The organism is Janthinobacterium sp. GW458P (assembly GCF_002127585.1).
Taxonomy (GTDB): domain Bacteria; phylum Pseudomonadota; class Gammaproteobacteria; order Burkholderiales; family Burkholderiaceae_D; genus Janthinobacterium.
In genome coordinates, this window is the sequence record NZ_NEGZ01000004.1 from 109,727 (window position 1) to 166,039 (window position 56,313).

Sequence of the window (56,313 nt, forward strand, 5' to 3'; positions counted from 1 at the left end):
ATCTTGATAACGTTTCTGCCTAGGCAGGCAAGTCCGGGCGCGCGGCCCTGCGGCGCTGGCCCGTTTGCCATCCCCGGGGCGCGGTGGTACAGTCATGTCACTTTGCAAAGCACGCGGGCGCACCCCGCAACGGAGGCGTCAATGAAACGGGTCACTGGCATCGGCGGCATCTTTTTCCACGCGCGAGATCCGGCCGCGCTGCGCGCCTGGTACCAGCGCCACCTGGGCCTCGATGTGCAGCCCTGGGGCGGCGCCGCCTTCAGCTGGACGGACGCCGACGGCCAGCCCGCTGGCGGCACCACCATCTGGTCCGTGGCGGCCGACGACAGCGAGCAATTTGCGCCCGGCAAGGCTTCCTTCATGATCAACTACCGCGTCGACAACCTCGACGCGCTGCTGCAAGCCCTGTGCGACGAGGGCTGCACCGTGCTGGACAAGGCGCCCGACTCGGAATATGGCCAGTTCGGCTGGGTCATCGACCCCGAGGGCAACAAGGTGGAGCTGTGGCAGCCGCCCGAGGGGCAGTAGGTGGCCATGTTGAAGGAAGTCATGTCAAACGGGAGCCACGCGACATGCCCGAAGTGCCATGCCAGCGCGCAGGTGCGGCACAAGAAGATACTAATCGGCAAGGCCAGTCCGCGCGCGCTTTTTTGCGACGAGGGCGAAGAGCGGGCGGGCTATCGACGTGCCGACCAGCTTGCAATCGACGAATGCACGGCAGCAGCCTTGGGAAAAGCGCCTTTGGAACAATTCCTGGATGGCTATTATTGCGGCGGATGCGACGTGGGCTTTGTCGCCGATTCCGTCCGGCAGCGCTTTACGCAGATCCTCTGATGCAGCCCATGGCCCCGATGGCGTCGCCGCTGGCACGGGCCATTGCCGACATGCCGCAGCCGACATAGTGCGTTCTGCCTGCCAGATTCCGCCCGCTCCGGTACAATCGCGCCTTATGTATATCGATTCCCATTGCCATATCAATTTCCCCGAGCTGGCTGCTCGCATGCCCGAGATCCTCGCCAAGATGGCCGAGAACAAGGTGACGCACGCGCTGTGCGTGTCCGTCGACCTGCCGGACTTCCCGCAGGTGCTGGCCCTGGCCGAGCAGTATCCGCATATTTTCGCTTCCGTCGGCGTGCATCCCGACTACGAGGACACGCCTGAACCGTCGGTGGAAGACCTGGTGCGCCTGGCCGACCATCCGAAAATCATCGCCATCGGCGAGACGGGTCTTGACTATTTCCGCCTGACGGGCGACCTCGAGTGGCAGCGCGAGCGTTTCAGAACGCACATCAAAGCTTCAAGAATCACCCGTAAACCCTTGATTATCCACACAAGAGCGGCCAGTGAAGACACCATCCGCATCATGCGCGAAGAGGGCGCGGGCGTGGCCGACGGCGGCGTGGCCGGCGTCATGCATTGCTTTACTGAATCGCTGGAAGTGGCGCGCGCCGCCATCGACATGGGTTTCTATATTTCGTTTTCCGGCATCGTCACCTTCAAGAGCGCCAGGGATTTGCAGGCCGTGGCCCTGGAAGTGCCGCTCGAGCGCATCCTCATCGAGACGGATTCGCCGTATCTGGCGCCCGTGCCCTTCCGCGGCCGCATGAACGAGCCCGGCTACGTGGCCCACGTGGCCGAGTATCTGTCGACCCTGAAAGGCATCCCTTTGGCCCAGGTGGCGCAGCAGACGACGGATAATTTCTTCAAATTATTCAATCAGTTGCCGTAATCTCTTAAGGTCAGCCATGATGAAAAAACTCGCTGCGGCGATGCTCTTGTGCTGGGCCGCCGCCAGCCAGGCGGCGCCGGAACCGGAGGCCTTCTTCCGCGCCGTCTCCGTCAACAACGACAGCGGCGTGCGCGGCATGCTGGCCGACGGCATGAATCCGAACCAGCCCGACGCGCAGCGCGGCGACATACCGCTGGTGCTGGCCTTGCGCGACGATGCCGATAAAGTGTTCAAGCTGCTGCTGGACGCTCCCGGCATCGATATCGAGGCCCGGTCGGCCAACGGCAACACGGCGCTGATGATGGCCGCATATAAACACAAGCTGGACGCGGTGAACGCCTTGCTGGCCAGGGGCGCCAAGGTCAACCAGAGCGGCTGGACGGCGCTCCATTATGCGGCCTCGGCGGGCGACCTGCCCATCATGAAGATCCTGCTCGACCGCGACGCGGCCGTCGACGCGCGCGCGCCGGCCAACATCACCCCGCTGATGTTCGCCGCCCGCGAAGGGCAGGAGGGCGCCGTCAGGCTGCTGCTGTCCTGGGGCGCGGACGCCAGTCTGAAGAGCGACCACGGCTGGACGGCCGTGCAGTTCGCCCAGGCCGGCGACAAGCCGGGCGTGGTGGCCATCATCGAGGCGGCGCAAAAGGCGCGCGCCGCCAGAAAATAGCCTTTGTATTAATATTTTCCATGCCAGCGGCAAAACTGGCATGGAATTGCCTCTCACCTCAGCCCTTTGTTCTCCCTGGCGATTAACGATAATGATCGTGTCGCATTAATCAGGAGATTTTTCGCATGGGCCATCCCACCACCGCCAGGCGCCGGCTGTACTGTCGCCGCCCCTCGCGCAGCCCGTGCGATATCACTGCTTTCTGGAATGACAAAACCGATCGGCCATCGGAGCCAGACTCCAAGAGGACAGACATGCTGAATGAACGAGAAATCGAGAGTTGTTACCTGGGGCAATTTATCCCCGTCCATTACCACCACAATATGCTGATGGACCAGAACCGCATGCACGGCTTCAAGTCGGCGATCGATTACGCGGTGAAACCCGGCATGAAGGTGCTGGAGCTGGGCGGCGGCACGGGCGTGCTGTCGTGGTTTGCGGCCGCGCGCGCCGACAAGGTGTGGTGCGTGGAGTTCAATCCCGACATGGTGAAGGAGGCGCGCAAGATGCTGGCGCTCAACCCGAACGGTGAAAAAGTGGAAGTCGTTCACGCGGACGCCTTCGAATACCTGCCGCCCGAGCCTGTCGACGTGGTTATCTGCGAAATGATTCACGTGGGCATGCTGCGTGAGAAGCAGGTGGAAGTGATCGAATCGTTCAAGCGCCGCTATCTGGCCCGCTTCGGCGGCCCGCTGCCCATCTTCCTGCCCGAGGCCGTCATCATGGCCGTGCAGCCGATGCAGCAGGAATACGATTTCGAGGGCTTTTATGCGCCCATCGTGCAATTCCAGGAAACCACGGCCATCCATCCTGGCGTGCAGGAACTGGCGCCGCCGACCGTCTACAGCATCATCGACTTCAGCCAGCCGACGGACAGCGTGTTCGGCTTCGACGGCAAGTTCGTCGTCGAGCGCAGCGGCACCCTGAACGCCTTGCGTTTCGTCACCAAGAACATCCTGGCCGTCGTGCCCGAGCGTTCGACCACCATCGACTGGCTGAATCACTACATGTGCCTGCCGCTGGCCGCGCCGCTGGCCGTGAAGGCGGGCGACGTGCTGCAAGTGAGCTTCCAGTACCGCGCCGGCGGCGCGATTCCTTCGCTGGAAGCGTCGATCCGCGCGCAGGTCATCTACGATGTCAACTTGCAGCCAGTGACGCAGAACCCTGTCTACGCCTGAGTATCATTGATTTAAAGATAACGTCGCAGCGATTTCATCCTGCGGCGTTCGTCCATTCAGGGTATATTTCGTCTTTTACCACCGGACAGCTTTACTATCATGGAACAGATCGATCAGCGTTACCTCGTGCAACAGAATAAAATCAGCGACGGCGAGACCAGGCCGCCCGTGTTTGCCAAGGTAATGCGCAGCAAGGAAGGCGTGTTTGAAGGCGTATCCTTCATCAAGTCGAAGGACAAGGCCTCGATCCTGACCATCGAAGAAGCCAACCAGGCCATCAAATGGGCTGCCAGCAAGAAGCCGAACGCGCATGAATACATCACGAAAGTGATTTGCGTCGGCCAGTAAGCGCTTCGCCGGCTGCCGTCCATCCCCGCTTTTCCTCCGTCCATCCTCCCATTGTGCCGTTCATCGCATGGCCGTTGCCGGCCTTGCCGCGCTTGACTATAGTGCGGTCACGGTAGCGGGGCAAGCGCGGCTTGCTCCGCACATTTCATTCTAGGGGGAAGGCGATGCTGGGATTCGTGCTGTGGCTGCTGCTTTTGCTGGTGTGCTGGCCCCTGGCCCTGCTGGCGCTCGTGCTGTATCCGCTGGCCTGGCTGCTGCTGTTGCCGTTCCGGCTGATCGGCATCGGCGTGGACGGCGTCTTTGAATTGCTGCGCGCCATCGTCATGCTGCCGGCCCGCGTGCTGGGCGGCGGGCGGCACTGAACTGGATTTCCCATAAAAAATGGCGCCCTCGGCGCCATTTTTGTTTGCCTTGCCGCTTACAGGTCGACCATGAAACCGGCGCCGATCGACTTTTGCGAATAGTTGTAGTCGATCAAGCTCTGGCCATAGCCGGAGAACAGTTGCAGATAGCCCTTCAGGTTGGCCTTCAGCGGGAAAGCCCAGCTGGCCTGCATGGAGCCATGCTTCTTGCTGAAATTGCGGCGCGCCGTGACGGCGTATTCATGGCCCTTGTTGCGGTAGCTCAAGCGCAGATCGCCATGTCCCATGTAATCGGTGATGTCGATATTGTCATTGTCCGTCGCGCTGTTGTCGAGACGGTGCCAGACGCGGGCCGTGACGGCCAGGTTATCTTTCTCCATGCCCAGCTCGGCATACACGCGGTTCCAGCTGCGCGACAGGGTCGACGTCTGGCCATTCGACTGGTGCACCAGGCCCAGGTTCAGGTAATTGAACTCCAGGCCCGCGAAATTCTTGTTGATCGGCAAGATCAGCATCAGTTCCGGCTGGTAATTGGTCTCGCGGAAGGGGCTCGATGCCTTGCGATTATATGCCTGCCAAAAACTTTGCTGCGTGTAGCCGAACCACATGTCGATGGGCGTGCCGGCGATGTCTTCCAGCAGCTTCATCTTGAAACTCAGCTGGAAGGTCAATTCCACATGCTGGCTCTTGATGCCGGCCGGCGTGAAATCCTGGAACGGTTCATCGTTCGAGGCGTCGCTGTAATTGGCCAGCAGCAGATACGTGTCGCGGTGGGGACGGAAGTTGAACAGGCCCCGCTTCGAGGCGTCGTTCAGCTCCCACGATTGCTGGGTGCGCGAAATCGGCGCTTCCGGCGGCGCCGCGCCGGCCTGGGCGATGGCGGGAATGGCGGCGTTGACGGCGTCCGGCGTGGCCACGCCCGGCGGGCTGACAAACGTGAGGGGCGCGACCTCGGCCGCTGCCGCCAGGGTGACGGCTGCGGTGGCGGGGTCGCCGCCGGCGGCGATGGTGGCTTTTTCCGCCGCCTTGGCCAGGGTGTCGAAGCAGCCCAGACGGGCACTGGCGTCGCCGAGCACGGCGCAACGCTGCATTTGCTGTTCCAGTTCGCCGGCCATGGCCAGCGCTGGCGAGGCCAGCAGGGAGGAGAGGATTATTTTTCTTAGGTGGATAGTCATAGGCTGAGTAGGGCATGTCATTCGGTGCGCACCTGGGCTGGCATGCCGGCGGCGTCGCCTTGCACGATAATTCACCGTGCGTCTTGATTTTTATTAATCTTTGTTGAATTAAAGTTCAAAAAATTCAAGCTCGGGAAGTATAGCCGAATCCGCAATTAGCCTCCGTGCGCCTGGCGTGCGCGCGCGTTTCCCTGTTGTACGCATGGTAAAAACCGTTCACCCATGCCGTCCAAATCGATGTCTGCTACACTGGAAAACCGGGTACCGGGGCTAGCCATGGAGATTGTGATGACCCGCAAAACACCTATCGAGCGCTACCGCAACATCGGCATCAGCGCCCATATCGACGCCGGCAAGACCACCACCACCGAGCGCATCCTTTTCTACACGGGGGTCAACCACAAGATCGGCGAAGTGCACAACGGCGCCGCCACCATGGACTGGATGGAGCAGGAGCAGGAACGGGGCATCACCATCACCTCGGCCGCCACCACGGCGTTCTGGAAAGGCATGGCCGGCAACTTCCCCGAACACCGCATCAACATCATCGACACGCCCGGCCACGTGGACTTCACGATCGAGGTGGAGCGCTCGATGCGCGTGCTCGACGGCGCCGTGATGGTCTACGACGCCGTCGGCGGCGTGCAGCCGCAATCGGAAACCGTCTGGCGCCAGGCCAACAAATACCATGTGCCGCGCATCGCCTTCATCAACAAGATGGACCGGGTGGGCGCCGATTTCCTGCGCGTGCGCAAGCAGATTGCCGAGCGCCTGAAGGGCGTGGCCGTGCCCATCCAGCTGCCCATCGGTGCCGAAGAGCACTTCACGGGCGTCATCGACCTGCTGAAAATGCGCGCCATCACCTGGGACGACGCCAGCCAGGGCGTGCAGTTCAGCTATGGCGAGATTCCCGCCGCCTTGCTGGCGCAGGCGCAGGAATGGCATGAGCACCTGGTCGAGCACGCGGCCGAGGCCACGACGGAGATGACGGAGCGCTACCTGAACGGCGACACCTTCACGGAAGCGGAACTGAAACAGGCCTTGCGCGCGCGCACCATCCGCAATGAGATCGTGCCCATGCTGTGCGGCAGCGCCTTTAAAAACAAGGGCGTGCAGGCGATGCTGGACGCCGTCATCGAATACCTGCCGTCGCCCATGGAAGTGCCGCCCATCATGGGCCACGACGAGCACGACAACGAGGTGGAGCGCCATCCGGCCGACGACGAGCACTTTTCGGCCCTGGCCTTCAAGATCATGACGGACCCCTTCGTGGGGCAGCTGACGTTCTTCCGCGTGTATTCGGGCGTGGTCAATTCGGGCGACATGGTCTACAACCCCACCAAGAGCGCGCGCGAGCGCCTGGGGCGCATCCTGCAGATGCATGCGAACGAGCGCAAGGAAATCAAGGAAGTGTATGCGGGCGACATCGCCGCCGCCGTGGGCCTGAAAGCCGTCACCACGGGAGATACCCTGTGCGCCATCGACCACATCATCGTGCTGGAAAAGATGATCTTCCCGGAACCCGTGATTTCCCAGGCCGTGGAACCGAAAACCAAGCCGGACCAGGAAAAGATGGGCATCGCCCTGAACCGCCTGGCGCAGGAAGACCCGTCGTTCAGGGTGCATACGGACGAGGAATCGGGCCAGACCATCATGTCGGGCATGGGAGAACTGCACCTGGAAATTTTAGTCGACCGCATGCGGCGCGAATTCGGCGTGGAAGCCAATGTCGGCAAGCCCCAGGTGGCCTACCGCGAAACCATCACGCGCGCGGTGGAAGATATCGAGGGCAAGTTCGTCAAGCAGTCTGGCGGACGGGGCCAGTACGGCCACGTGGTGCTGAAACTCGAACCGCTGGAGCCGGGCACGGGCTACCAGTTCGTCGACGCGATCAAGGGTGGCGTCGTGCCGCGCGAATTCATTCCCGCCGTCGACAAGGGCATCATCGAAACCCTCAAATCGGGCGTGCTGGCCGGCTACCCGGTCGTCGACGTCAAGGCGACCTTGACGTTCGGCTCCTACCACGACGTCGATTCGAATGAAAACGCCTTCCGCATGGCCGGCTCCATCGCCTTCAAGGACGGCATGCGCAAGGCCCATCCCGTGCTGCTGGAACCGATGATGCAGGTGGAGGCGGAAACGCCGGAAGAATTCATGGGCAACGTCATGGGCGACCTGACGGCCCGGCGCGGCATGGTGCAGGGCGTCGACGACATCCCCGGCGGCGCGGGGCGCATCGTCAAGGCCCTGGTGCCGCTGGCCGAAATGTTCGGCTATTCCACCACCTTGCGTTCGCTGACCCAGGGCCGCGCCACCTACACGATGGAGTTCAAGCACTATGCGGCCGTGCCCAAGCATATATTGGACCAGGTGGCGGCGGCGGGGAAGGCGAAGTAAAGGTAATCAAACCCGAATGGCAAATGCGGGGGGCGTACCCTGCAGGGTACGGCCCCAGTCGTCGCAGTTGGGTTTAGTGTGCGAGGTTTTGCGCAATAATCGCATCGGCCATCTTCTCCGCCTCATCCACGGGCTGGCGCAGCGCGCTGGTCGTGTAGACGGCGGACGCCGCCATCGGCTGGTCCAGGGTCGCCCCTTCGCCATGGCTGGTATCGACCGTCACCGTGGTCGACAGGCCGATGCGCAGCGGGTGGGCGGCCAGTTCCTTCGGGTCCAGCGTGATGCGCACGGGCACGCGCTGCACCACCTTGATCCAGTTGCCCGTGGCGTTTTGCGCCGGCAGCAGGGAAAACGCGCTGCCCGTGCCGGCCGACATGCCCAGCACCTTGCCGTGGTAGACCACCTTGCTGCCATACAAGTCCGTTTCGATCGTTGCCGCCTGGCCGACACGGATATTGCGCAATTCGGACTCCTTGAAGTTCGCATCGACCCATAATTGGTCGAGCGGCACGATGGACATCAGCGGCGTGCCCGGCGTCACGTGCGACCCCAGCTGCACGCTGCGCTTGGCCACATAGCCCGAGACGGGCGCGACGACGGCGTTGCGGCGCACGGCCAGCCAGGCCTGCAGCACGTCGCCCCTGGCCGACAGCACGGCCGGATGGCTGGCCAGGCTCACGCCCGCCACGCCCGATTTGGCCGATTCGGCCTGGCGCTGGGCCACGGCCAGGGCCGCCTTGGCGTCGTCGACGGCCTGTTTCGCATGAACAAGATCTTCGCCCGAGATCGTGTGGTCCAGCGCCAGCGGCGCGCGGCGGGCCAGGTTGCCCTGCGCCGTGGCCAGCGCCAGGCGGCGCTGCTCGATGACGGCGTCGTACTGCGCCACGCTGGCATAGCGTTCGCGCTCCTGGCGCACGACGTTGCCCAGGCGTGCCTGCGCCTGGCTCAGGGCCAGGTCCGCATCGATGGCGTTCAGGGTGATCAGCGGTGCGCCCGCCTTGACCATCTGCGTCTCGTCGGCGCGGATGGCGTTGACATTGCCCGTCACTTGGGCGGACAGGGTGACCAGGTTGCCGCCCACGTAGGCGTTGTCCGTCACTTCCTCCCTGGACAGCACCAGTTGATAGTAGGCCGTCCAGGCGGCGCCGGCCACGAGAAAGGCGGCCGTGATGGCGATCAGGACGGCCTTGCGCCTGCCCGGCTGTTCGTTTTGGGTGGTCGTTGCTGTGGTATCGCTGCTCATGATGTGTTCCGTAATCGTTTGTTATTGTTTCGTCGTCGTGGCGGCAAAGTCGCTGCTGCCCCGGTAGCCGCCACCCAGTGCCACGGTCAGGTTGATTTCCGCGTCCTGGCGCTGGTTTTGCAGCTGCATGCCCAGGTCCACCTGGCCGCGCACGGTCATTTCCGCATTGATCTGCGTGGCGCGGTCGGCCAGACCTTGTTTCAGGCGGGCATTGGCGTTGCGCAGCTGCGCTTCGCTGGCGCGCAGGTTTTCCTGCTGCAGCCGCAGCTGGTTTTCCACGCCCTGCACCCTGGCGCCCGCCTGGGCCACGTCGCGCACGACGTTGTAGACGTTCTGGTTGTAGTCGGCGATCAGCTCGTTGCGTTCGCTGCGCGCGCCGGCAAGCTGCGCCTGCAGGCGGCCGCTGTCGAACAGGGGCAGCGAGAGCGCCGGGCCGATGAACAGGGTGCGGCTGCCGGACTCAAGCAGCTTGCCCAGCGTGATCGCATCGAGGCCGAACGAAGCGCCCAGGTCGATATCGGGGTAGAACGCCGCCTGCGCCGCCTCGATCTTGCTCATGGCTGCCTGCACTCGCCAGCGGGCCGCCTGCAAGTCGGGCCGGCGCGCCAGCAATTCCATGCCCAGCTTGCCGGGCAGCGCATGCGGCAGCGCCTGGCCAACCTTTGGCTGCAGGCTGGCCAGCGCCGAACTGTCGCCGCCGACGAGGGCGCGCAAGGCTTCGCGTTCCGTGACGACCTGCGTCTCCAGCAGGGCGATCTGCTGCTGCAGCAGGCTCAGGCGTGTTTGCGCGGACAGATGGTCGTCGCTGACGCCCAGGCCGTTGGCGATGCGCTTTTCCTTGTCCCGCACCAGTTGCTGCTGCAGTTGCACCAGCGCATGCAGGTTGTCCATGCGCGCCCAGCCGTTTTGCATGCTGAAGTAGCGGCGGGCGATCTCGGCCGCCAGCATCTGTTCCGCCATCGCGTATTCGGCGCGCCGCGCATTGACTTCACCGAGGCTGGCGGCGATCTGCGCCTTGTGCCTGCCCCACCAGTCCAGGTCGTAATGGGCTTGCACGCCCACCGTGATTTCATTGTAATAATTGCCGCCGATGGGGGCGGGCATCAGGCCGTTGCCCGAATAGCGCTGGCGGCTGGTATTCGCGCTGGCATCTACCCTGGGGCCGCGCTGCGCGTGCTGGGCGTCAAACGCGGACAGGGCCGAGCCGATGCGGGCGTTCGCCACCGCCAGGTTCGGGCTGGCGGACAGCGCCTGTTCGATCAATTGATTGAGCTGATCGTCGTGGAACTGGCGCCACCACCGGGCGGCGGGCCAGCCTTCGCTGGCCAGGCGGATGTCGGCCGCCAATTGCACGGTGGCCAGGTCTTGCTGCGGCAACTGTTGCGTGTCGGGCGCCATGCTGGCGCAGCCGGCCAGGGACAGACTTAGCGCCAGGACGCTGAGGGAGAGTTTCATCGGTGTGTGCATGAGGGTTATTCCATGGCCGCGTGGTCGACGACGACGGGCGCATTCTTCTTTGGTGGTTTGATCAGGAGCAAAAGCGGCAGCACGAGGATGGTCAGCCACATCATCAGCCAGAAGTCGTCGAGGTAGGCGATCATCGACGCCTGGCGCGTGATTTCGCCATTCAGGGCCGCCACGCCCGTGCTCGTGCCCAGGTTGAACACCTGGGCGATGGCGGGGTCATGCAGGGCCGGGTTGGCAATATTGATGTGTTCAGTCAGGGAGGCATGGGCGATCTGCGTATTGCGCACCAACAAGGTTTGCACGAGGGCGATGCCGATGCTGCTGCCGATATTGCGCACCAGGCTGTAGATGGCCGTGCCTTCGGCCCGCATCTGCGGCGACAGGGTGGCGAACGTGGCCGCGCTCAGCGGCACGAAGACGAGGCCCAGGCCGATGCCCTGGATGATGCCGTTCCACACGACCGTCTTCGGCACCAGGTCCAAGGTGAAATTGGCCATCTGCCACAGCGAGAACGCGGTAATCGAAAAGCCCGTGGCCAGCAGGATGCGCGTATCGATCTTGCCCGTGAGCTTGCCGACGATCAGCATGGCCAGCATCGTGCCCAGGCCGCTGGGCGCAGTCACCAGGCCGGCAATGGCCGCCGGGTAATGCATCAAGCCTTGCAGCATGGACGGCGTCAGCGCGCGGGTGGCGAACAGCACCATGCCGACGATGAAGATGAACAGCAAGCCGCTCACATAGTTCGAGTTTTTCAGCAGGCGGTAGTCGAGGAAGGACTTGCCGGCCGGGCGCAGGGCCGTGTGGGCGATGAAGTAACACAGGCTCATGGCCAGCACGATGGCTTCGATCCATGTTTCCGTGGAAGAAAACCAGTCGTTCTGCTCGCCCCGGTCCAGCAGCATCTGCAGCGCGCCGATGGACAGGCTCAGCGTCGCAAAGCCGAACAGGTCGAAGTGCATGCGGCGGTTGGGCAGGTCCTTGCGGATGTAGCGCCAGATGCCATAGAAGGCCATGGCGCCGATGGGGATGTTGATGAAGAAGACCCAGCGCCAGCTGTAGCTGTCCGTCAGCCAGCCGCCCAAGGTCGGTCCCAGGATGGGGCCTATCATCACGCCCATGCCCCAGATGGCCATGGCCGAGCCGTGCTTTTCGCGCGGATTGATATCGAGCAAGACGGCCTGCGACAGCGGCACCAGGGCCGCGCCGAACACGCCTTGCAGCAAACGGGCGGCGACGATCTCGGACAGCGTGCCGGACAGGCCGCACAGCACGGAGGCGAGCGTGAAGCCGGCCACGGAAACAAGAAAGGTGTTTTTCTGGCCGAAACGGTCGCACAGCCAGCCCGTCAGGGGCGTGGCGATGGCGGCGGCGACGATGAACGAGGTCAGGACCCAGGTGATCTGGTCCTGCGAGGCGGACAGGCTGCCCTGCATGTGGGGCAGGGCGACGTTGGCGATGGTGCCGTCGAGCGCCTGGATGATGGTGGCGAGCATGATCGAAATGGTGATCATGCGCCGGTTCAGGCTGGGGTCTTGCGAAGCAGGCAAGGATGCGGCCGTCATGGTAGTCACGCAAACTTCTCCGTCGCCGCCTGCAGCGCTTCCAGCAGTTCGGTGGCGGCGCGCAGTTGATCGGGATCAATGCCCTGCAGCAGTTCCTTGCGGAAACCATCCGCTTCCTTGCGCACGGTCTCATACACCTGCAGCCCCGCTTGCGTCAGTATCACCAGTTTGACGCGGCGGTCCGTTTCCGACGGCTGGCGCTGCACGAAGCCCGATTTCGCGAGCCGGTCCAGCATCGACACCATGGTGGGGTTTTCCACGCCCAGCTGGTGCGCCAGTTCGCTTTGCGAGGGCGGCTGCGGCGACTTGGCGATCATGGCGATGCACATCCAGCTTGCCTGCCCCAGGTCCAGGTCCTTCAGGCGCCGGTCGATCGCATGGCGCCAGCCGCGCGCCGTCTTGTGGAGCGCGGCGGAAAAGCGCTCTTCGATAGAAATCATAAGGTGAGTCGTCTAATGGTTAGGTGTCTAACTAATATTTTAGCATGCTGGTTTGGCAGGCGTACAGGCCTTTCCGTTTGCCGGCGCCGCTGGTACATTAACAGTCAGCCCACTACCATCAGGAGACAGCATGACGACGGAAAAGCAGAAGCAGGACGGCCAGCACCGCGACAGCAGCGACTTTGTCATCACGCAAACCTTCGACGCGCCGCGCGAACTGGTGTTCCAGTCGTGGGTGGAGCCCGAGCGCCTGGCCCAATGGTGGGGCCCCGTCGGCTTCGAATTGAGCGTGCTGGCGCTGGACTTGCGCCCCGGCGGCGTCTTCCACTACGGCATGCGCGCCGACAATGGCTACGAGATGTGGGGCAAGTTTACTTATCAGGCCATCGAAGCGCCGGAAAAGATCGTCTCGATCTTGTCATTCGCCGACAAGCAGGGCAATGCCGTGCAGCACCCGGTCAGCGCGACGTGGCCATTGGAATCGTTCAATGTCATGACGCTTACCGAGGAAAACGGCAAGACGACGATGACCTTGCGGTCGACGCCGCACAAGGCGACCGATGAGCAGCATGAGACGTTCAAGCAGGGGTTTGAGTCGATGAAGGAGGGGTTCAAGGCTACTTTCGGCCAACTGGCCCAGTACCTGGCGCGTGTTCAGTGAGTTTGTATTAAATGCTTAGAACGGCGGGCCGGAGGCGCGGGCCTGAGAAAATGTCCAGGGCTGCGTTGCTTGGGCTCGCCGTACATGCGTACTGTCTTCGCCCGCGCGCCTTGCCCTGGCCATTTTTCAGGTCCGCTGGGCCCGGGGAGCCTTCGTTCGAGGCGCGGGCGGGTTCTTGCTCTGGTTGTCTGTTCACGGTTGAGGAGCGTCAGCTTTCGCCCCATAGCGGACGGATGCCATTACATGCTGGCGATCCAGTCTTCAAATTCTTTCGCCAAATCTGGCGGATTGGCCAATCGCGTTTGTACAGCAATCTCATCATAGTATTCGAGTTCATGCACGACAATCGGGATCGGGCGTGAAAAGTCCTGTTCGATAACGCCGTTTTCATGAAGTGCCCGTGCGATCCGAACACATGCGTCTACAAAGTAGACGTTGATGTCGCCCCCAATGCGCATACACCGATCAAAGTCGGCTTCCTCATCTTCATCTGTGTACCATAGCCCTCGTGCCTTCAGAAGCTCTTCCAGCAGTTGGCCGCCTTCCGTATCGGGCTCACCAATGTATTTCAATTCGTTCTGGAGCCAAAAGGCAAAGTTCCATTTCGCTTCTGCGGCATCGGACGCTGAGGGTGTGCATTCCGTCAAATGCGTCAATGTATTGTAGCCAAGTTGCAGAACCGGATAACGCGGATCGTCGTCGTTATCGTAAATGAAGAATGACAATGCATAAATATCCGGAATGGTCGACGTATCGATGTTCGCCAACGCGGCACTAATGTGGCAGTAAGAGAATTGTTCAAAATCATTCATAGGCTTCGTTTCCTTGTGTGGACATACGGATTCGATGTCACGGCGTCCGCTTCGGGCCGCCAGCGGCCCGTGAGCATAACGAATTAGCAAGCGAGAAAAGTCACGCATTGTTACATCAACCTGAATGTCTGCTTCTGGCCCCGGTTGCCGTCGTTGGCAGGTTTCGCCGCAAAACAGCCGCTCACGTGCCATGGTAGTTAGTTCAGAGACTAAAAATCACATCGTTTGTCTGTCAATTCTCGATGAATCGGACACTTTACTCGTCCGTCATCCCCAACAGACCAACCTAATTCACGTGTCTGTTTCGCCTTCTTGAACGCCCAACTCGCAATGGGCTCTGTGGCCGGATCGCTGAGCGTCGGTTCAAATATGTTCAAACAGCCTTCCGTTTGGCACGAAATCAGGAGTTCCTTATAGGCAAGTTCTACGATGGAATCGTCAATAAAAGTCATGCTATGGGAATCCATTGGAAAAAGCCTGTTGCAAACGTCGGAATATCCTACAGTCGCGTGTTGAGAGGCCAGTAACTATGGGCCAAGTCGAACGACCGACTCTGGCCAGCTGCCGTCGTTGCTAGGTATCGCCCCAAAGCAGACGTTTCAGCACTCATCAGGAACGCGCGGTCGCCAACGGCTTTGCGTCTGGGTATCGTATCAAGAACGAATGGATGGCTTGTTCAGGCAGGTTGATCAGAATCGTTCCACTGCTGTCCCAACAAGCGATCTCGAACAACGCGCCCTCTAGTTGCGGCTCCGGTTCCGTACCGTCCCAATACTGCGGATTGTCCTCGACGTATGGCGCGGGAGCAGGTATCGGACGAAGCCCCTTAGGTACCGCGCTGAATACTGCCCAGATAAACTGGACCTCATAGGCATGCAGGAAGGCTGCAAGCTCGTCGCCAGTGAACCATTGATCATCCGGCGAGAAACCTGGTGGTCTCCAGTTCGTTTCGATGTCGCTGACGTACCAGTCATAGTCTTGCGGCGAAATGTTGGCGGCCTCGAACACGTCGCGCATGTTCGTGTACCAGCGAACTTGACTCGTTTTTTCAAGGATGATGTTCTTCATGTGGCTCTTAATCCTCGAACGTTGAAAGACCGCTTCTGGCCGACAGCGGCCCATCAGCATAACGAATTAGCAAACGAAAAAAGTCACGCATTGTCACTTCGTTTAGCTGACGTCGCAGGCGCTAACCGTCCGTCATCACTTGCCGATGAGTTGCACTTCCAGTACGTTAAACACCGTTACCCCTGAAACAGACGCAATGTCCCAAGGGTATTGTGTATTGATGCGCACCAGCTTGCGCCCAGCCGTGTCCACCCATTCGTGTTCGACAACGCAAGCAATGTATCCCGCCTGCGGGTAGCTGCTGTCCGCACGCAGATCGCTGCTACTGACCACTGGCACTTTCTCAATGAATTCATGCCTGCCGCCATCGGCATCGCTCAGCACGCACGCGACCACGCCCGGAAAGGTGCCGTCAACGTAGCGTTCGATCTGTACGGACATTTTTCTTGTATCTCTGTTTAGACTTGAAACTTCCACGTTGCCTCCTCTAACACAGGCTCTGCAAGGCAAAATGCGCTGAGGCAGGCGTTTCCGGTGACGACCAGCCATTCGCGTCGCGTGCCTTCAAAACCCTGGAGCATGTTCTCTTCCGCACTCCAGCCGTCTGCCAGCACTTCCAGGAGGTGGCTGCCGCATGGGAAGTCACTGGAATTCCAGTATCGCACCAGGTCGAATTCCTCAAGCAAGCGAAATCCGTCCACGTCGGGGAAGGTGATTCTCAGGCCGCTGACGTCATTTTGCTCACGCGAACAGGCAATTAGCACGATGAGTGTGCCGTCGGCATAGTTGACGGCTGCAATATCGGAGTTGGGCTGCACCCCGTTTGATGGCAGATATGCGCGCGCCTTGAACACCACTTTTGCCATATCGCCCGCTTCAGGCACTACTTTCATCATTTCGCCGCCATCCCCAGCATCTCCCGCACCACCGGCAAAACCATCCCCCAAGCATTCGACGTCGCGGCAATCTCGTCATAATGACTGGCGCCCGGCAAGATCAGCACCTCCGCATGGTCGCCGGCCAGCCGGGCCTTGGCCGCATAGTCGTGCGCCACGCGGGGAGGGGAGATGGTGTCGAGCTCGCCCGTGGCCAGCACGGTGCGGCTGCCGTTGGGGATCAGGTCGGCGGCGTTGGTGTCGCTGTAGATGTCGGGGCGCTCGGTGCTGGCGCTGCCTGCCAGTTGCGCGATGTCGCGCTCGCAGCTGCTCTTGATCAAGTCTTTCTCGTGGCGCAGGTCGGCCAGGCCGCCCAGGCTCAGGATATTTTTTACTGGCAAGTACTTGTCGCGGTACAGGGGGCTGGTCTTTGGCAGCTTTTCCCTGCCGGCGATCCATTGCACCAGCTGGCCGCCGGCCGAGTGGCCCATGGCGACGATGCGGTTTACGTCCAGCTGGTACTGGGGCGCATGCTGCTGCAGGCTGTCGAGCGCCGCGTGCATGTCTTCGTAGGTGCCCGGATAGCCGCCGCCTTCTTCGTCCACCCGGCGGTACTCCACGTTCCACACGGCGATGCCTTGCGCGGCGAGGGCGCCGGCCACGCTGCGCATCTGCCCGATGCCGCCGAAGGCCACCGTCCAGCAGCCGCCATGCACGAGCATGACGACGGGGAACGGTCCCGTGCCTGCGGGCCGGAACAGCTGCGCGTATTGCGACGGCGCGGGGCCATAGGCGAACTGCGCCGTGGGGGCGGGGCCGTCCAGGGCCAGGTAGTCGTCGAGGCTCATGGGGGCGGCGACGGCGCCTTGGACGGAGGCGAGCAGGGCGGTGGCGATCAGGGAGGGGGACATGGTCATGGGGGCTGGTGCTTGAGAGGATGGCAACACTCTAGCATAGGCATATCGCTCTGGAACAGGGCGCGGCGGCGGGGCGCGCAATAATATAAAACGCTGTGCCATCTGCCTCTCAAAAAAGTGTTGCCCCATGGTATATTCCGGGGCATCAGTTATCCGCTTATCGACACGGTGCACGCAAACAACATCATCACATTGCTGGACGCCGAGCATAGCGCGCTGGGGAGCATTGCGGCAGGCGTCGACCTGGCCCATGCACTGGAACACCTGTTGCTGGCGCTGCAAGAACTGGCCGAGGGCGGCGCGCAGGCCTGCCTGGTGCTCATTGACGAGGCCGACCGCTTTTGCGGCTTGTCCGCGCCCGGCCTGCCGCAAGACCTGTGCCTGGCCCTGCGTCACGGCGGCGAGCAGCCGTCACCGTTCAGTACGGCGGCCTTTTCCGGCGCCCCCGTGTATTGCGGCGACATCACGCGCGACGTGCACTGGAGCGCGGGGCGCAAGGAAGCCCTGCTGCACGGCTACCGCGCCTGCTGGGTTGCGCCCGTGTTCGGCGCCAGGGGGCATGTCCTGGGCGTGCTGGGCCTGCTGTTCCAGGCGACTTGCCATCCCACCCAGCCCGAAATCGAACTGCTGGCGCTGGCCGCGCGCGTGGCCGCACATGTCATCGAGCGGGGCCAGCTGGAAAAAGCCCTGCACGACAGCCGCGAACACTTTCATTACGCCATCGAGCTGAACACGCAGGTGCTGTGGACGGCCGACCTCGACGGCAAGCTCGACTATGTGGCGCAGCGCTGGCGCGACTGGACGGGCTGCAGCGGCCTGGGCAGCAGCTGGCTGGAAGCCATCCATGCCGAGGACGTGCCCCGCGCATTGGCGGCGTGGAGCGAAGCGGTGGGCAGCGGCCAGCCCCTGGACCAGGAAATGCGCGTGCGCCGGCAGGACGGCCGCTACCGCTGGGTGCATTCGCGCGCCTATTGCCGGAAGGATGAATCGGGCCAGCCCGTGAAATGGTACGGTTCCTGCGAGGATATCGACGAACACTGGCAGGCGCGCAATGCCTTGCTCGACAGCGAAGCGCAGTTCCGTTCGCTGGCCTCGACCATGCCCAACCAGGCCTGGCTGGCGCATGGCAACGGCGCTACCTACTGGGTCAACGAACAGGTTTGCGCCTACACGGGCCAGACCATGAAGTCGCTCGTCTCCAGCGGCTTTCGCCAGTGCGTACATCCGGACGACTTGCTGGCCACGCAGAAAAGCTGGGAACAGGCCGTCGCCAGCGCCAGCGCCTACGAACACGAATTTCGCATGCGCCGCGCCAGCGACGGCGCCTACCGCTGGTTCCTGGCGCGCGCCTTGCCCCTGTTCGACGAGGCGGGCAAGGTGCTGCGCTGGGTCGGCACGAACACGGACGTGCAGGAACAGAAGAACGTGCTGGAGCGGATGGCTTACCTGAATTCCTCGCTGGAACTGGAAATGGCCAACCGCACGGCCGACCGCGACCGCATGTGGCGGCTGTCCACCGACATCATGCTGGTGGCGGACCTGGCCGGCATGATCATCGCCGTCAATCCCGCCTGGAGCAAGATCCTCGACCGCCCGGAAGTCGAATCGCTGGGCATGGACTTCATCAGCCTCGTGCATCACGAAGACCGCATGGCGGCCCTGCAGGACCTGTCGCGCCTGGCCCACGGCGCGCCCACCTTGCGCATGGAAAACCGCTACCGGCGCCGCGACGGCGGCTACCGCTGGATTTCCTGGACGGCCGTGCCGGCGCAAAAGCTGATCCACGCCATCGGCCGCGACGTTACCGATGAAAAAGAGGCGCGATTGGCGCTGGTGCGCAGCGAGCAGGCCTTGTTGCAGGCGCAAAAGCTCGAATCGATCGGCAAGCTGACGGGCGGCGTGGCCCACGATTTCAACAACGTGCTGCAGATTATCTCGGGCAACCTGCAGCTGCTGAAACTGACGGTGGCCGACAACCCGCAGGCGGCGCAGCGCCTCGATTCGGCCGCCTCGGCCGTGGAACGGGGCGCCAAGCTGTCGTCGCAGCTGCTGGCGTTTGCGCGGCGTCAACCGTTGAAGCCGCTGGTGACGGACCTGGGCCATTTGCTGCGCCGCATGCATGAACTGATCCGCCGCGCGCTGGGCGAAGATATCTCCGAGGAAACCTTCATCAGCGACGGCCTGTGGCATACCCTGGTCGACCCGAACCAGATGGAGAACGTCTTGCTGAACATGGCCATCAATGCGCGCGACGCGATGGACAAGGGCGGCCGACTGACCTTTACATTGAGCAATGTCACGCTCGACGCCGACTACGCGAGCCGGCACGCCGACGTGCTCGAGGGCCAGTACGTGCTGCTGACCATCACGGACACGGGCCACGGCATGGAGCGCGACGTGATCGAGCAGATCTTCGAACCGTTCTTCACGACCAAGCGCGAAGGCGAGGGCACGGGCCTGGGCCTGTCCATGGCCTACGGCTTCATCCGCCAGAGCGCGGGCCACATCAGGGTGCACAGCGCGCCGGGCGCCGGCACGACCTTCAAGATTTACCTGCCCCGTTCGCTGGAAAAACTGGCCGAGCCGCCGCCTGGCCTGAGCGGCCCCGTGCTGGGCGGCGGCGAAACCATCCTCGTGGTGGAAGATGATGCTCCCGTGCAACATACGGTGGTCGACATGCTGCGCGGCCTCGGCTACGAGGTGCTGCATGCGGATGACGGCGCCGCGGCCCTGGCCCTGCTGGGCACGGGCGTGGCCGTCGACCTGCTGTTTACGGACGTGGTCATGCCCGGCCCCGTCAGCAGCAAGGAACTGGCGCAGCAGGCGCGGCTGCTGCTGCCGGAGCTGGCCGTGCTGTTTACCTCGGGCTACACGCACAACGCCATCATGCAGGGCGGGCGGCTGGACCCGGGCGTCGAGCTGCTGAGCAAGCCGTACCGGCGCGAAGACCTGGCGCGGCGCATCCGCTACCTGCTGGCCGACCGCCGCCTGGTGGGCGCGCCCGACCCGTCCGGCAGGCGCATCCTGCTGGTGGAAGACAACGACGACGCGCGCGAAATGACCACCGAGATGCTCAACATGCTGGGCCACACCGTGCATGGCGTGGCCAGCGCGGAGGCGGCCATGCCGCTGCTGGCCATGCCGGGCCTGGACGTGCTGGTGACGGATATCAGCCTGCCCACCATGTCCGGCCTGGAACTGGCGCGCCATGCGCGCGCGCACTGGCCGCGGCTGGATGTGGTGTTTGCTTCCGGGCATGACTGGGGCGCCAGCCTGATGCAGGACGCCAGCGCGCGCTTCCTGCGCAAGCCGTTCAGCCTGGAAGAGCTGGCGACGGCGCTCAAGGCGCGCGGGCTGGAAGTGTACTAGGCAGGCGGCAGCAAGGCTTGCTGCAATTGTTCAATTGTAAAGGGCTTGACGAGAAAGCGCGCGCGCGGGTCGCTGACGCCGGAATTGGCGGGCGCGTGGCCCGTGGAAAACACCACTTCCAGCTGCGGATGGTCGCGCGCCGCCACGGCGGCCAGCTCGGCGCCCGACATCCGTGGCAGGCTGATATCGGTCAACAGCAGCTGCAGCCCCGGCGCGCCCAGCAGGGGCAAGGCTGCCTCGGCCGTGCCGACGGCTTGCACGGCGTGTCCCAGCATGGCCAGCAGTTCGGCCGTCATGGCGCGCGCATCGGCATTGTCTTCCACCAGCAGGATATGGCGTCCGCCCGGCCGTCCCCCGGGCTGCGCGGACGCGCTCGCCTGCGGCGCCAGCTGGGCGCGGTACTGGTGCAGGGCCGTCACGTGCCGCCTGTTGGCCAGCAAATGGCGGATGCGCCGCGCCAGGTCTTCGCGCCGGTACGGCTTGCTGAGCAGCTCGACGCCCGGCTCCAGCCGCCCGCCCTGCATGATGGCGTCCTGCGTGTAGCCCGAGGTAAACAGCACCGCCAGTCCCGGCAGCAGCAGCCTGGCCTGGCGCGCCAGTTCCGTGCTGGCCACCTTGCCCGGCATCACCACGTCCGTAAACAGCAGGTCGATGGGCACGCCGCTGGCGATGATGTTCAGCGCGCTTTCGCCATCGCCGGCCCGCAGCACGAAGTAGCCAAGGCCGCGCAGCATGTCGACCACCGTCGTCTGCACCTGCAGGTCGTCTTCCACGACAAGGATGGTTTCCTTGCCGCCCAGCACGGGACCATCGAGCTGCAGCGGCAGCTCCGTTTCCGCCTCGAGCGAGCGCGGCAGGTAAATGCGGAAGGTGCTGCCATGGCCGGGCACGCTGTCCACGGTCAGGTGGCCGCCGCTCTGGCGCAGGAAGCCGTACGCCATGCTCAAACCCAGGCCCGTGCCTTCGCCTTCGCGCTTGGTGGTGAAGAACGGTTCGAAGATCTTGTCCAGCAGCTCGGGCGCGATGCCCGTGCCCGTGTCCGAGATGGCCAGCTGCACGTAGTCGCCGGGCGTCACGTCCGCATGGCGCGCGGCGTAGCCGTCGTCCAGCACAATGTTGCCCAGTTCGATGGTCAGCTGGCCCTGGCCGGCCATGGCGTCGCGCGCATTGATGGCCAGGTTGAGGATGACGTTTTCCAGCTGGTGCGGGTCGACCAGGGCGCGCCAGCAGTCGTCGGCCAGCAGCATACGCGTGTCGATGCTTTCGCCCGTGGCGCGCCGCAGCAGGTCTTCCGTGGCGCGCAGCAGCTGCGCCAGGTCCGTCACCAGCGGTTTTAACGGCTGACGCCGCGCAAACGCCAGCAGCTGGGCCGACAGCTTGGCGCCCCGTTCCACGGCGGCCGTGGCGCTGGCGATGCGCCTGGCGGCCAGCGGGTCGCCGTCCAGCGTCATTTGCAGCAGCTGCAAATTGCCCGAGATAATTTGCAGCACGTTGTTGAAATCATGGGCCACGCCGCCCGTCAGCTTGCCCAGCGCTTCGAGCTTTTGCGATTGCAGCAGGGCCATTTCGCTGTGGCGCAACGATTCCTGCATGCGGCGCAAGCTGCTTTCCGCTTCCTTTTCCAGCGTGATGTGGCGGCCCGTGGCGAACACCAGGTCGCCTTCGATGGCCGCCACCCACGACAGCCAGCGGTGGCCGCCGTCGCGGTGGCGGTAGCGGTTTTCAAAGCTGGGCATGGATTCCTTGCTCACCTGCAACAGGGCCTGGCGCGTGGCGGGAGCATCCTCGGGCAGCACGAAGTCGAACACGCTGCGGCCCAGCATTTCCTCGGGCAGCCAGCCGAGGATGGCGGCCGAGGCCGGGTTGACGGCGGCAAAGCAGTAATCGGCGTCGACGGCCACCATCAGGTCTTGCGCGCTGCGCCACAGCCGCTCGCGCTCGCTGTTGCGCGCGGCCAGGTCCGCTTCCAGCTTCTTTTCCACGGTGATGTCGCGGGCGCTGCAATACACCTTGTCGCCTTCGGGCACGGCCACCCACGACAGCCAGTGCCAGCCGCCCAGCTTGTGGCGGTAGCGGTTCTCGAAGCGCAGGGCCGGCTGGCCCTGGCTGGCCGCTTCCCAGGCCGCATACGTGCGCGGCAAGTCGTCCGGGTGGATCAGGTCGAGGAATTTGGTGCTGCGGATTTCCTCCGCCGACCAGCCCAGGGTTGCTTGCCAGGCGGGATTCGTGTGTTCGAAATAGCCGTCCAGCTTGAGCACGCCCAGCAAATCGGGGCTGACGTTCCAGGTGCGGCCGAATTCGCGCGTGCGCTCGGCCACCTGGTGTTCCACGCTGGCACTGAGCAGGCGCAGCTGTTCTTGCGCCTGGGCCCGCAGGATGGTCGACCAGACCCGTTCCGACACTTGCACGGCCAGTTCGATCTCGTCCGCATGCCACAGGCGCGCCGCGCGGCTGTGCACGACGAACAGGGCGGCCAGCTGGCCGTCCTTGGCGATGGGAATGTTCAGGAAGGCGCGGATGCCCAGCCGCGTAAACGTCGGCAGAGCGGCCGGCAGGGCCGTGCGCGGGTCGCTGGCGACGTCGCTGACGGCGATGGCCAGTCCGGCGGCCAGCGCATCGGCCAGGCCGGCGGCATAGTCGCCCAGGAAATACTCGCCGGCCGCGCCCGGCGCCAGGCCATCGCTCCACGCATGCCGCAGGGTAGGGCATTGCAGGGTCTGGCCGATGTCGAAGCAGGCCACCTGCTGCGCGCCCAGGCGCTGGCCCAGCAGCTGCGCCGACAGGCTGAGGATCTCGCCCGTGTCGTGCAGCAGCCGCAGCCGCCGTTCCAGTTGCAGCAAAAAAGCCACGCCGCCCGCGCTGGTGCCGTGCTTGCTCATGCCGGCCTCAGCTTCCGGCCAGCGGCAGGGTGACGCTGAACAGGGCGCCGCTGCCGGGCTGGCTTTGCAGGGTGATGGCGCCGCCGTGCGCGTCCACCAGCTGCTTGGTGATGAACAGGCCCAGGCCCAGGCCGCCCGTGCGGTCCTGGTGCATGACGCGCTCGAAGGCGTCGAAGATGCGTTCCTGGTCGCGCGCATTGATGCCGATGCCATGGTCGCGCACTTCGATGACGGCGCTGTTCTGCGTGTGCGCCAGGCTGATTTCCACGGGCTGGCCCTGGCCGTAGCGCACGGCGTTGCTGATTAGGTTGACAACGATCTGCTCGACGCGGAAGGCGTCCCAATAGCCCTCGATGGGCTCGAAGGCCAGCACTTCGAGCACGCTGCCCGTCGTGGCCGCATACGGCGCCAGGTCATCGGCCACGCGGCGCACCAGGCTCGTCAGGTCGACGGCTTCGCGGCGGATCGACAGCTTGCCGCTGGTGATGCGCGACACGTCGAGCATGTCGTCGATCAGGCGCACCATGCTGCGGATTTGCCGTCCGTCGCGCGCCACCATCTTGCCCAGCTTCTCGGGCTCGAAGGCGGCCAGGTTGCCCCGTTCGAGGTTGACGGTGCGCATCTGCGTTTCCAGGAACAGCGTATTGAGCGGCGTGCGCAGCTCGTGCGCCACCATGGACATGAATTCGTCGCGCAGGCGCAGCGAGCGCTGCAGCTCGGCCTGGGTGGCGCGCAATTCCTTCAGCAGCGCTTCCTGCTGCTGGCGGCTGTGCTCGAGCGCCTGCACCTGGCGCCGCGTCTCGCTGCGCTGCTGGTGCAGGGCGACAAAGACGTTGACCTTGCTTTGCACGGCATTGATGTCGAGCGGCTTGTGCAGGAAATCGACGGCGCCGCTTTCATAGCCCTGGAAGGCGAAATTCATTTCCTTGCCGGCCGCCGTGACGAAGACGATGGGGATGTGGCGCGTCTTTTCCGTGCCGCGCATCAGTTGCGCCAGCTCAAAGCCGTCCATTTCCGGCATTTGCACGTCGAGGATGGCCAGCGCGAAATCGTGTTCGAGCAGCAGGGCCAGCGCTTCCTCGCCCGAGGACGCCTGGTAGACGCTGCGGTCGCTCTCGCGGATCAGCGCATTGAGCGCGCGCAAGTTTTCCGGCAAGTCGTCGACGATCAGCAGTTTGGTGCTTGTTTCATTCATCATGTTTCATTCCTGGCATGTGCCGCCCAGCGTAATGGGAAGCGGCGTGCGACGGCGCACGCTTGCGGTAGAGCTTTTCGGGACCCGGCAATGGCTCGAAGTCGGCGGCAAAGCGCGTGAAATGCGCGCTTTCCTTGCTGCCCAGTCCCAGGTAGCCCCGGTGGCACAGCGAGTCGTGGAACAGGCCCAGTGCCCGCTCCTGCAAGGTTTTATTGAAGTAGATCAAGACATTGCGGCAGCAAATCAATTGCGTCTCCACGAAAACGCTGTCCGTCGCCAGGCTGTGGTCGGCAAAATTGATCTTGTCGAGCAGGTGCGCGTCGAAGCGCGCAGTGGCGTGCTCGACCGTGTAATACGCGTCCAGCCGGTCCAGGCCGCCCGCTGCCGCGTAATTGGCGCCGTAATCGGCCATGCGGTGCAGCGGGTACACGCCGCGCGCGGCCGCGGCCAGTGCCTGCGGGTTGATGTCGGTGGCGTAAATGCGGCTGCGCTCGAGCAAGCCTTCCTCGTGCAGCACGATGGCCAGCGACAGCGCCTCTTCGCCCGTGCAGCAGCCGGCCACCCAGATGGTCGGCGAGGGATAGGTTTTCAGCACGGGCACGACCTGTTCGCGCAGGGCGCGGAAAAAGGCCGGGTCGCGGAACATTTGCGTGACGGGGACGGTCAGGATCTGCAGCAGCTCGCCAAAGGCGGCCGGCGAGTCCAGTACCAGTTGCTGCAGGGCAGGCAAGTCCGCGCACTGGAAACGGTCGAGCGCGTGATGCAGGCGCCGCCGCTGCGAGGCGAGCGCGTAGTCGCGGAAGTCGTAGCTGTAGCGCTGATAGATGGCCTCCATCAGCGCCTGCAGCTGCGCGTCCGTGGTGCGCAGGGACATCACATGCGTTCCATCTTCGGCATCCACACGCGCAGCAGCGAATACAAACGGTCCAGGTCGATCGGCTTGGCCAGGTAGTCGGAGGCGCCCGCCTGCAGGCATTCTTCCTGGTCATTCTTCATGGCCTTGGCCGTAATGGCGATGATGGGCAGCTTGGCGTAGCGGCCGTCGGCGCGGATCAGCCGCGTCGCTTCCAGGCCATCCATGCCCGGCATCATGACATCCATCAATACCAGGTCGATATCGTCCACGCTGTTGAGTTTGCTGATGGCTTCGAAGCCGTTGCGGCCGATTTCCACCACCACGCCTTTCTGTTCCAGTGCATTCGTCAGGGCGAAGATGTTGCGCACGTCGTCGTCCACCAGCAAGATCTTGCGCCCCTCGAAGACGCGCTCGCGGCTGCGCACCTGCTGCAGCATGCCCTGGCGCTCGCTCGACAGTTCCGACTCCACCTTGTGCAGGAAGAGGGTGACTTCGTCGAGCAGGCGCTCGGGCGAGCGGGCGCCCTTGATGATGATGGAACGCGAATACTTCATCAGGTCCGCCTCTTCCTCGCGGCTCAGGTTGCGGCCCGTGTAGACGATGACGGGCGGGAACGAGCACAGTTCTTCATGCTCCATGCGTTCGAGCAATTCGTTGCCCTGGATATCGGGCAGCTTCAGGTCGATGATCATGCAGTCGAAAATTTGTGTTTTCAGCAATTCCAGCGCCTGCTCGCCCAGTGCCACGGCCGTGATTTCCACGTCGTCGTCGCTGATCAGGTGGACCACGCTCTCGCGCTGGCGTTCGTCGTCCTCGACCAGCAGGATGCGCTTCATCTGCTGCGTGAATTTCGATTCGAGCTTGCGGAACACTTCCTTGAGCTGGTCGCGCGTGCGCGGCTTGGTGGCGTAGCCGATGGCGCCCAGCTGCATGGCTTCCTGCACCTGGTCGTTGCCGGAGACGATGTGCACGGGGATGTGGCGCGTCAGCGGGTTTTCCTTCAATTGCTGCAAGACCAGCAAGCCCGGGCGGTCCGGCAAGCCCATGTCGAGCAGGATGGCGTCGGGCAGGAATTCTTCGGCCAGGCGCAAGCCTTCGTCGGCGCCGTGCGCCACCAGGCAGCGGTACTGCATCTCATGCGCGAGGTCGAACAGGATGCCGGCAAACGACGGTTCATCCTCGATGACGAGCACGGAGCGCTGGCCCGTCTTGCCGGCCGGCGCGCTGTCGCGGTCGTCCCGGAAGGTGGGCAGGGGCACGGGCTTGGCGGCGGGCGCGGCCTTCGGTGCGGCGGCTGTGCGCGAGGGCGGCTGCGGCGCTGCGGACGGCGCGGCCGGTGCCGCTTCCGCAGGGCGTTCCGGCATACTCTGCGGCAATACCAGTGTAAACGTGCTGCCCTGGCCCGGCGTGCTGGCCAGCTCGATGCTGCCGCCCAGCAAGGCGGCCAGGTCGCGCGAGATCGACAGGCCCAGGCCCGTGCCGCCGTAGCGGCGGCTGGTGGTGCCGTCGGCCTGGTGGAAGGCGTCGAAAATCTTGTGCTGCTGGTCGTCGGCGATGCCGATGCCCGAATCCTGCACCTGGAAGCGCACGTTGCCGGCCGCATCCGTGCTCACGTGCAGGGCCACCGTGCCCGCATCCGTGAACTTGATGGCGTTCGACAGCAGGTTTTTCAGGATTTGTTCGAGGCGCTGGCGGTCGCTGACGAAGGACGGCGGCGTGTCCGGCGCCAGCTTGACATCGAATACCAGTTTCTTTTGCTGCGCCTGGGCGCCGAACAGCATCTTCATGCTGCTGAGCAGTTCCTCGAAGGGCACGGCTTCCGGCGTCAGTTCCAGCTTGCCCGCCTCGACCTTGGAAATGTCGAGGATATCGTTGATCAGGGTCAGCAGGTCGTTGCCGGCTGAATAAATGGTTTGCGCAAACGTCACCTGTTCGGGCGTCAGGTTGCCGCCGCTATTGTCCGACAGCAGCTTGGACAGGATGAGCGAGCTGTTCAGCGGCGTGCGCAGTTCGTGCGACATATTGGCCAGGAATTCGGATTTGTAGCGGCTGGCGCGCTGCAACTCTTCCGCGCGCGCTTCCAGCTGGGCGTGCGCCTGGACGATCGCCATGTTTTTCTGGTCCAGCGACAGCGCCTGCACGGCCAGCTGCTCGTTCGACTGTTCCAGCGCCGCCTTTTGCTCTTCCAGGTGGGCTTGCGACTGTTCCAGCACGCGCGACTGCTCGCCCAGTTCCTCATTGGCCGTGCGCAGCTCTTCCTGCTGCACTTCCAGCTCCTCGTTCAATTGCTGGGTTTCTTCGAGCACGTTTTGCAGGCGCTGGCGGTACAGGGCCGCTTCCAGCGAGGTGCCGACATTGGCCGCGATCAGGTTCAGCAGCTCCTTGGCGCGGCCGCTGACGGGGTGGGTAAAGCCCAGTTCGATGACGCCGTTGACGGCCCCTTCGTTGTTGACGGGCGTCAAGACCAGTTCCAGCGGCGCGCCGCGGCCCAGGCTCGACGTCACGGTCAGGTAGTTGTCGGGCACCTGCCTGATGTGCTTGAGGCGCTTTTCGCGCGCCGTCTCGCCCACCAGGCCTTCGCCCAGCCTGAAGACCTGCTTGTCCTTGATGCCCTGGTCGTTGAATCCGTACACGGCCGTGCGGCGCAGGCTGCCGTCCTCGTCCACCACATACAGGGTGGCCACGGCCACGTCCAGGCGGTTGGCGAGGAAATCGAGCACTTGCCGGCCCAGTTGCGGCAAGGCCAGCTGGCCGCTCGTGTGCGCCGCCAGCTCCGTCTGGCCCGTGCGCAGCCATGCCTGCTCCTGCAGCACTTCGTTATCCTTGCCGCGCTGTTCCAGCGCTTCATTGTAGATGTCGGACAGGCGCAGCAGTTCGCGCCGGCCCAGGTAGGCCAGCATGCCGGACAGGCCCAGGCTGAGGATCAGGAAGATCGCCACGGCCAGCATGGTGCGGCCCTCGGCCGTATCGGCCCGTTCCTGGCGCAAACGCTGTTCCATGGACAGGAAAGTGAGGAACTCGCGGCGGATTTCGTCAAACTCCAGCTTGCCTTCGCCCTGGCGCACGCGCGCGAGGAATTCCTGGTTGCTGCGGCGCTGGGCAATGACGCTCTCGGCGTACGCCATCCACTGGTTCTGCAGCGCGCGGATGCGGCGCAGACGGTCCACCTGGATGGGGCTGTCGGACACGAGCTCAAGCAAGGTGGTCATCTCGACGGCGATCTTCGCCTTGCCCGATTTATACGGTGCCAGAAAGGTTTCGTCGCCCGTCAGCAGATAGCCGCGCATGCCCGTTTCCAGGTCGACGGACAGCTTCATGACCTCGTTGGCGTTGCCGATGACCCGTTCCGAGTGCTCGACCGAGCGCAGCGCGGACAGCAGGTAGGCGATCAGGCCGACAAAGACGAGGGCCGTGACGACGCCGATGACCAGCGGCAAGGTGACGTTGCGGGCCAGAATGCGGCGAAAGCTGAAGGAGTCGATCGGGGTCTTGGTATTCATTGTGTCCGTGGTCGAAAGTATCGCAAAAAAACAATTTTAATTGAAATGCAAGTATTGCTGGTGTGCATGTATAGCGTGCGCTAGCATAGCAGCCTTGTCGCGCAATGCAGATGTGTAAAACTTCATAATGAGAGGCATCGAACAAATGTTACGTCAACTTGCTTGTGTCACCATGTTAAGTACGGCTTTTTCCCTGTCCGCCCAGGCTGCCGTCATTGGCAATAATGCAAGTGTGCAATTATTGCACCAAGGCCAGTTACTCGCGCAGGAGGGCGAGCATGAAGCGGCCGCCAAGAAATTCATGCAGGCGGCACAGGCCGACCCGGCCGCCTCGAGCGCGTTTGCGGCCATGGCGGTGATGCATTACGGCTTGTCCGGCGACACGGAACGGGTGGAGGCGGCGCGCTTGAAGCTGCGCTCCATGGCCGAGACGGCGGCGCACCAGGCCTTGAAGGTCGACGCGAACGACCCCGTCGCGGAAGAATTGCTGCGCACCATGAGCACCGACCAGGCTTTACGGCCCCATGCGCCGCTGCCGCAGGCCGCCGCCTTTATGGCGCAGGGCGAGCGCCTGTTCCAGGCGCGGCAGTACGGAGCGGCGCTGGAACAGTATGAAAAAGCCCAGCAGGCCGATCCCCGCTTTGCAAGCGCCTGGGTGTATGCGGGCGATTGTTTCATGGCTCAGCAGCAGTGGCCGCAGGCGGAAGAGCGTTTCCGCAAGGCACTGGAGATCGATCCGACGCATGCGCAAGCCTGGCGTTTCCTGTCCGATTCCTTGCTGCAGCAGAAAAAGACGGATGCGGCCGTCGCCGCGCTGGCCAGCAGCATCGGCGCGCGGCCCGACCAGCCGCTGGCCTGGCAAAAACTGTCGGCGCTGAAAGACGCGACGGCGGGACAGCCCTTGACGGCGCTCAAGCTGCGGCGCGGCGCCGAGGGTTCGGTGGACCGCCCCGATGGCGCGCCGCGCATACAAGTGTTTGCCGCGGCGCCCGCGCCCGGCGCCACGATGTCGGCCGACACGGCCATGTGGCAGTTGCTGGCCATGGGGCAGGCCAGCCTGAAGACGGCGGCCTTCAAGAAGGAAAATACACTGTCGCCATTCCAGATCGAACTGACGGCCTGGCAGCAAGCCATGCGTGCCTTCGACGACCTGGCCGCCCGCCGCGGCGCGGTGCTGACCGATCCGGCACTGCTGCGCATGCGGAAACTGCATGCGGCAGGGCAGCTGGAGCCCGCCTTGCTGCTGCTGCAGTTTCGCGAATCTTACCGGCCCGAGCTGGAAGCGTGGAAGGCGGCGCAGCCCGATGGCGTGCGCCAGTTCATCGACACGCAGCGTCTGATGCCCTGATATGCCGAAATGACCGGCAATACAATGCTTGCCTGATTGAGGCAGCTCAATGCCACCACCAGGTGCCGTCCTAGTATGGCTGTGGTGGTGGCTTGCTTGCGGACTGCCGCAAGGTTGCCACCGTGCTTAGTTTTCTGCATTGACATGCAGGCCATCCCAGGCAAGGAGGACATCATGGCTAATCAACTGATACACCGCGATCCACAGCGTTCGCTGGCGCGCTTCGACCCGTTCAGCGACATGGAAGAATTCATGCATGACTTTTTTGCGCCCGCCCTGCGCCTGCGCGAAGGGGGCACCTCGCGCATGCGCGTCGATATTTCCGAAACCGAGCAAGCCTACCAGGTGCAGGCGGAAATTCCTGGCGTCAACAAGGACGACATCAAGGTCTCCATCGACGGCGACCGCGTCTCCATCAGCGCCGAGCTCAAGGAGGAACGAGTGACGCGCGACGGCGGCGGCAAGGCCGTGCGCAGCGAACGCGAGTACGGCCAGCAATACCGCAGCTTCGTGCTGCCGCATGAGGTGGACGAGGCGGGGGCGCAGGCGCGCTATGAAAACGGGGTCTTGCTGCTGGACTTGCCGAAACGGGCGGGCACGGGCGGCAAGCAGCTGGAGATCCAGTAGGTCCGGCAGGCAGACAGGAATGCGACGGCTGGCATGAAAAATGCGCCGGACGAATCCGGCGCATTGCTGCTGGGTGATATCTGCTGCTCGCAGGGGGGGCGATATCAGGAGAAGGTGCGCAGCTGCTTGTGCAGTACCTGCGGTACCTCATAAACAGCGCTAGCGGATGTTGTTCGCACTCCGCGGCGCGTGCCGGATGGGTGCGTGTTGCGCCGGTGGCGCACCGGCATGGCATCGCTGGAGCAGCAGGGCCAGCGCGATGCCGGCAAGGGCATGGAAGCGCACGAATCATCCAGCTTGCTTAATCCGCATGCATCTTGATCTTAATGGMTGCCAAAAAAATCAACGCTGCCCAAAACGAATCATTCCTAATTTGCAATAAAAAAGCGCCGGACGAATCCGGCGCTCCTGGCCTGCGGCTGACCGATACGAATACTATATGTCAGTCGCGGATTTCCAGCGCCCGGTTCAGGCTCAGCGCGGCCAGCGAGGCGACGGCGCCCGACAGCAGGTAGAAGCTGACGTAGGCCAGGCCGAAGTTGGCCGACAGGCCCAGCGCCACCAGCGGGGCGAAGCCGGCGCCCACCAGCCAGGCCAGGTCGGACGTCAGGGCCGCGCCCGTGTAGCGGAAGCGGGCAGGGAAGTTGGCCGTGACGGCACCGGCTGCCTGGCCGTAGGACAGGCCCAGCAGGCTGAAGCCCACGAGGATGAACACGTCCTGGCCCGTATTGCCGCCGCCCATCAGGGTCGGCACGAAGGCGCTGAAGATGGCGATCAGCACGGCCAGCACGCCCAGGGTGGTGCGGCGGCCCACTTTATCGGCCAGCAAGCCGGAAATCACCACGCCGACAGCGGCCAGCACGGCGCCGACCATCTGGATTTGCAGGAAATCCGAGGCGGAACGCGTCTGGTAGACGGAAATCCACGACAGCGGGAACACGGTGACGAGGTGGAACAGGGCATAGCTGGCCAGCGCGGCGAGGGCGCCGATCAGCACGTTGCGGCCCTGGCCGCGGCTCATTTCAAACACGCTCACGGGCTGCAGTTCGCGTTCGTCGAGCAGGCGCGCATATTCATTCGTCGACACCAGGCGCAAACGGGCAAACAGGGCCACGACGTTGATGGCGAAGGCGACATAGAAAGGATAGCGCCAGCCCCAGTCGAGGAATTCCTCATCCGTCAGGTTGGTCAGCATGAACCAGAACAGGCCGGCGGCGATGAGGAAGCCGGCGGGCGCGCCCAGCTGGCCCAGCATGGCGTACCAGCCGCGCTTGTTTTCCGGCGCGTTCAGGGCCAGCAGCGACGGCAGGCCGTCCCACGAACCGCCCAGCGCCACGCCCTGGCCGATGCGCAGCACGGACAGCCAGATGATGGCGGCAAAGCCCAGGTGCGCGTAGGTCGGCAGGAAGGCGATGCCGGCCGTCGACACGCCCAGGAGGAAGAGGGCGAACGTCAGCTTGGCGCTGCGTCCCATGCGGCGCTGGATCTCCATGAAGATCACGGTGCCGAACGGGCGGGCGATGAAGGCGAACGAGAAGATCAGGAACGCATATAAAGTGCCTTCCAGGCGCTCTTCAAACGGGAAGAAGACGCGCGGAAACACCAGCACCGAGGCGATGGCGTAGACAAAGAAGTCAAAGTATTCGGATGCGCGGCCGATGATCACGCCGACGGCGATCTCACCGGGGTCGATATGCGATTCGACCGTGCCGGCCCCGCTTGCGTCGCGCAGGGAATGGGGGGCAAAGTCGGCGGGTACATCCCCGCCGTGTGTGCGCGTGCTGGACATGATGATCGTCTCCAATATAGTTTCGAGTTCGGCCAACGCGTAACATACCCCGGGTGTCTCACGCCCGGAGTAGGACTATTCAATAGATAGCTGTAGGAAAACTCCTCAACTACCGAGTGAAAATCCGAGCAAGGGGTAGGACAAAACGTCCAATTGCCAACGCGCTCCAGTGAGAATACAGTACCATATCTTCATCCCCTGTACTGGACTTTCCTGTATGTTTTCATTAAAAGTTCGTCGCGGACTGCTTCTTTTACCTCTCGCATTGTTGGCTGGTTGCAATACGGTGGTACTGAATCCGTCCGGTGACATCGCAGTCCAGCAAGGCAATCTGATTGTCGTTTCGACATTGCTGATGCTGTTGATTATCGTTCCGGTAATCGCCCTGACCCTGCTTTTCGCATGGCGCTATAGAAAAAACAATACCGCGGCCAAATATGAGCCGGACTGGGACCACTCGACTCGCCTCGAGCTGATCATCTGGGGCGCGCCCCTGCTGATCATCATCGTGCTGGGCCTGCTGACCTGGATCAGCACCCATACCCTCGATCCGTATCGCCCATTGAGCCGTATCGACGCCAACCGCCCGATTCCTGCCAGCCACAAGCCGATGATCGTCGAAGTCGTGGCGCTGGACTGGAAATGGCTGTTCATCTACCCGGAGCAAGGCATCGCTTCCGTCAATGAACTGTATGCGCCCGTCGACCGTCCGATCCGCTTCAAGATCACCGCCTCGTCCGTCATGAACTCGTTCTTCATCCCCGCACTGGCAGGTCAGATCTACGCCATGCCGGGCATGGAAACGCAGTTGAATGCCGTCATCAACAAGCCTGGTGTCTACAAGGGCTTCTCCGCGAACTACAGCGGCGCCGGTTTCTCGGGCATGCGCTTCAAGTTCCACGGCGTCAATGATGCGGACTTCGATCAGTGGGTGGCGTCGGCACGTGCCGGCGGCGGCGCGCTGAACCGCGACGACTACCTGTCGCTGGCCCAGCCTAGCGAACGCGATCCGGTGCGCCGCTACAGCGCCGTGCCAAACGATCTGTACAAGGCAATCCTGAACCGCACCATCGTTTCCGACGCGCTGTGCGTGACGCCGGTCGAGCCATACAAATTGACGATGGCAAAAAGCCCGGTAGCGGCCGTAACGGCAGTAGTCGCTAGCGATGCAGTACTTGAAAAGGGCGTTCAAGCCAAGTAACGACTGCATGAATCCCGCAGCGCATTGCGCTGCAGATACTGGCGCCGCTTGCCTGGCGCCTCCCTTTTTTCTCTGAGAGTAACAATGCTAGACCATATTGATCTGACGAAGCTTATATTCGGCCGTCTGACTTGGGATGCAATTCCATTTCATGAACCTATCCTGCTGGTGACCTTTGCCATGGTTGCCCTGGGCGGTATCGCACTCGTTGCGGCACTGACGTATTTCCGCGTCTGGGGTACCCTGTGGCGCGACTGGATCACCAGTATCGACCATAAAAAAATCGGTATCATGTACATGATCCTGGGCCTGGTCATGCTGCTGCGCGGCTTTGCCGACGCGCTCATGATGCGTACCCAGCAGGCGGTCGCCTTCGGCGACAATGCCGGCTTCCTGCCGCCGCATCACTACGACCAGATCTTCACCGCCCACGGCGTGATCATGATCTTCTTCGTCGCGATGCCTTTCGTGACGGGTCTGATGAACTACGTGGTGCCGCTGCAGATCGGCGCGCGCGACGTGGCTTTCCCATTCCTCAACAACTTCAGCTTCTGGATGACCACCATGGGCGCCGCCCTGGTCATGGCGTCGCTGTTCGTCGGCGAATTCGCCCGCACGGGCTGGCTGGCGTATCCGCCGCTGTCGGGCATCGTCGGCAGTCCGGACGTGGGGGTAGACTATTACATCTGGTCCCTGCAGATTGCCGGGGTCGGGACGCTATTGTCCGGTGTCAACCTGATCGCCACCATCGTCAAGATGCGCGCGCCCGGCATGACCTGGATGAAAATGCCTGTCTTCACCTGGACCGCACTGTGCACCAACATCCTGATCGTCGCCGCCTTCCCGGTGCTGACGGCGGTACTGGCCATGCTGTCGCTGGACCGCGTTGCCGGCTTTAACTTCTTCACGACGGAACTGGGCGGCAACGCCATGATGTACGTCAACCTGATCTGGATCTGGGGTCACCCGGAAGTCTACATCCTGATCCTGCCGCTGTTCGGCGTGTTCTCGGAAGTGGTCGCCACGTTCAGCAGCAAGCGCTTGTTCGGCTACGCCTCGATGGTGTACGCCACCTGCGTCATCATGATCCTGTCCTACCTGGTATGGCTGCATCACTTCTTCACCATGGGTTCGGGCGCCAGCGTCAACTCCTTCTTCGGCATCACGACGATGATCATCTCGATCCCGACGGGCGCGAAGATCTTCAACTGGCTGTTTACCATGTACCGCGGCCGTATCCGCTTTGAACTGCCGATGCTGTGGACGATCGGCTTCATGGTCACCTTCACCATCGGCGGCATGACCGGCGTGTTGCTGGCCGTACCACCGGCTGACTTCGTGCTGCACAACAGCCTGTTCCTGATCGCCCACTTCCATAACGTGATTATCGGCGGCGTGGTCTTCGGCGTGTTCGCCGCGATTAACTACTGGTACCCGAAAGCCTTCGGCTACAAGCTTGACGCGTTCTGGGGCAAGTGCTCGTTCTGGTTCTGGTTCGTCGGCTTCTACCTGGCCTTCATGCCGCTGTACGTGCTGGGCCTGATGGGCGTGACCCGCCGTGTCAACCACTTTGAAGATCCATCGCTGCAAATCTGGACCATCATCGCCTGGTTTGGCGCCGTCTCGATCGCCCTGGGCATCGCATCCATGCTGATCCAGTTCTATGTCAGCTACCGCAACCGCCACGCCCTGCGCGACGTGACCGGCGACCCATGGGGCGGCCGCACGCTGGAATGGTCGACGTCGTCGCCACCGCCAGACTATAATTTCGCCTTCACGCCACAAGTGCACGAACTCGATGCATGGACTGACATGAAGAAACACGGTTACCAGCGTCCGACGTCCGGTTTCTCGAAGATCCACATGCCGAAGAACACCTGGGCTGGTTTCGTGATCGCCGCACTGTCCGCCCTGGTCGGTTTTGGCCTGATCTGGCAAATGTGGCTCGTCGCCAGCATTGGCTTCGTGATCATGATGGTCACCATCATCGTCCATACCTTTAACTACAAGCGCGATTACTACATTCCTGCGGAAGAAGTGGTCCGTACCGAAGACGCTTATACTAAATTGCTGAGCAGCCATGTCTGATACCATCGCCCATAACACCGGCGCCGCTGGCGCCGCACCAAGCACGCGCAGCTACTTTGTGCGCGAGCACCACCCGGAAAACGGCAGCCTGCTCGGTTTCTGGCTTTACCTGATGAGCGATTGCCTGATCTTCGCCTGTCTGTTCGCCACCTACGCCGTGGTCGGCCGCAGCTACGCGGACGGCCCCACGGGCGCCGCGCTGTTCGACCTGCCGCTGGTGGCCGTCAACACGGCCATGCTGCTGCTGTCGTCGATCACCTACGGCTTCGCCATGCTGACCATGCAGCGCAAGCAATTGCGCAGCACCCTGGTCTGGCTGGGCATCACGGGCCTGTTCGGCCTGGCCTTCCTGTCGCTGGAAATGTATGAATTCATTCATCTGATCCACGAAGGCGCCGGTCCGCAGCGCAGCGCGTTCCTGTCGTCGTTCTTCGCCCTGGTCGGCACCCACGGCCTGCACGTGACGTTCGGCGTGATCTGGCTCGTGACCCTGATGTTCCAGTTGAACAAGCATGGCCTGACCCCGGAAAACGGCCGCCGCATGATGTGCCTGTCGCTGTTCTGGCACTTCCTGGACGTCATCTGGATTGGCGTCTTCACCTTTGTCTACCTGATGGGAGTGCTGCCATGAGCGACCACCACACACACGGCGATAGCCACCACCACGACCATCACGATCATGGCAGCCTGAAAAGCTACACCATCGGCTTCATCCTGTCGGTGATCCTGACGGCCATTCCGTTCTGGCTGGTGATGACGAAAGCCATCACCGACTCGGGCACCATGGGCCTGGTCCTGCTGGCCTTCGCGGCCGTTCAGGTGGTCGTGCACATGGTGTACTTCCTGCACATGAACACCAAGTCCGAAGGCGGCTGGAACATGATGGCGCTGATCTTCACGATCATGATCGTGGGCATCGCCATGGCCGGTTCCCTGTGGGTCATGTACCACATGAACCACAACATGATGCCGGATCTGATGCCTGAGTACATGCATACGAAAACGGCTCCATGATGAGTCAAACGCGCCCAGACAGCACCGGGCGCGCCCCTGGCGCCGCATCGCAAGATGCCGCGCCAGGCCCACGCGGCATGGCTGTGCATTATTCAAAAGTTGCACTGGCCTTGCTGGCGGGGATCTTGTTTGCCGGTTTCTGTGCCCTGGGCACCTGGCAAGTCAAGCGCCTGTTCTGGAAGCTTGACCTGATCGAGCGCGTCGAACAACGCGTACATGCGCCCGCAACGGACGCACCTGGACCCGCAGCCTGGGCCAGCATCACGCAGCAAACGGATGAATACCGCCATGTGCGGCTCTCCGGTACGTATCTCCCCCTATTCAATACCCTGGTGCAGGCAACGACGGCACTGGGCAGCGGCTATTGGCTGGTGACGCCCTTGCGCCTGGCCGACGGCAGCACCGTGCTCGTCAACCGCGGCTTCGTGGCCAAGCGCGCCGGCATCGCCGCCGGCACGCCGCCCGGCATCGTCGAGGTCGACGGCCTGCTGCGCGTCAGCGAGACGGGCGGCGGCTTCCTGCGCGAAAACAGTCCCGCCACGCAGCACTGGTATTCGCGCGACGTCGCCGCCATCGCCGCCTCGCACATGCTCACCAACGTGGCGCCATATTTTGTCGACGCGAAAGCAAAGTCGGAAACGGCCGTTGACGCCCCCGTCGGCGGCCTGACCGTGATCTCGTTCCACAACAGCCACCTCGTGTACGCCCTGACGTGGTTCGCCCTGGCCTTGATGGTAGCCGGAATTACGTGGTGGATCGTGCGCGAGGACAAGCGCCGTCGCGCGCGCGGCAAGAAGCTTGATCCATCGCAAGAAAGCGACCATGCCGGGCAGGATTGAGATCCTGCCCAACCGCGAGGTATTAGAGCGCGGCGCCGTGGCGGCCGAGATGGAGCATCCGGCCGGCCACCAGAACATGAAGCTGCTGATCCAGCTGCGCTGGCTGGCCGTGATCGGCCAGATCAGCACCATCTTCGGCGTGGGCGTGGGACTGGGCATCGCCTTGCCCGTGCCCTACATGCTCGAAGTGCTGTCCTGCCTCATCGCCTTCAACCTGGCCAGCCTGCTGCGCTGGCACGAACGCCAGCCCGTCTCGAACACGGCGCTGTTTCTCGCCCTGCTGGTCGACGTCACCGTGCTGACGGCCCAGCTCTACCTGAGCGGCGGCATCAGCAACCCGTTTGCCTTCCTGTATCTGTTGCAAGTCATCCTCAGCGCCGTGCTGCTGGAAGTGTGGTCGACGTGGATCATGGTGGCCATTACGAGCCTGTGCCTGGCCGGCCTGGCCTTGCTGCCCGGTCCGCTGTTCCTGCCCATCGACCCGGAGCGGGGCTTTTCCAGCCTGTACGTGCAGGGCTTGCTGATCTGCTTTGCGCTGAACGCCGCCTTGCTGGTGCTGTTCATCACGCGCATCAACCGCAACCAGCGCGCCGGCGACGCCAAGGTGGCTGACTTGCGCCAGCGCGCGGCGGAAGAAGAGCACATCATCCGCATGGGCTTGCTGGCCTCGGGCGCCGCGCACGAGCTGGGCACGCCGCTGGCGACCTTGTCCGTCATCCTCGGCGACTGGCGCCGCATGCCGGAACTGAGCAAGAACAGCGAGATGCTGGAAGAAATCACGGAAATGCAGGCGCAGTTGCAGCGCTGCAAGAGCATCGTCAGCGGCATTCTGTTGTCGGCGGGCGAGGCGCGCGGCGAATCGTCCGTGAAAACGACGATCAACACCTTCCTCAACGATCTCGTCGACGAGTGGCGCAGCAGCCGCCCCATCCAGGGTTTCGAGTACGATAACCGCATCGAGCACGATATTCCCGTCGTCTTCGATTCGACCCTGAAGCAAACCATCTGCAATGTGCTCGACAATGCGCTGGAAGCGTCGCCCGAATGGCTGCGCTTCGAGGCGACGCGCGAAGCGGACGCCCTGCACCTGGTGATCACCGATGCGGGCCCCGGCTTCGAGCCGTCGATGCTGACGCACCTGGGCAAGCCGTATCAAAGCAGCAAGGGCAAGCCCGGCGGCGGCCTGGGGCTGTTCCTGGTGGTGAATGTCGCTCGTACTTTAGGTGGTACGGTGACGGCGCGCAACAGGGTGCAGGGCGGGGCGGTGGTGCACCTGGCCTTGCCGCTGGCGGCCATCAAACTGGAAAGAGAAAGCGACCACCATGCAGGATGACCGTCTGTTACTGATCGTGGAAGACGATGCCGCGTTTGCCCGCACCCTGGGCCGCTCGTTCGAGCGGCGCGGCTACCAGGTCATCCTGGCCACCAATTTCGACGAGGCGAGCGCCTTGCTGGAGCAGCATTGCCCCGACTACGCCGTCGTCGATTTAAAGCTCAATGGCAATACCTCGGGCCTGGCCTGCGTGCAGATGCTGCACCAGCACGACCCGGAGATGCTGATCGTCGTGCTGACGGGCTACGCCAGCATCGGCACGGCCGTCGAAGCCATCAAGCTGGGCGCCTGCCAGTACCTGGCGAAGCCGTCGAACACGGACGACATCGAAGCGGCCTTCGGCCACGTGGCCGGCAACGCCGACATCGAACTGACGAATCGCGCCACCAACATCAAGACCCTGGAATGGGAACGCATCCACGAAATGCTGGCCGAGACGGATTTTAATATCTCGGAAACGGCCCGCCGCCTTGGCATGCACCGGCGCACGCTGGCGCGCAAGCTGGAAAAGCAGCGGGTGAAATAACTGCTGAAATTATTGACCTGGCTGGTGGCGAACGAATGTGAAAGTGCCGTCGCCGCGCTATGCTGCCAGGACAGTGGATTCAAGGTACACAGTCTTAAAATCTGTAGCAGTGTGCCTGCTGGCCTTCGCTGCGCATGAATGGCACGGTCAGCAGCAGCGAAGTCTCGCGCTGACAGGCCAGTAGTGCGCCCTTTGCGTTATCCCCCCCCTTTTTCTATAAAGCTTCGTTTCCAGGCGCGCGTCAATGCCATGGACAGCGCTGTTTCGGATGCAGCTGAATTGACTTCAACTGTCGTGAATGCCGGAACTTTGCCGTCGGATGGCGTTTGCAATACATCAGGCAACTTTTTTTGAATGGCGCGAACTAACGATGCGCCGTCCGATGCCATGCATTGTTCGATATCATCGATACCGCAATTGGCCGTCTTGCCAGTCCGGGCGAATGAAGGCGACATGATACCGATCACGATTGCAAAGAATATGATGCTTCTCATTTTCAATATGATGCCCTTATTTTTTCGTGATCTGCGGTTTTCCGGCACAGGGCAGGCTAATCATTGTCGAACGTCAATTCGAGCACGCTGTCATCGCTCCAGTCCTGCTCCCGCAACGGCGGCGTGAACGACGTGCCGCTGAAGGGCACGGGCGCGCTTTTGCCGTTGTAGCTGATCGTCGCGGCCGTGATGCGCCGTGCTTCCGTAAAGCTGTAGGTGCCTTTTTGCGACACGAAATTGCACGGGCCGCCCAGTGCGCCCATCGCCGTGCGCATGGCGAAAGGCAGGGTTTCCTTGTCGATGGCCCAGTGGACTTCGCACGCCAGCCGCAGGTCGCCCAGGCGGCGCAGCGTGTCGCTGGTCGCCGCGCTCCTGACGTAGGGTATCCACCTGACAGAGCCCGCCTTGCGGTTCACTGTCAGCTCGGCCTTCTCGTACAGCGGCCCCTGCCCGGCGGGCAAGCTGAAGATATTGCGCTCTGCCAACGGGATGGCCATGCCCGCCTCGTCGCTTTCCAGCCGCAGCGCGATGCCATGCATGTCGGCGTCGGCGCGGCGCGGTTCCAGGATGAATTTCAACTCCGCGCCGGGTGCCAGCGCATGCTTTTCCTCGAAGCGTAGGGCGCCCTTGAGCATGGCGCTGTAGGGCTTCCAGTCCGGGTCGCGGATGCCTTTGACATTGACGGACGCGGCCGCATCCTGGCCGGCCTGTTCCACGGCTTGCTCCGTATCAGCGCAAGCCTGGGCCGCGGCGCCGCATAAACATAGCAAAAGCCCCGCTTTTTTAATGGCACGCATACCTGATCTTTCTACTCGTCAATGAAAACGCGAGTATAGAAAAAGAGACAGCCAGGGGCAGGTTTTTAAGACAGAATGTCAATTGGGATGAATGGAATGCTGGAAAATGCTGTTTTCCAGCATGAAGTGCTTCAAGGTGGACTGCACTCTTGTCGGAATTGCGTGACTAAATACCATTCGGACGCTGCAGGAATTACAAATTTCCTGTGGTATTGCGCGACCGGGTATGCGCAGATAGTCATGATGCTGTCCATTTGTTCATATGCCGCGTTTTTGGACTTTTGAATCGGGCGCCACGGCACTTGAAAGTTCTTTTAAAACTGCATTGGGGAAAGAAAGCAAGGTGCTGCCTATGCCGCGCCGATGCGCGTATCGGTCATAAATGATGCTGCCCGGACCATTATAGATTTCCTCGTGACGCCCATCGGGGAAGAGCTTAAAGCCGAGAAAGTAATCGGGTGTGCCCTTGAAGGTCAAGCTATCCTTGAAAGTCGCCTTGATTTGCACGCGCTTCTTCCCGTCGCTGGTAACGCCGTCGTAGGCGGGTTGGGATACTTCATCCAGAATGATGTCATATTCAAGCTCTGCAATGATTTCCCCGATATCACCTACAAGCCGGCCATCAACAGTAAATTTCCGGTTTGGAAATGTTGAATTGAGATGGGCGATACCTTGAAAAATCAGTGCAAGCCCATCAGAAAGTGCTTTGTGTTTCGGCATAGTAATTCGATTCCTAATGATAATGAAAAACCAGGCATGGCCGCTTCCGGCCGATTACTGCAGGTGCGCGCAGCCCACGAAGCGGCCGCTCAAAGCCAATGCGCTGCAGTTCTTGAACAAGCACCGTTTCGCCGAAAAGCCGCCATGTGCGAGCATTTCCGGAAAAGCCTTCACGCCGGCGCCCGCCACTCCATCTTCTGCACCTGGATATGCGGATGGCTTTCCAGCGCTTCCCATTCCGGTAAAAAAACAAAGCCCTGTTTCTGGTAAAACGCGGCCGCGCGCGCATTTTCCGGCGCCACGTCGAGCACCAGTCGCGCGTGGCCATTGTTCACCGCGCACTGTTTCACGGCCTCGACCAGGCCTTGCGCCACGGCAAGGCCGCGATATTCGGCTTGCACCCACATGGCGATCAGGTGGCACTCGCCATTGCCGGCCACCACTTGCGCGGCCAGGCCGATGGCTTGTTCTGCGTCAAAGGCAAGGAAAAAAGTGCGCTGCGGCGTGCTGACGGCGCGCTCTTGCCAGTCGGCGTCGGAAAAACGGGCGGCGCTGGCGTGGCTGGCGCCGAACGCGGCAGGGGCGTCGAGCAGGGCGGCCAGGCGGGTGGCTTTCAGCGCGGGCCAGTCGCTGGCGTTGGTGGGGCGGATGTGCATGGCCGTTTGTGCGGGAATGGGTGTCGGGATGGCGCCGGCGGGGGGCGGGTCTAGCCCGCGTCCCGCAAGGACTTTTGTGCCTGCAGGCAGCTGCTCATGTACGCGCTATCGGCGCCGCGCTTGTTGCCTGCGGCCTTGGTGGCACGCAGCACGGCTTCGAGGTCGTCCAGCGACGTGGTAGCGCGCATTTCCTCGATGCTCGGTCCCAAGGCGCAGGCGCACAGGTTTTTCATCTTGGGGATTATGTCCTGGGTCCATTCCGGCATCTTTTCCAGATGCGCGAGGGTTTGCGCATGGTCGGCGAAATTGGCGCCCTGGGTATTGGCCTTGTCCATGTAGACCTGGATCGCCGGTTCCGTCTGGGAGCGCATGCAGCTGTTCATGACCGTTTCGATGAGGCCGGCCCGGAATTCTTCAAATGGCAGCGGCTCCTTGGCGGCCACGCCGTGCAATGGCAAGGTGAGCAGTGAAGCAATGGCGATCAAGTGCCTTGGTATCAAACGCATGACTTTATTCTTTGCATGAAAACCTGCATGATAAGCCATATTTCCTATTGGCAACAAACTATTGCATGCCCATGCCTGGAACTGGCCGGCTGGACCGCTGTCCAGCCAGCCTGCCGCGTCAGGACTGGTCCCACACTTCGACGGTCAGCAGCTGCCCCGGCTCACAGGCGGCGATGCGTTCCGCATGGACGGTGATGCTGCCGGGCCAGCCCGTGAGCTGGTCTTGGGGAAACTCACCGTCCTGCGCCTCGGCGATGCCCGCCAGCAGCAGGGGCACGATGACGCCGGCCGGGGCCGTGTAGCGGTTGGGAAAGCCGTTGAACGTCAGCTGGGTCGCCTTGCCTTGCGTACACAGTTGCGCGATCCAGCCGGCGCCGGACAGGCCCGCTTCCCAGCTGGAGAGAAACGCTTGCTTGCTGACTTGCGTCATGTCGGCCAGTTGTTCCGGGGTTTCCGTCGAGATAATCGTCCACCAGCCTGACATGGGCATTCCTTGTGAAAAGTGACAATTAACGGGTCATGGCGCGGCGCAGCACATAGCTGAGGCCATCGACGGCCGCCACCATCAGCAGCATGGCGACGATGACGGTGGCGGCGCTGGGCATCTGGAACAGCGACAGATGGTATTTCAGCATCTGCCCCAGGCCGCCCGCGCCGACGACGCCGAGGATGGCGGCGGCGCGGATATTGTTTTCCCAGCGGTACAGGGTGTAGGACATCATCTGCGGGCCGCACTGCGGCAAGGTCGCATACAAAAAAGCCACGGCGGGCCGCGCGCCGTTGATGCGCAAGGTGGCGGCCGGCAAGGGCGGGCAATTTTCAAACGCGTCGGCAAACAAGCGGCCCAGCACGCCCACCGTGTGCAGGGCCAGCGCCAGGGTGCCCGCGAACGGACCCAGGCCGGCGGCGATCAGCAGGATCGAGGCCCACACGAGTTCGGGGATCGAGCGCAGCACATTCAACACGCCACGCGTCGCGTTGCGCGCCAGGCCGCCGAAACGGCCGCTGGCGGGCAGGGCCAGCAGGGCGCCCAGGAGGGCGGCAATCACCGTGCCGATGGCCGACATGGCCAGGGTCTCGAACGTGGCCACGCCTACCTTCATGAGGAAGGGGGGAGCCAGTTCGGGCGGGGCGAAGCCGTGCAGGAAGTCGGCCGTGGTGCGCACGGCGTCGGCGCTGAAGAATTCTCCCCATTTCAGGGGCAGGGTGGCGAAGCTGGCGATGACCAGCATCAATAAACCGGCCAGCAAGGCCCAGGTCGACCAGCGCACGGGCGCTGGAGCGGGCAACATTGGTTCCGTCTTCATGCCAGCCTCCGGCGCAGCATGGCGGAGACGGCGTCGGCGCCCGCCACCAGCAGCACGAACACCATCAGCATGGTGGCCAGTTCATTGCCTGCCATCATCTTCATCGATTCATCCATGCGCTGGCCCAGGCCGCCCGCACCGACAAAACCCATGACGACGGAGCCGCGGATCGCGCATTCCCAGCGGTAGATCGTGTACGACACGAGTTCGGCGGCCGATTCGGGCAGGGCGCCGTACAGCAAGGCCTTTAATCTGCCGCTGCCGTTGTGCAATAAGGCGTTGCAGGCGGACGCATCCGACGATTCGAGGATTTCCGCATACACCTTGCCCAGCATGCCGCAATACGTGAGGGCGATGGCGATCACGCCGGCAGTCGGCCCCAGGCCCACGATGCGCACCAATAGCAATGCCCACACCAGTTCCGGCACGCTGCGCAGCAGCACCAGCAGCGCGCGGACTGCGTGGCGCACGCTGGCGGCCAGCGGCGACACCTGGCCACTGCCGATGCGCGAGATCGACAAGCGCTCCGTCACCAGCAAAGTCAAGGGGATGGCGCCGAGCATGGCCAGCGCCATGCCGGCCGTGGCCATGGCGATGGTTTCCCAGGCGGACGTGGCCACCAGCTGCAAAAATTCCGGCGAGTGGGCGGGCGGCACGAAGCTGGCGATGAACTGCCAGGTGGCGGCCAGGCTTTGCGCATCCCACAGTAGCCACGGCTTGAATTCGGCCTGCACCAGCATCGGCCACAGCACGAGCAGCACGATGGCAGCCCCGCTCAGGCGGCCGCGCCAGGCGGGGTCGCGCGGCAGGGCGGTACTCTTCAGCAAAGGGGCCTCGCGGCGTCCAGGTTCGCCGCCACCGATTCGAACCGGGGCGCCGGATCGGCCTTGTTGCGGTACAGCGCGGCGATCATGGCGTCGCTGACCTCGCTGGCAGGCAAGTCGAAGACGATCCGGCCGTCGCGCAGGGCGACGATGCGCGCAAAGCAGGCGCGCGCGATCTCCACCTGGTGCAGGCTGCAGATCAGCGTGGCCTTGCGCGCCGTCGCTTCGGCCTGCAGCACAGCGATGGTCTGCAAGGCCAGCGTGGGGTCGAGCGCGGACAGCGGTTCGTCGACGAGGAAAACTTGTGCATCCGACACGAGCGCGCGCGCCATGCCGCAGCGCTGGCGTTCGCCGCCGGACAGGCGGTCGACGCGCGCATACAGTTTATCCTGCAGATTGAATTTGCCGAGGGCTTCCCACGCGGCGCGCGGGTCGACGGGCGCGAGCAGCGAACGCATCGCCGTCCACAAGCTCCATTGCGGCAAGCGGCCGGCCAGCACGGCGTTGACGACGCGCTGGCGCGGCGGCAAGGGCGGCGTCTGCGGCGCCAGGAATAATCGAGCGCGCAAGGCGTGGCGTTCGCCGCTGGCAAGTTGCCAGGGAGAACTGCCGAGTATGTGCAAGCTGCCGGATTCGGGGCGCAGCGCGCAGGCCAAGGTGTGCAGCAGGCTGGTCTTGCCGGCGCCGGAAGGGCCGATCAGGGCGATCTGTTCGCCCTGGGCCACGTCCAGGTCCAGCTCGCGCAGGGCCAGCGCATTGCCGGCGGCGCCCGCGTGGTGGACGCAGACCTGGTGAAGTTGGAATGTCATGCGATGTTCGGTGTGGGAGGGAGTGTGCCGGATGCGTCCGCAGGACGTCATCCGGCAGGTTTCAGCAATTACTTCAACAACTTGGCATCGCGCGCGGCCGCTTCGATATCCTTGTAGTTCTCGGCCTTGGTCGGGATGAACTTCGTGGCGCGCTGCAGCTCGAGGATTTCCTTGCCTTCCGGCGTGGAAGCATCGAGCGCCAGGAAGGCGTCCGTCAGCTTCTTGCGCACGACGGGATTCATGTCGGCGCGCACGCTCCAGTTGTAGTCGTAGTAGCCCGGTGTCGTGTAGAACACGCGCACCTTGGCTGGATCGACCTTTTTCGCTTCGACCAGCTTTTCCCACACGGAAATGTTCAAGGTGCCCGCATCGACCTTGCCGCCGGCGACAGCGGCCACGGTGGCGTCATGCGCGCCCGAGAACGCGATGCGCTTCATGTCCGTGTCCGGATTGATCTTGGCGGCCAGCAAGTAGTAACGGGGCATCAAGTGGCCCGAGGTCGACGATTCCGAGCCGAACGTGAAGTTCTTGCCTTTCAGGTCGGACAACTGATTGATGTCCTTGCTGGTGGTCACGAACACGGAGCGGAATTTCGTGTCTTCTTCGCGCTGCACCAGCGGCACGATCTTGCCGCCGCTGCGCACGTTCGCTTGCACAAACGTAAAACCGCCGAACCAGACCATGTCCAGCTTGTGATTGATCAAGCCTTCCACGGACGCCGCGTAATCGGTAACGGGCGTAAATTCCACCTTCATGCCCAGCTTTTTCTCCAGGTAACTGCCCAGCGGCTTGAACTTGCGCTGCAACTCCGTCGGCGCTTCGTCGGGAATGGCGGACACGCGCAGCACTTGCTGCGCCTGCGCCAGGCCGCTGTGGATGGCCAGGGTGGCGGCGACGGTGGCCAGGATGGCGGGGAACTTGTTGGAGAACGTGGTCATGGGACTGCCTTTGAAAAAATGTTCATTAATATACGGAAACCCCGGTACTGCCATCCTGCATCTCGCCTATTACCGTCGCGTCGGCAAAGCCTTCGGCGCGGAAAATCGCCAGCACTTGCTCGACGGCTTCCGGCGCGCAGGCCACCAGCAGGGGGCCTGCCGTCTGCGGGTCCGTCAGGATCGCCTTGTCGATGGCGCTGAGGCTGTCGGCCAGCGCCACTTGCGCGCCATAGCCCTGCCAGTTGCGGTTGGATGCGCCCGTGATGTTGCCATTTTGCGCCAGCTGCTGCACTTGCGGCAGCAGCGGCACGTCGGCCATGGCTATGCGCGCCTGCAACTTGGCGCCGCGCGCCAGTTCCAGCGTGTGGCCCAGCAGGCCGAAGCCCGTCACGTCCGTCAGCGCATGCACGCCGTCGAGCAGGGCCAGTTTCTTGCCCGGGGTATTCAATTTGGTGGTGTTGGCGATCAGCGAGGCGTAGCCGTCGCCGTCCAGCGCATTCTTTTTCAGCGCGGCCGACAGGATGCCCACGCCGATCGGCTTGCCCAGCACCAGTTTGTCGCCGGCGCGGGCGCCCGCATTGCGTTTCACCTGCGACGGGTGCACGAGGCCCAGCACGACGAGGCCATAGATCGGCTCGACGGAATCGATGGTGTGGCCGCCCGCGATGGGGATGCCGGCCTGGGCGCAGACGGTTTCGCCGCCTTTCAAGATGAGGCCGATAGTTTCCACCGGCAGCTTGTTGATCGGCATGCCGACCAGGGCCAGGGCCATGATGGGCGTGCCGCCCATGGCGTACACGTCGGAAATGGCGTTGGTGGCGGCGATGCGGCCGAAGTCGAACGGGTCGTCGACGATGGGCATGAAGAAATCCGTCGTGGCGATCAGCGCCTGCTCGTCGTTGAGCTGGTAGACGGCCGCGTCATCGGAAGTTTCTATGCCGACCAGCAATTCCTTCGGCAGGGGAAAGCCGCCGCTGCCTTTTAAGATGTCGGCCAGCACGCCGGGCGCGATTTTGCAGCCGCAGCCGCCGCCATGGGCAAATTCGGTCAATCGGATGGGTGTATGGGATGTTGCTGCGCTATCTGACATGGAAATTCCTGCTGATGTTGTGTACAACGATGATCATTTTTACCCCAGACCTTGCGTCTTCAGGGGGATTCAGTGCCGACAATACCACACAAGGCGCGCGCGGCTTGCTCAAAGGCATGTTCCGAAATATCGGGCAAGACCAGCGGCGTCGCCTGGGCGTAGCGGCTGAAATTGCGCCGTATCGATTGCAGGTAGACGGGGTCGTAATGCTCGACCAGCAGCGCTTCGACCAGTTCGGCCATGCGGCCCGCCGTGGCCAGTTGCTGCCAATGTGCAATTTTCTCCTTGCCATGCAGCTGCGTCAACAGGGCCAGCTGCACGTTCAGCTGCGCGGGGGCGCCGACAAAGTGGGCATAATCTTCCATCAGCAATTGCACGCGCTGGGCCGTATCGAGCCGCACGTCGGTGCAGGCGGAAGCGCGCATCTTGTCCATCAGGGCGTCGGGCACGCGCAGCCGGCCTACTTTCTTGCTTTCCGATTCGATGAAGACGGGCAATGCCGGGTCAAACTGGCGCAGCTGCTGCCACAAGCGGCTTTCAAACGCCTTTTGCGACGGCTGCTCTTCCTCGGGCAGGCCGCCCAGCACGGAGCCGCGGTGCGCCGCCAGGTCTTCCAGGTCGATCACCTGCGCGCCCTGGCGGTCCAGCACCTGCAGCAAACGGCTCTTGCCGCTGCCCGTGGGGCCGCACAGCACGTTGATGAAGTCGAAACGCTGGGGCAGGGTGGCCAGCTCGGCGTTTACGTGGCGGCGGTAATCCTTGTAGCCGCCGTCGAGCTGGGTGACGGGCCAGCCGATGCGCGCCAGGATGTGCGCCATGGCGCCGCTGCGGTTGCCGCCGCGCCAGCAGTAGACGAGCGGCTTCCATTCGTGCGCGTGGCCGAGGAAACCGTCTTCGATATGCCGCGCGATATTCTTCGCCACCAGCGCCGCGCCCAGCTTCTTCGCCTCGAAGGCGCTCGTCTGTTTATACAAGGTGCCGACGCGCACGCGCTGCTCGTCGTCCAGCACGGGCAGGTTGATGGCGCCCGGCAAGTGGTCTTCCGCGAACTCGGACGGGCTGCGCACGTCGATGATGGCGTCGAATTCCTGCAGGCGTGGCAGGATGTCGCTGAAGGGCAGGACTGCGGGGTATTTCATCGTGGCGCGGCTGTCGGGAATGGGGAAAGGCGTATTATCCCCGATAAACGCCTGCGCCGTGGACCCTTAATCGACCCTTAATCGACCCTTAATGGCCCCCTAATGGACCGTTAAGCCAATAATCTGCCCAGCAGCGGCGCCAGCAGCACCGTCACGACGCCCGAGAAGATCATCGTCAGGCTGGCCACGGCGCCTTCTTCCGTGCCGACCCTGCGCGCCACGGACAGGCCAAAACCGTGCGCGGCCGCGCCATACGGGGCGCCGCGGGCGATGCGCATGCGCAGGGGCAGCAGTTTCAGCAGCGGCTTGCCCAGCATCAGGCCGAACAAGCCCGTCATCACCACGAAAATGCCCGTCAGCTGGGCCGAGCCGCCCATGTGGCGCGACGCTTCCAGCGCGAACGGCGTGGACACGGAGCGCGCCAGCAGGCTGCGCGCCATGTCGCCGTGCACGCCCAATACCCGGTCCAGCAGCAGGGTGGCGGCGATGGACGCGACAATGCCGGCGCAACTGCCCAGCGACAAGGCCAGCCAGTGCTTGCGGATCAGCTTGCGCTCCTGGAAGATGGGCAGCGCAAACGCCACCGTCGCTGGCCCCAGCAGCCACGGCAGCCAGCGCGTCTCGCCGAAATACGTGGCGAACGGGGTGGACGTGGCTTGCACGATGACGATCAGTATGGCCGAGGTGCAGATGGCCGGCGTCAGCAGAAAATGCGGATGGCGGCGGTGCACGGCCTGGTTGGCATAGAACAGCACCAGGGTCAGCAGCAAAAACAGCAGCGACAGCAGCACGGTGCTCATGCCGCCGCCCTCGCTCTGCGCTGGCGCAGCAGCTTATTTAGACGCAACTTGCGTTCATAGCGGCACACACCTTCCACGGTGAAGGCCGTGGCCAGCATCACGCTGGCAAAGCCCAGGCCGATATTTACGAACAGCATCAGGCCCTGCGATTTCAACAGTTGCGTAAATTGCACCACGGACACGACCAGCGGAATAAAAAACAGCAGCATGTTGGCCAGCAGCCAGTTCGCGCCCAGTTCGATGGCGACGGGCCGCACCCAGCCCGCCAGCAACAGGGCCACCAGCGCGAACAGGCCCACGACGCCGCCGGAAAACGGCAAATGCAGGGCGGACGCGGCCGAGTCGGCCAGCCACCAGGCGGCAATCAGGATGCCCACTTGCCACGCGGTCTGCGCGGGCTGGCGCCAGACTGGGGCGGAGGGCAGGGCGGCGGTGGAACAGGGCAAGGCTTTCACGGCGGGCTTTCAAGCGGCAGGAGGAAGGTTTCATTGTAGTGAGCCCACATCAAAAGATAAAATGACTTAAACTCATGATCATCATTCGAATTTGGAATGCATCATGGATATCCGCTCCCTGCGCTACTTCGTCGAAGTGGTCGAACAGAACAGTTTTACGCGGGCGGCCGCCAGGCTGCATGTGACGCAGCCCACCGTCAGCAAGATGATTGCCCAGCTGGAACAGTCGCTGGACCTGGCCCTGCTGGACCGCGCGGGCAAGCGTTTCACCCTGACGGACGCGGGCAAGGTGGTGTTGTCGCGCGCGCATGAACTGCTGGCCCTGCACGCGGAACTGAAGGTGGAATTGCGCGACCTGCAGCAGCTGGAGCGTGGAGAACTGCGGGTCGGCGTGTCGCCGCAGACGCACTCGACCCTGGCGCCGTGGCTGGCCGAATACCACCAGCGCTATCCGGGCATCGAACTCAAAATGTACGAAAGCGGCACGCAGGCGATCGAGCGCGACTTGCGCACCGGCACGGTGGAACTGGGCACCATGCTCGACTATCCGGGCAATGCCGCCACCTGGCAGGATTTCGAAGCCTTGCCCCTCGTGCGCTCGCCGCTGTGCCTGCTGGCCGCGCCCGGTTCGCCGTGGCAGGGACGCGCCTCGGTTGCCCTGGCCGAGCTGGCCGACAGCCCCTTCATCTTCTACGGCGCCGCGTTCGCCCTGAACGACATCGTGCTGGACGCCTGCCAGCGCGCCGGTTTTGCACCGCGCATCACGGGCCGCAGCGGCCAGTGGGACTTCATTGCCTCGCTGGTACGGCTGGGCGTGGGCATCTGCCTGCTGCCGAAGATGTATTGCGACACCTTGGAGCCGGCGCAGTTTGACGTGATTCCCCTGGACGGCCCGCCCGTGGAATGGAATCTGATGCTGGCCTGGCGCCGGGGCGGACGGCTGTCGTTTGCGGCGCGCGCCTGGCTGGAGCTCGTCAGGGCGCACATGGCGGACGCGGCACGTTTACAATAGGCGAATCCCAACTTCCGCCCGACCCGATGAACATCAACGTCAAGACCAGACTCAAACGCACGGCCGGCTCATTGCTGCTGGGATTGTTATGCACGGTAGGCCTGATGAGCGAAATGGGCTACGCCCAGGCCGCCTTGCCCGTGTATGGCTATTTCGTCAAGAACACCTATCCGCACGACCCCCAGGCCTTTACCCAGGGCTTGCTGTTCAAGGATGGCCATCTGTATGAAAGCACGGGCCAGAACGGCCAGTCCTCGCTGCGCAAGGTGGAGTTGACAACGGGCAAGGTCTTGCAGAAAAGTATGCTGGACAAGAATGTGTTTGGCGAAGGCATCACGGACGTGGGCGACGAAATCCTCGGCCTGACGTGGATTTCGCAGACCGGCTATGTCTTCGACCGGAAGACCTTCAAACTGAAACGCACGTTCAGCTACCAGGGCGAAGGCTGGGGCCTGGCCAGCGACAGCCAGTTTGTCTACATGAGCGACGGCACCTCCGCCATCCGCGTGCTCAATCCGAAAACCCTGAAGGAAGTGCGCCGCTTTGAAGTGAAAGCCGAAGGGCGGCCCATCGACCGCCTGAACGAGCTGGAAATGGTCGACGGGCAACTGTTCGCCAATGTGTGGGGCGCCGACGTGATCGCCCGCATCGATCCGGCCAGCGGCAAGGTCGTCGGCTGGATCGACCTGGCGGGCTTGCTGCCGCCCGAACAGCGGGGCACGGCCAACCCCGACGCCGTGCTCAACGGCATCGCCTGGGACGCACGGGGCAAGCGCCTGTTTGTCACGGGCAAACTGTGGCCCAAGCTGTTCGAGATCGAGCTGATCGAGATCCAGCGCCGCTGATGTTGGCTATCGGACAGTGTTGCTGGCGATGAATCGTTTATGATGGCGTTCCTTCGCCCGGTGCGACCTTGACAGGATGCCATGCTGTTCTTTCCTTTACACCGCCTGGCGGCCGCCGCCGCCCTGGCCGCCGCCATCGTGCCCGCCGCGCAGGCGCAAGCGCCGTATGTGCCTGTGACCAAGCAGTACGGCGACTTCGTCGTCACCAACAATCGTCACGACGCCCTCGTCACCTTGACTTTCCGCCAGCACGGCTACTGGCCCGGCGGCGCGCGCGAAGTGGTGGAAGTGCGGCCCCTGGCGGCCACGCGCGAGGGCCAGCCCATGCTGCTGGCGTTTACCAAGGGTTACACAGGCCAGGGAACCATTCTTATTGGCGTGCAGAATGGCGAGCCGCTGATGCGCCCCGTCAGTCCTTTGCGGCGCGACGACATGGTGCGCACGGAACGCGATCCCGAATGGGGCGTGCCGCAGCCGGACCGTCCCGAGGTGCTGCTGTTTGCCCGCGACGGCCGCGCGCTCGACACGCGCACGGGCGAATTGCTGTGGTTTGACGTCGCTGGCGGCGTCACGGGCGATTACGCGCCCGCCATGCTGGTGTCCGTCTCGCCCGACGGGCGGCGCGGCGCCTATCTGACAAATGCGCTGACGAAGGTGGGAATCATCGTCGCCACGCGCGACGACGGCGTGGCCGGCGTGCTGGCCTTGCCGCCAGACACGTATCAACGGTGGCTGAAGCCCTTGTCGCAGGCCGCTTCCGCGCAGGCGGGCGCCGCCATCAAGGCGCGCCAGGGCCGCACGGATTCAAACCGCATCCGGCGCGAGCTGGAACTGGCCTGGTTCGGCCAGCAATTTCAATGGAAACAAGGCAAGGGCGGCTGGCAAGTGACGGGCCTGGGCCTTGCTTCCGCGCCGCCGGAAGGAAAACAGCCATGAGCTACCCTCGACTCATCGCCGGCTGCCTCGCCGCGGTCCTGCTGGCCGGCTGCGTGCACAGCGAAATCGCCCCCAGGGATTATCTGGCGCAAGATATCGACAAGAACCAGGCCTTGGTGGAAGTGGACGTGGTCTTCGGGCAAGCGCCCGACGACAAGCTGACGTCGCGCACCACGTCCCGCAACAGCGTGGAATACGCGGGCGCGCCGCATATCGTCGTGCCGTTCTACCAGAAGGGCCTGGGCTTCGACCAGGGTTTTGCGGGCACGTATATGTTTGCCGTCGTGTATCCGGTCGCCAAGGTCGAGACGGCCACGGCCAGCAGCCGCGTCTTTGGCCAGAAACTTGACGGCCAGCAGCCGGGCAGCCCGCGCTACCGCTTCCGCGTGCCGGGCAAGGCGCAATGGAACAGCAATGAAACCTTCATGCTGAGCTTTGCGCGCAAGGGCCGCCGCGAAGAAATCACTTTCCGCTTCAGCAATGAGCAAAGCTGCCCGTCCGCCTTCCTGGCCGCCACGCCAAAATATGGCTTTCCCATCAAGGTCGTCGCCACCTTCAAGGACAATCAGGGCTGCCTGAAAGTGTGCGACAGCCGCGAGCAGTGGCCCGGTTTTTGCGCCTTCCAGCCGCCGCCCGCCGCCTGACTTGCATCATGCAAGCCGCGCGCCGGCGTTGGACGGCGCATCCCTTATACACGCGCGCGTTTTGCCGATTCTATTCAATTGTCATCGAATGGCGGGGTAAAACGCTGATTTGCGCGGTGAAAGCCCATGTGGATTGAGGCAGATCAATTCCTGCTCAAGCATGTAAATCTTGCCGCAAAAATATCTTTCTCAGGGGTATGATTCTTGTGCCGTGATCGGCGCACGCAGATGGCGCGGGCCGGCCCGAGATCCGAAACGCATCCTTCCTGTGGAGAGACAGAATGAAAATGCCCGTTTTAGGAAGCACCCAGCCGGCCATCAGCAACCGTCCGCTCGACATGCTGGCCACCGACACGGCCGCCGTGCGCGCCATCGCCCAGGCGGCCGTCAGCGTGGAACTGTTCACCATCCCCCTGTACATGGCCACCATGTATTCGATCCAGGGCACGCACCAGATCAACTCGCAAGGCATCAGCTATTACGAAGGCCGCCAGTGGCCGGGCATGGGCACCACGGCCCGCCCCGAACTGGCGGAGCAGAAGGCCTTCAATGTCATCTTCAGCGTCTTCATCCAGGAAATGCTGCACCTGCAGATGGCGGCCAACCTGGCCACGGCCATCGGCACGGCGCCATGCTTCACGGGCTCGGAACTGCAGTCGCAGGACCACGGCTGGACCTGCTATGGCAAGCACTGCACGCTGATCCCGCACATCGTCGACCTGCAGGACACGGCCGACTACCGCCACGTGCGCGTCAACCTGGAGGCATTGAACGCCAACCAGTGCGACCTGTTCCTCGCCATTGAGCAGCCGGAGCAGCAGGCCCGGGCGCAGCTGGCCGCCTTCGACAGCCGGGACCACACGAAATACTTCCCGGAAGTGCCGCTGGCGGGCTGGACGCCGGGCAAGCATGTGCACGACCTGCCCCTGTTCGGCACCATCGGCTACATGTATGAATGCTATGCGCGCTATATCAGCATCGAATACACGGACGGCCAGACCCTGTGGCACAAGCTGTTCGTCAACAACTCGGTGCAGCAGGACATGTTCAACAGCCAGGTCCAGGGCCATGCACGGGCGGAATTTCCCCGTTTCGATACCTGTTTCGGGCCGCAGGACCAGGATGGCGGCCAGACGGGCTCGTTCAACAAGGCCATCGACATGATGGCGGCCATCACGGACCAGGGCGAGGGCAGCGACACGGCCATCCGGCGCTACCGGCGCGACGCGGCCATGCGCCTGATGGCCGTGCAGCCAGACTACCGCGAAGACCTGGACGCCCTGAAGTGCGATTATCCGTCCTACGCGAACAATGGCAAGGCAGCCGAATCGCGCGATGCGCAAGCGCGCCACGACAGCGCCCCGTTCGACCACTACGAGCGTTTTGGCCAGGTCAAGGCCATGCTGCCCGTGCAGACCTGGGCCGGCTGGCACAGGGACGGCGGGCGCTGGAGCGAGGCCATGCTGGTCAACGAGCGCTACAACCCGGCCACCGCGCCGAAGAACATCCCCGCGCCCGCTGCCGTGGCGGGCGCCCTGAACCGCCTGAAGGACAGCAGCGGCAGCCTGGAAATGCTCAGTACGGTGGCCACGGGCGCCATCTACGGCATCACTTCCGTGCTGGACCAGTACTGGCTGGACCAGGACCTGGACTTTCCGTATCCGTCGATGGTGGGCGCGGGCGACCGCATGGCCATCTGCTGGGCCGTGCTGGGCCAGGCGCCGAACCTGGCGACGGGCGTGCCGCTGGCCGAGAAGAATGTGCTGTACCACGCCTGCCAGGGCATGCATCTGGAGGGCGAGGCGTCGTCCACCTGCGCCGCGCTGGCCGTCTACCACACCTGCCGCGGCTCCAACGGCTGCCACGCCCAGGGCGGCTGCGGCTTTGCCCAGCCGGACACGGGCGGCTCGTCCTGCGGCCACTCGGCGAAAGCCCCCGCGGCGCCGGGCACGCCATGCCACGTGCCGCCCGTGCCGCAGCAAGATAAAATCTACAGCGCGCCCGGCGACAACAAATGCGCGAGCTTCGGCGGCTGCGCCGTGCCGATTTCGGCCTCGCAGCTGTATCCGAACACCACGGGCAAGGAACCGCCCGAGCCCGCCACCATGGCCCTGTACGATTTCGGTCCCGCGCCCGACCACCGCAGCATACCGCTGGGCCAGACCATGCATTTTGCGCTCGGCGACAATGTCTACGACAAGGCGTGGGAAGCCTACGGCAAGGTGATGGCGGCGCGCGGCACGCCGGTGGGAGCGCCGCCGGCGCCCACCGACCTGCGCCTGGCCTTGCCGCCGTCGACCTGATGCGTGGCATCCTGCGCGAGGCGCGGCCGCGCCTGGGCCTGCCGCACCTGGGCCTGGGCGTGGGGCTGCGCCCGCCGCACTATGCGCACATCCTGGAACACGGGCCGCAGGTCGACTGGTTCGAGATCATCAGCGAGAATTTCATCGATAACCACGGCTATGCGCGCCATGTGCTCGAGCAGGTGGCGGCGCAGCTGCCCATCGTCATGCACGGCGTGTCGCTGTCGATCGGCAGCAGCGCTCCCCTGAGCCTGGCCTACCTGCGCAAGCTGCGTCAGCTGGCCGCCGAGATCCGCCCCGCATGGATTTCCGACCACCTGTGCTGGACGGGCACCGCCTTGCTCAACAGCCACGACCTGCTGCCCTTGCCGCTGGACGAGGCCAGCCTGCGCCACGTGGGCGCGCGCGTGCGCCAGGTGCAGGAATTCCTGGGCCGGCCGCTGATCCTGGAAAACCCCAGCACCTATGTGGAGTTTGCCCGGTCCAGCATGCCGGAATGGGAATTCCTGGGCCGCCTGGCCGAGGACACGGGCTGCGGGCTCTTGCTTGACGTCAACAATGTCCACGTTTCCG

54 protein-coding genes (1 of these 54 running past the window's edge) are annotated in these 56,313 nt (G+C 63.2%); 25 read left to right on the forward strand and 29 right to left on the reverse strand.

Annotated elements, in window-relative coordinates; translation table 11 throughout:
• Positions 1–141: 141 nt before the first annotated feature.
• The 7 genes from CBW50_RS05250 (at position 142) to CBW50_RS05280 (ending at position 4,284) form a co-directional block, all read left to right on the forward strand.
• Positions 142–528, forward strand: a complete 387-nt coding sequence (locus CBW50_RS05250; RefSeq protein ID WP_086144545.1) for a VOC family protein — start codon at positions 142–144, stop codon at positions 526–528.
• Between the two features lie 6 nt (positions 529–534).
• Positions 535–834 carry a hypothetical protein gene (locus tag CBW50_RS05255; protein WP_099419804.1) on the forward strand — a complete coding sequence of 100 codons (300 nt, stop codon included), beginning with the start codon at positions 535–537 and terminating at the stop codon, positions 832–834.
• Between the two features lie 115 nt (positions 835–949).
• Complete coding sequence (locus CBW50_RS05260) at positions 950–1,729, forward strand: TatD family hydrolase (RefSeq protein WP_086144547.1); 780 nt, start codon at positions 950–952, stop codon at positions 1,727–1,729.
• Between the two features lie 16 nt (positions 1,730–1,745).
• Positions 1,746–2,396, forward strand: coding sequence for an ankyrin repeat domain-containing protein (locus CBW50_RS05265; RefSeq protein ID WP_086144548.1), 651 nt, complete (start codon positions 1,746–1,748; stop codon positions 2,394–2,396).
• Positions 2,397–2,650: 254 nt separating this feature from the next.
• Positions 2,651–3,574 (forward strand): methyltransferase domain-containing protein, encoded by a 924-nt coding sequence (locus CBW50_RS05270; RefSeq protein WP_086144549.1) that lies wholly within the window; start codon positions 2,651–2,653, stop codon positions 3,572–3,574.
• A 99-nt stretch (positions 3,575–3,673) separates the two neighbouring features.
• Positions 3,674–3,922 (forward strand): hypothetical protein, encoded by a 249-nt coding sequence (locus tag CBW50_RS05275; RefSeq protein ID WP_086144550.1) that lies wholly within the window; start codon positions 3,674–3,676, stop codon positions 3,920–3,922.
• A gap of 164 nt (positions 3,923–4,086) precedes the next feature.
• Positions 4,087–4,284, forward strand: a complete 198-nt coding sequence (locus CBW50_RS05280) for a hypothetical protein (RefSeq protein WP_086144551.1) — start codon at positions 4,087–4,089, stop codon at positions 4,282–4,284.
• 56 nt (positions 4,285–4,340) lie between these two features.
• Here CBW50_RS05280 and CBW50_RS05285 read toward each other — a convergent pair whose 3' ends face one another.
• Positions 4,341–5,459 carry a phospholipase A gene (locus CBW50_RS05285; protein ID WP_226935668.1) on the reverse strand — a complete coding sequence of 373 codons (1,119 nt, stop codon included), beginning with the start codon at positions 5,457–5,459 and terminating at the stop codon, positions 4,341–4,343.
• A 288-nt stretch (positions 5,460–5,747) separates the two neighbouring features.
• Between CBW50_RS05285 and fusA the strand changes: the two genes are divergently transcribed.
• Positions 5,748–7,856 (forward strand): elongation factor G, encoded by a 2,109-nt coding sequence (fusA, locus tag CBW50_RS05290; RefSeq protein ID WP_086144616.1) that lies wholly within the window; start codon positions 5,748–5,750, stop codon positions 7,854–7,856.
• A gap of 73 nt (positions 7,857–7,929) precedes the next feature.
• Here fusA and CBW50_RS05295 read toward each other — a convergent pair whose 3' ends face one another.
• Genes CBW50_RS05295 through CBW50_RS05310 form a run of 4 tightly spaced genes read right to left on the reverse strand, consistent with a single transcriptional unit; the run spans position 7,930 to position 12,568 of the window.
• Positions 7,930–9,099 (reverse strand): HlyD family efflux transporter periplasmic adaptor subunit, encoded by a 1,170-nt coding sequence (locus CBW50_RS05295; protein WP_086144553.1) that lies wholly within the window; start codon positions 9,097–9,099, stop codon positions 7,930–7,932.
• 21 nt (positions 9,100–9,120) lie between these two features.
• The gene (locus CBW50_RS05300) at positions 9,121–10,554 is read right to left on the reverse strand and encodes an efflux transporter outer membrane subunit (RefSeq protein WP_086144554.1); all 1,434 of its coding nucleotides are present in this window, start codon (positions 10,552–10,554) and stop codon (positions 9,121–9,123) included.
• 17 nt (positions 10,555–10,571) lie between these two features.
• A complete protein-coding gene (locus CBW50_RS05305; RefSeq protein ID WP_086144555.1) occupies positions 10,572–12,128 on the reverse strand; it encodes a DHA2 family efflux MFS transporter permease subunit in 1,557 nt (518 codons plus the stop codon).
• Positions 12,129–12,133: 5 nt separating this feature from the next.
• Complete coding sequence (locus CBW50_RS05310; protein ID WP_086144556.1) at positions 12,134–12,568, reverse strand: MarR family winged helix-turn-helix transcriptional regulator; 435 nt, start codon at positions 12,566–12,568, stop codon at positions 12,134–12,136.
• A 130-nt stretch (positions 12,569–12,698) separates the two neighbouring features.
• Between CBW50_RS05310 and CBW50_RS05315 the strand changes: the two genes are divergently transcribed.
• Complete coding sequence (locus CBW50_RS05315) at positions 12,699–13,229, forward strand: SRPBCC domain-containing protein (RefSeq protein WP_086144557.1); 531 nt, start codon at positions 12,699–12,701, stop codon at positions 13,227–13,229.
• A gap of 239 nt (positions 13,230–13,468) precedes the next feature.
• On the opposite strand, the gene CBW50_RS05320 is transcribed toward CBW50_RS05315, so the two are convergent.
• The 5 genes from CBW50_RS05320 to CBW50_RS05340 all read right to left on the reverse strand — a co-directional run bounded on the left by CBW50_RS05320 (position 13,469) and on the right by CBW50_RS05340 (position 16,901).
• Positions 13,469–14,233 (reverse strand): hypothetical protein, encoded by a 765-nt coding sequence (locus CBW50_RS05320; RefSeq protein WP_139842401.1) that lies wholly within the window; start codon positions 14,231–14,233, stop codon positions 13,469–13,471.
• A gap of 417 nt (positions 14,234–14,650) precedes the next feature.
• The gene (locus CBW50_RS05325) at positions 14,651–15,109 is read right to left on the reverse strand and encodes a hypothetical protein (protein WP_086144617.1); all 459 of its coding nucleotides are present in this window, start codon (positions 15,107–15,109) and stop codon (positions 14,651–14,653) included.
• Positions 15,110–15,244: 135 nt separating this feature from the next.
• The gene (locus CBW50_RS05330) at positions 15,245–15,550 is read right to left on the reverse strand and encodes a hypothetical protein (protein WP_086144559.1); all 306 of its coding nucleotides are present in this window, start codon (positions 15,548–15,550) and stop codon (positions 15,245–15,247) included.
• Positions 15,551–15,567: 17 nt separating this feature from the next.
• Positions 15,568–16,005, reverse strand: a complete 438-nt coding sequence (locus CBW50_RS05335; protein WP_086144560.1) for a hypothetical protein — start codon at positions 16,003–16,005, stop codon at positions 15,568–15,570.
• Positions 16,002–16,901 (reverse strand): alpha/beta hydrolase, encoded by a 900-nt coding sequence (locus tag CBW50_RS05340; protein WP_086144561.1) that lies wholly within the window; start codon positions 16,899–16,901, stop codon positions 16,002–16,004. Before CBW50_RS05340 ends, CBW50_RS05335 begins: the two co-directional genes overlap by 4 nt.
• Positions 16,902–17,069: 168 nt before the next feature.
• Between CBW50_RS05340 and CBW50_RS05345 the strand changes: the two genes are divergently transcribed.
• Positions 17,070–20,270: a PAS domain-containing protein gene (locus tag CBW50_RS05345; protein WP_253251904.1), complete on the forward strand. Its 3,201-nt coding sequence runs from the start codon at positions 17,070–17,072 to the stop codon at positions 20,268–20,270.
• Here CBW50_RS05345 and CBW50_RS05350 read toward each other — a convergent pair.
• The 4 genes from CBW50_RS05350 to CBW50_RS05365 are packed head-to-tail and all read right to left on the reverse strand — an operon-like array spanning position 20,267 to position 28,700.
• Positions 20,267–23,149: a PAS domain-containing protein gene (locus CBW50_RS05350; protein WP_086144562.1), complete on the reverse strand. Its 2,883-nt coding sequence runs from the start codon at positions 23,147–23,149 to the stop codon at positions 20,267–20,269. The two genes, CBW50_RS05345 and CBW50_RS05350, sit on opposite strands and share 4 nt — an antisense overlap.
• Positions 23,150–23,156: 7 nt before the next feature.
• Positions 23,157–24,347 (reverse strand): hybrid sensor histidine kinase/response regulator, encoded by a 1,191-nt coding sequence (locus CBW50_RS05355; RefSeq protein ID WP_086144563.1) that lies wholly within the window; start codon positions 24,345–24,347, stop codon positions 23,157–23,159.
• Positions 24,337–25,218: a protein-glutamate O-methyltransferase CheR gene (locus CBW50_RS05360; protein WP_086144564.1), complete on the reverse strand. Its 882-nt coding sequence runs from the start codon at positions 25,216–25,218 to the stop codon at positions 24,337–24,339. Before CBW50_RS05360 ends, CBW50_RS05355 begins: the two co-directional genes overlap by 11 nt.
• Positions 25,218–28,700 (reverse strand): response regulator, encoded by a 3,483-nt coding sequence (locus CBW50_RS05365; protein ID WP_086144565.1) that lies wholly within the window; start codon positions 28,698–28,700, stop codon positions 25,218–25,220. The genes CBW50_RS05360 and CBW50_RS05365 overlap by 1 nt, the downstream gene beginning before the upstream one ends.
• A 232-nt stretch (positions 28,701–28,932) precedes the next feature.
• Between CBW50_RS05365 and CBW50_RS05370 the strand changes: the two genes are divergently transcribed.
• Entirely contained in the window at positions 28,933–30,048 is a 1,116-nt protein-coding gene (locus CBW50_RS05370; RefSeq protein ID WP_172404679.1) for a tetratricopeptide repeat protein, read from the forward strand.
• Positions 30,049–30,222: 174 nt separating this feature from the next.
• Complete coding sequence (locus CBW50_RS05375; protein WP_086144619.1) at positions 30,223–30,675, forward strand: Hsp20/alpha crystallin family protein; 453 nt, start codon at positions 30,223–30,225, stop codon at positions 30,673–30,675.
• A gap of 442 nt (positions 30,676–31,117) precedes the next feature.
• Here the strand turns inward: CBW50_RS05375 and CBW50_RS05380 are convergent, their stop codons facing one another.
• Positions 31,118–32,464 carry an MFS transporter gene (locus tag CBW50_RS05380; protein WP_086144567.1) on the reverse strand — a complete coding sequence of 449 codons (1,347 nt, stop codon included), beginning with the start codon at positions 32,462–32,464 and terminating at the stop codon, positions 31,118–31,120.
• Positions 32,465–32,681: 217 nt separating this feature from the next.
• On the opposite strand from CBW50_RS05380, the gene cyoA reads away from it, so the two are divergent.
• The 7 genes from cyoA (at position 32,682) to CBW50_RS05415 (ending at position 39,465) form a co-directional block, all read left to right on the forward strand.
• Complete coding sequence (gene cyoA, locus CBW50_RS05385) at positions 32,682–33,665, forward strand: ubiquinol oxidase subunit II (protein WP_172404680.1); 984 nt, start codon at positions 32,682–32,684, stop codon at positions 33,663–33,665.
• A gap of 84 nt (positions 33,666–33,749) precedes the next feature.
• Positions 33,750–35,753 (forward strand): cytochrome o ubiquinol oxidase subunit I, encoded by a 2,004-nt coding sequence (cyoB, locus tag CBW50_RS05390; protein ID WP_086144569.1) that lies wholly within the window; start codon positions 33,750–33,752, stop codon positions 35,751–35,753.
• Positions 35,746–36,384, forward strand: coding sequence for a cytochrome o ubiquinol oxidase subunit III (gene cyoC, locus CBW50_RS05395; RefSeq protein WP_086144570.1), 639 nt, complete (start codon positions 35,746–35,748; stop codon positions 36,382–36,384). Before cyoB ends, cyoC begins: the two co-directional genes overlap by 8 nt.
• A complete protein-coding gene (gene cyoD, locus CBW50_RS05400; RefSeq protein WP_086144571.1) occupies positions 36,381–36,767 on the forward strand; it encodes a cytochrome o ubiquinol oxidase subunit IV in 387 nt (128 codons plus the stop codon). Before cyoC ends, cyoD begins: the two co-directional genes overlap by 4 nt.
• Positions 36,768–36,844: 77 nt before the next feature.
• The gene (locus CBW50_RS05405) at positions 36,845–37,606 is read left to right on the forward strand and encodes an SURF1 family protein (protein ID WP_226935666.1); all 762 of its coding nucleotides are present in this window, start codon (positions 36,845–36,847) and stop codon (positions 37,604–37,606) included.
• Positions 37,590–38,939, forward strand: coding sequence for an ATP-binding protein (locus tag CBW50_RS05410; protein ID WP_086144573.1), 1,350 nt, complete (start codon positions 37,590–37,592; stop codon positions 38,937–38,939). The genes CBW50_RS05405 and CBW50_RS05410 overlap by 17 nt, the downstream gene beginning before the upstream one ends.
• Positions 38,929–39,465, forward strand: coding sequence for a response regulator transcription factor (locus tag CBW50_RS05415; protein WP_034788474.1), 537 nt, complete (start codon positions 38,929–38,931; stop codon positions 39,463–39,465). The genes CBW50_RS05410 and CBW50_RS05415 overlap by 11 nt, the downstream gene beginning before the upstream one ends.
• A gap of 197 nt (positions 39,466–39,662) precedes the next feature.
• Here the strand turns inward: CBW50_RS05415 and CBW50_RS28635 are convergent, their stop codons facing one another.
• The 14 genes from CBW50_RS28635 to CBW50_RS05480 form a co-directional block, all read right to left on the reverse strand.
• Complete coding sequence (locus tag CBW50_RS28635; protein WP_139842402.1) at positions 39,663–39,959, reverse strand: hypothetical protein; 297 nt, start codon at positions 39,957–39,959, stop codon at positions 39,663–39,665.
• Between the two features lie 56 nt (positions 39,960–40,015).
• Positions 40,016–40,675: a hypothetical protein gene (locus tag CBW50_RS05420; RefSeq protein WP_086144574.1), complete on the reverse strand. Its 660-nt coding sequence runs from the start codon at positions 40,673–40,675 to the stop codon at positions 40,016–40,018.
• 339 nt (positions 40,676–41,014) lie between these two features.
• On the reverse strand, positions 41,015–41,476 hold the full coding sequence (locus tag CBW50_RS28640; RefSeq protein ID WP_099419793.1) for a hypothetical protein: 462 nt from the start codon (positions 41,474–41,476) through the stop codon (positions 41,015–41,017).
• A gap of 170 nt (positions 41,477–41,646) precedes the next feature.
• On the reverse strand, positions 41,647–42,132 hold the full coding sequence (locus CBW50_RS05430; protein WP_086144576.1) for a GNAT family N-acetyltransferase: 486 nt from the start codon (positions 42,130–42,132) through the stop codon (positions 41,647–41,649).
• Between the two features lie 50 nt (positions 42,133–42,182).
• Entirely contained in the window at positions 42,183–42,638 is a 456-nt protein-coding gene (locus CBW50_RS05435) for a hypothetical protein (RefSeq protein ID WP_139842403.1), read from the reverse strand.
• A 118-nt stretch (positions 42,639–42,756) separates the two neighbouring features.
• Complete coding sequence (locus tag CBW50_RS05440) at positions 42,757–43,122, reverse strand: hypothetical protein (RefSeq protein WP_086144578.1); 366 nt, start codon at positions 43,120–43,122, stop codon at positions 42,757–42,759.
• Between the two features lie 25 nt (positions 43,123–43,147).
• Positions 43,148–43,945 (reverse strand): phosphonate ABC transporter, permease protein PhnE, encoded by a 798-nt coding sequence (gene phnE / locus CBW50_RS05445; RefSeq protein WP_086144579.1) that lies wholly within the window; start codon positions 43,943–43,945, stop codon positions 43,148–43,150.
• A complete protein-coding gene (locus tag CBW50_RS05450; protein WP_086144580.1) occupies positions 43,942–44,772 on the reverse strand; it encodes an ABC transporter permease in 831 nt (276 codons plus the stop codon). Before CBW50_RS05450 ends, phnE begins: the two co-directional genes overlap by 4 nt.
• Positions 44,766–45,578: a phosphonate ABC transporter ATP-binding protein gene (locus CBW50_RS05455; RefSeq protein WP_086144581.1), complete on the reverse strand. Its 813-nt coding sequence runs from the start codon at positions 45,576–45,578 to the stop codon at positions 44,766–44,768. The genes CBW50_RS05450 and CBW50_RS05455 overlap by 7 nt, the downstream gene beginning before the upstream one ends.
• Positions 45,579–45,646: 68 nt before the next feature.
• Positions 45,647–46,516, reverse strand: coding sequence for a putative selenate ABC transporter substrate-binding protein (locus CBW50_RS05460; protein WP_086144582.1), 870 nt, complete (start codon positions 46,514–46,516; stop codon positions 45,647–45,649).
• Between the two features lie 25 nt (positions 46,517–46,541).
• The gene (gene selD / locus CBW50_RS05465; protein ID WP_086144583.1) at positions 46,542–47,606 is read right to left on the reverse strand and encodes a selenide, water dikinase SelD; all 1,065 of its coding nucleotides are present in this window, start codon (positions 47,604–47,606) and stop codon (positions 46,542–46,544) included.
• 59 nt (positions 47,607–47,665) lie between these two features.
• Entirely contained in the window at positions 47,666–48,745 is a 1,080-nt protein-coding gene (gene mnmH / locus CBW50_RS05470) for a tRNA 2-selenouridine(34) synthase MnmH (RefSeq protein WP_086144584.1), read from the reverse strand.
• A gap of 110 nt (positions 48,746–48,855) precedes the next feature.
• On the reverse strand, positions 48,856–49,545 hold the full coding sequence (locus CBW50_RS05475) for an LrgB family protein (RefSeq protein ID WP_086144585.1): 690 nt from the start codon (positions 49,543–49,545) through the stop codon (positions 48,856–48,858).
• On the reverse strand, positions 49,542–50,000 hold the full coding sequence (locus CBW50_RS05480; RefSeq protein ID WP_086144586.1) for a CidA/LrgA family protein: 459 nt from the start codon (positions 49,998–50,000) through the stop codon (positions 49,542–49,544). The genes CBW50_RS05475 and CBW50_RS05480 overlap by 4 nt, the downstream gene beginning before the upstream one ends.
• Before the next feature lie 103 nt (positions 50,001–50,103).
• On the opposite strand from CBW50_RS05480, the gene CBW50_RS05485 reads away from it, so the two are divergent.
• From CBW50_RS05485 to CBW50_RS05510, 6 genes are all read left to right on the forward strand, one after another.
• Positions 50,104–51,012, forward strand: coding sequence for a LysR family transcriptional regulator (locus CBW50_RS05485; RefSeq protein ID WP_086144587.1), 909 nt, complete (start codon positions 50,104–50,106; stop codon positions 51,010–51,012).
• 26 nt (positions 51,013–51,038) lie between these two features.
• A complete protein-coding gene (locus CBW50_RS05490; protein ID WP_216356313.1) occupies positions 51,039–51,857 on the forward strand; it encodes a glutaminyl-peptide cyclotransferase in 819 nt (272 codons plus the stop codon).
• An 81-nt stretch (positions 51,858–51,938) separates the two neighbouring features.
• Positions 51,939–52,793: a hypothetical protein gene (locus CBW50_RS05495; protein ID WP_216356314.1), complete on the forward strand. Its 855-nt coding sequence runs from the start codon at positions 51,939–51,941 to the stop codon at positions 52,791–52,793.
• Positions 52,790–53,437, forward strand: a complete 648-nt coding sequence (locus CBW50_RS05500; protein WP_086144588.1) for a hypothetical protein — start codon at positions 52,790–52,792, stop codon at positions 53,435–53,437. The genes CBW50_RS05495 and CBW50_RS05500 overlap by 4 nt, the downstream gene beginning before the upstream one ends.
• 281 nt (positions 53,438–53,718) lie before the next feature.
• The gene (locus tag CBW50_RS05505; protein WP_086144589.1) at positions 53,719–55,740 is read left to right on the forward strand and encodes a ferritin-like domain-containing protein; all 2,022 of its coding nucleotides are present in this window, start codon (positions 53,719–53,721) and stop codon (positions 55,738–55,740) included.
• A protein-coding gene (locus tag CBW50_RS05510; RefSeq protein ID WP_086144590.1) for a DUF692 domain-containing protein crosses the window boundary here: on the forward strand, positions 55,740–56,313 show its 5' portion. 338 nt of this gene lie beyond the right edge of the window; the window shows 574 of its 912 coding nt (coding positions 1–574); it begins with the start codon at positions 55,740–55,742; its stop codon lies off the right edge, out of view. Before CBW50_RS05505 ends, CBW50_RS05510 begins: the two co-directional genes overlap by 1 nt.

Bases quoted from the DNA above. Each gene is read 5' to 3' on its own strand.
- CBW50_RS05375 (WP_086144619.1), top strand. From the start codon at position 30,223: ATGGCTAATCAACTGATACACCGCGATCCACAGCGTTCGCTGGCGCGC.
- CBW50_RS05350 (WP_086144562.1), bottom strand. From the start codon at position 23,149: ATGAGCAAGCACGGCACCAGCGCGGGCGGCGTGGCTTTTTTGCTGCAA.
- CBW50_RS05310 (WP_086144556.1), bottom strand. From the start codon at position 12,568: ATGATTTCTATCGAAGAGCGCTTTTCCGCCGCGCTCCACAAGACGGCG.
- CBW50_RS05300 (WP_086144554.1), bottom strand. From the start codon at position 10,554: ATGAAACTCTCCCTCAGCGTCCTGGCGCTAAGTCTGTCCCTGGCCGGC.
- CBW50_RS05260 (WP_086144547.1), top strand. From the start codon at position 950: ATGTATATCGATTCCCATTGCCATATCAATTTCCCCGAGCTGGCTGCT.
- CBW50_RS05295 (WP_086144553.1), bottom strand. From the start codon at position 9,099: ATGAGCAGCGATACCACAGCAACGACCACCCAAAACGAACAGCCGGGC.
- CBW50_RS05505 (WP_086144589.1), top strand. From the start codon at position 53,719: ATGAAAATGCCCGTTTTAGGAAGCACCCAGCCGGCCATCAGCAACCGT.
- CBW50_RS05340 (WP_086144561.1), bottom strand. From the start codon at position 16,901: ATGACCATGTCCCCCTCCCTGATCGCCACCGCCCTGCTCGCCTCCGTC.
- CBW50_RS05360 (WP_086144564.1), bottom strand. From the start codon at position 25,218: ATGTCCCTGCGCACCACGGACGCGCAGCTGCAGGCGCTGATGGAGGCC.
- CBW50_RS05255 (WP_099419804.1), top strand. From the start codon at position 535: ATGTTGAAGGAAGTCATGTCAAACGGGAGCCACGCGACATGCCCGAAG.
- phnE (WP_086144579.1), bottom strand. From the start codon at position 43,945: ATGAAGACGGAACCAATGTTGCCCGCTCCAGCGCCCGTGCGCTGGTCG.
- CBW50_RS05285 (WP_226935668.1), bottom strand. From the start codon at position 5,459: ATGACTATCCACCTAAGAAAAATAATCCTCTCCTCCCTGCTGGCCTCG.
- mnmH (WP_086144584.1), bottom strand. From the start codon at position 48,745: ATGAAATACCCCGCAGTCCTGCCCTTCAGCGACATCCTGCCACGCCTG.
- CBW50_RS05250 (WP_086144545.1), top strand. From the start codon at position 142: ATGAAACGGGTCACTGGCATCGGCGGCATCTTTTTCCACGCGCGAGAT.
- CBW50_RS05495 (WP_216356314.1), top strand. From the start codon at position 51,939: ATGCTGTTCTTTCCTTTACACCGCCTGGCGGCCGCCGCCGCCCTGGCC.
- CBW50_RS05330 (WP_086144559.1), bottom strand. From the start codon at position 15,550: ATGTCCGTACAGATCGAACGCTACGTTGACGGCACCTTTCCGGGCGTG.
- CBW50_RS05270 (WP_086144549.1), top strand. From the start codon at position 2,651: ATGCTGAATGAACGAGAAATCGAGAGTTGTTACCTGGGGCAATTTATC.
- cyoC (WP_086144570.1), top strand. From the start codon at position 35,746: ATGTCTGATACCATCGCCCATAACACCGGCGCCGCTGGCGCCGCACCA.
- CBW50_RS05325 (WP_086144617.1), bottom strand. From the start codon at position 15,109: ATGAAGAACATCATCCTTGAAAAAACGAGTCAAGTTCGCTGGTACACG.
- CBW50_RS05335 (WP_086144560.1), bottom strand. From the start codon at position 16,005: ATGATGAAAGTAGTGCCTGAAGCGGGCGATATGGCAAAAGTGGTGTTC.
- CBW50_RS05275 (WP_086144550.1), top strand. From the start codon at position 3,674: ATGGAACAGATCGATCAGCGTTACCTCGTGCAACAGAATAAAATCAGC.
- CBW50_RS28635 (WP_139842402.1), bottom strand. From the start codon at position 39,959: ATGAGAAGCATCATATTCTTTGCAATCGTGATCGGTATCATGTCGCCT.
- CBW50_RS05320 (WP_139842401.1), bottom strand. From the start codon at position 14,233: ATGGCACGTGAGCGGCTGTTTTGCGGCGAAACCTGCCAACGACGGCAA.
- CBW50_RS05365 (WP_086144565.1), bottom strand. From the start codon at position 28,700: ATGAATACCAAGACCCCGATCGACTCCTTCAGCTTTCGCCGCATTCTG.
- CBW50_RS05455 (WP_086144581.1), bottom strand. From the start codon at position 45,578: ATGACATTCCAACTTCACCAGGTCTGCGTCCACCACGCGGGCGCCGCC.
- CBW50_RS05490 (WP_216356313.1), top strand. From the start codon at position 51,039: ATGAACATCAACGTCAAGACCAGACTCAAACGCACGGCCGGCTCATTG.
- CBW50_RS05435 (WP_139842403.1), bottom strand. From the start codon at position 42,638: ATGCGTTTGATACCAAGGCACTTGATCGCCATTGCTTCACTGCTCACC.
- CBW50_RS05485 (WP_086144587.1), top strand. From the start codon at position 50,104: ATGGATATCCGCTCCCTGCGCTACTTCGTCGAAGTGGTCGAACAGAAC.
- CBW50_RS05440 (WP_086144578.1), bottom strand. From the start codon at position 43,122: ATGTCAGGCTGGTGGACGATTATCTCGACGGAAACCCCGGAACAACTG.
- CBW50_RS28640 (WP_099419793.1), bottom strand. From the start codon at position 41,476: ATGCCGAAACACAAAGCACTTTCTGATGGGCTTGCACTGATTTTTCAA.
- CBW50_RS05415 (WP_034788474.1), top strand. From the start codon at position 38,929: ATGCAGGATGACCGTCTGTTACTGATCGTGGAAGACGATGCCGCGTTT.
- fusA (WP_086144616.1), top strand. From the start codon at position 5,748: ATGACCCGCAAAACACCTATCGAGCGCTACCGCAACATCGGCATCAGC.
- CBW50_RS05430 (WP_086144576.1), bottom strand. From the start codon at position 42,132: ATGCACATCCGCCCCACCAACGCCAGCGACTGGCCCGCGCTGAAAGCC.
- CBW50_RS05475 (WP_086144585.1), bottom strand. From the start codon at position 49,545: ATGAGCACCGTGCTGCTGTCGCTGCTGTTTTTGCTGCTGACCCTGGTG.
- CBW50_RS05380 (WP_086144567.1), bottom strand. From the start codon at position 32,464: ATGTCCAGCACGCGCACACACGGCGGGGATGTACCCGCCGACTTTGCC.
- CBW50_RS05405 (WP_226935666.1), top strand. From the start codon at position 36,845: ATGGCTGTGCATTATTCAAAAGTTGCACTGGCCTTGCTGGCGGGGATC.
- CBW50_RS05265 (WP_086144548.1), top strand. From the start codon at position 1,746: ATGATGAAAAAACTCGCTGCGGCGATGCTCTTGTGCTGGGCCGCCGCC.
- cyoA (WP_172404680.1), top strand. From the start codon at position 32,682: ATGTTTTCATTAAAAGTTCGTCGCGGACTGCTTCTTTTACCTCTCGCA.
- CBW50_RS05280 (WP_086144551.1), top strand. From the start codon at position 4,087: ATGCTGGGATTCGTGCTGTGGCTGCTGCTTTTGCTGGTGTGCTGGCCC.
- selD (WP_086144583.1), bottom strand. From the start codon at position 47,606: ATGTCAGATAGCGCAGCAACATCCCATACACCCATCCGATTGACCGAA.
- cyoB (WP_086144569.1), top strand. From the start codon at position 33,750: ATGCTAGACCATATTGATCTGACGAAGCTTATATTCGGCCGTCTGACT.
- cyoD (WP_086144571.1), top strand. From the start codon at position 36,381: ATGAGCGACCACCACACACACGGCGATAGCCACCACCACGACCATCAC.
- CBW50_RS05410 (WP_086144573.1), top strand. From the start codon at position 37,590: ATGCCGGGCAGGATTGAGATCCTGCCCAACCGCGAGGTATTAGAGCGC.
- CBW50_RS05355 (WP_086144563.1), bottom strand. From the start codon at position 24,347: ATGATGAATGAAACAAGCACCAAACTGCTGATCGTCGACGACTTGCCG.
- CBW50_RS05315 (WP_086144557.1), top strand. From the start codon at position 12,699: ATGACGACGGAAAAGCAGAAGCAGGACGGCCAGCACCGCGACAGCAGC.
- CBW50_RS05305 (WP_086144555.1), bottom strand. From the start codon at position 12,128: ATGACGGCCGCATCCTTGCCTGCTTCGCAAGACCCCAGCCTGAACCGG.
- CBW50_RS05460 (WP_086144582.1), bottom strand. From the start codon at position 46,516: ATGACCACGTTCTCCAACAAGTTCCCCGCCATCCTGGCCACCGTCGCC.
- CBW50_RS05500 (WP_086144588.1), top strand. From the start codon at position 52,790: ATGAGCTACCCTCGACTCATCGCCGGCTGCCTCGCCGCGGTCCTGCTG.